The 56,377-nt window shown below is 65.1% G+C and carries 56 protein-coding genes and 1 pseudogene (2 of these 57 running past the window's edge); 22 read left to right on the top strand and 35 right to left on the bottom strand.

Features of this window, described 5'->3' with window-relative positions; all coding sequences use genetic code 11:
• From IWX81_RS01735 to IWX81_RS01700, 8 genes are all read right to left on the bottom strand, one after another.
• A protein-coding gene (locus IWX81_RS01735) for an FtsK/SpoIIIE family DNA translocase (RefSeq protein WP_199279551.1) crosses the window boundary here: on the bottom strand, nt 1–2,466 show its 5' portion. Its footprint begins 294 nt before the window's first position; only the first 2,466 of its 2,760 coding nucleotides appear in the window; it begins with the start codon at nt 2,464–2,466; the stop codon falls past the left edge of the window.
• A 78-nt stretch (nt 2,467–2,544) separates the two neighbouring features.
• Nucleotides 2,545–3,756: an ABC transporter permease gene (locus IWX81_RS01730; protein ID WP_199279550.1), complete on the bottom strand. Its 1,212-nt coding sequence runs from the start codon at nt 3,754–3,756 to the stop codon at nt 2,545–2,547.
• Nucleotides 3,753–4,475, bottom strand: a complete 723-nt coding sequence (locus tag IWX81_RS01725) for an ABC transporter ATP-binding protein (protein WP_199279549.1) — start codon at nt 4,473–4,475, stop codon at nt 3,753–3,755. Before IWX81_RS01725 ends, IWX81_RS01730 begins: the two co-directional genes overlap by 4 nt.
• Nucleotides 4,472–5,443 carry an efflux RND transporter periplasmic adaptor subunit gene (locus IWX81_RS01720; protein ID WP_199279548.1) on the bottom strand — a complete coding sequence of 324 codons (972 nt, stop codon included), beginning with the start codon at nt 5,441–5,443 and terminating at the stop codon, nt 4,472–4,474. Before IWX81_RS01720 ends, IWX81_RS01725 begins: the two co-directional genes overlap by 4 nt.
• 283 nt (nt 5,444–5,726) lie before the next feature.
• Entirely contained in the window at nt 5,727–7,403 is a 1,677-nt protein-coding gene (locus tag IWX81_RS01715; protein WP_199279547.1) for a ribonuclease J, read from the bottom strand.
• 73 nt (nt 7,404–7,476) lie between these two features.
• The gene (gene dapA, locus IWX81_RS01710; protein WP_199279546.1) at nt 7,477–8,451 is read right to left on the bottom strand and encodes a 4-hydroxy-tetrahydrodipicolinate synthase; all 975 of its coding nucleotides are present in this window, start codon (nt 8,449–8,451) and stop codon (nt 7,477–7,479) included.
• A gap of 10 nt (nt 8,452–8,461) precedes the next feature.
• On the bottom strand, nt 8,462–8,992 hold the full coding sequence (locus tag IWX81_RS01705) for a dihydrofolate reductase (protein WP_199279545.1): 531 nt from the start codon (nt 8,990–8,992) through the stop codon (nt 8,462–8,464).
• Nucleotides 8,989–9,798 (bottom strand): thymidylate synthase, encoded by an 810-nt coding sequence (locus IWX81_RS01700; protein WP_199279544.1) that lies wholly within the window; start codon nt 9,796–9,798, stop codon nt 8,989–8,991. The genes IWX81_RS01705 and IWX81_RS01700 overlap by 4 nt, the downstream gene beginning before the upstream one ends.
• A 117-nt stretch (nt 9,799–9,915) precedes the next feature.
• Here IWX81_RS01700 and IWX81_RS01695 point away from each other — a divergent pair, with 117 nt between their 5' ends.
• The 4 genes from IWX81_RS01695 to IWX81_RS01680 are packed head-to-tail and all read left to right on the top strand — an operon-like array spanning nt 9,916 to nt 12,222.
• Nucleotides 9,916–10,344 carry a TlpA family protein disulfide reductase gene (locus tag IWX81_RS01695; RefSeq protein ID WP_199279543.1) on the top strand — a complete coding sequence of 143 codons (429 nt, stop codon included), beginning with the start codon at nt 9,916–9,918 and terminating at the stop codon, nt 10,342–10,344.
• Nucleotides 10,341–10,856: a DUF4395 domain-containing protein gene (locus tag IWX81_RS01690; RefSeq protein WP_199279542.1), complete on the top strand. Its 516-nt coding sequence runs from the start codon at nt 10,341–10,343 to the stop codon at nt 10,854–10,856. The genes IWX81_RS01695 and IWX81_RS01690 overlap by 4 nt, the downstream gene beginning before the upstream one ends.
• Nucleotides 10,857–10,894: 38 nt before the next feature.
• Nucleotides 10,895–11,320, top strand: a complete 426-nt coding sequence (locus IWX81_RS01685) for an OsmC family peroxiredoxin (RefSeq protein WP_199279541.1) — start codon at nt 10,895–10,897, stop codon at nt 11,318–11,320.
• Between the two features lie 11 nt (nt 11,321–11,331).
• Nucleotides 11,332–12,222: a TIGR01777 family oxidoreductase gene (locus IWX81_RS01680; protein ID WP_199279540.1), complete on the top strand. Its 891-nt coding sequence runs from the start codon at nt 11,332–11,334 to the stop codon at nt 12,220–12,222.
• Between the two features lie 16 nt (nt 12,223–12,238).
• On the opposite strand, the gene IWX81_RS01675 is transcribed toward IWX81_RS01680, so the two are convergent.
• Together IWX81_RS01675 and dapB are read right to left on the bottom strand one after the other, a co-directional pair.
• The gene (locus IWX81_RS01675; RefSeq protein ID WP_199279539.1) at nt 12,239–12,685 is read right to left on the bottom strand and encodes a hypothetical protein; all 447 of its coding nucleotides are present in this window, start codon (nt 12,683–12,685) and stop codon (nt 12,239–12,241) included.
• Nucleotides 12,642–13,461: pseudogene (gene dapB, locus IWX81_RS01670) on the bottom strand (4-hydroxy-tetrahydrodipicolinate reductase); the annotation flags it as partial. The pseudogene dapB and the gene IWX81_RS01675, both read right to left, overlap by 44 nt.
• Before the next feature lie 63 nt (nt 13,462–13,524).
• On the opposite strand from dapB, the gene IWX81_RS01665 reads away from it, so the two are divergent.
• Entirely contained in the window at nt 13,525–13,986 is a 462-nt protein-coding gene (locus IWX81_RS01665; RefSeq protein WP_199279537.1) for a GNAT family N-acetyltransferase, read from the top strand.
• Here the strand turns inward: IWX81_RS01665 and IWX81_RS01660 are convergent.
• Together IWX81_RS01660 and IWX81_RS01655 are read right to left on the bottom strand one after the other, a co-directional pair.
• On the bottom strand, nt 13,983–14,585 hold the full coding sequence (locus IWX81_RS01660) for a histidine phosphatase family protein (RefSeq protein ID WP_199279536.1): 603 nt from the start codon (nt 14,583–14,585) through the stop codon (nt 13,983–13,985). The genes IWX81_RS01665 and IWX81_RS01660 overlap by 4 nt on opposite strands.
• Before the next feature lie 17 nt (nt 14,586–14,602).
• Nucleotides 14,603–15,964 (bottom strand): M16 family metallopeptidase, encoded by a 1,362-nt coding sequence (locus IWX81_RS01655; protein WP_199280388.1) that lies wholly within the window; start codon nt 15,962–15,964, stop codon nt 14,603–14,605.
• A 247-nt stretch (nt 15,965–16,211) separates the two neighbouring features.
• Here IWX81_RS01655 and IWX81_RS01650 point away from each other — a divergent pair, with 247 nt between their 5' ends.
• On the top strand, nt 16,212–16,823 hold the full coding sequence (locus IWX81_RS01650; protein WP_334592645.1) for a TetR/AcrR family transcriptional regulator: 612 nt from the start codon (nt 16,212–16,214) through the stop codon (nt 16,821–16,823).
• Nucleotides 16,824–16,842: 19 nt separating this feature from the next.
• Here the strand turns inward: IWX81_RS01650 and IWX81_RS01645 are convergent, their stop codons facing one another.
• The 4 genes from IWX81_RS01645 to IWX81_RS01630 all read right to left on the bottom strand — a co-directional run bounded on the left by IWX81_RS01645 (nt 16,843) and on the right by IWX81_RS01630 (nt 22,880).
• Nucleotides 16,843–17,943 carry an aldo/keto reductase gene (locus tag IWX81_RS01645; RefSeq protein WP_334592643.1) on the bottom strand — a complete coding sequence of 367 codons (1,101 nt, stop codon included), beginning with the start codon at nt 17,941–17,943 and terminating at the stop codon, nt 16,843–16,845.
• A 239-nt stretch (nt 17,944–18,182) separates the two neighbouring features.
• On the bottom strand, nt 18,183–20,462 hold the full coding sequence (locus IWX81_RS01640; protein WP_199279534.1) for a polyribonucleotide nucleotidyltransferase: 2,280 nt from the start codon (nt 20,460–20,462) through the stop codon (nt 18,183–18,185).
• A 315-nt stretch (nt 20,463–20,777) separates the two neighbouring features.
• Nucleotides 20,778–21,473: a hypothetical protein gene (locus IWX81_RS01635; RefSeq protein WP_199279533.1), complete on the bottom strand. Its 696-nt coding sequence runs from the start codon at nt 21,471–21,473 to the stop codon at nt 20,778–20,780.
• 27 nt (nt 21,474–21,500) lie between these two features.
• Entirely contained in the window at nt 21,501–22,880 is a 1,380-nt protein-coding gene (locus IWX81_RS01630; protein WP_199279532.1) for a cation:dicarboxylate symporter family transporter, read from the bottom strand.
• 166 nt (nt 22,881–23,046) lie between these two features.
• Between IWX81_RS01630 and IWX81_RS01625 the strand changes: the two genes are divergently transcribed.
• Both IWX81_RS01625 and IWX81_RS01620 read left to right on the top strand, forming a co-directional pair.
• Nucleotides 23,047–24,633: a sensor histidine kinase gene (locus IWX81_RS01625; protein WP_199279531.1), complete on the top strand. Its 1,587-nt coding sequence runs from the start codon at nt 23,047–23,049 to the stop codon at nt 24,631–24,633.
• Nucleotides 24,630–25,319, top strand: a complete 690-nt coding sequence (locus IWX81_RS01620; RefSeq protein ID WP_199279530.1) for a response regulator — start codon at nt 24,630–24,632, stop codon at nt 25,317–25,319. Before IWX81_RS01625 ends, IWX81_RS01620 begins: the two co-directional genes overlap by 4 nt.
• A gap of 1,400 nt (nt 25,320–26,719) precedes the next feature.
• Here the strand turns inward: IWX81_RS01620 and IWX81_RS01615 are convergent.
• The 5 genes from IWX81_RS01615 to IWX81_RS01595 are packed head-to-tail and all read right to left on the bottom strand — an operon-like array spanning nt 26,720 to nt 29,907.
• The gene (locus tag IWX81_RS01615) at nt 26,720–27,121 is read right to left on the bottom strand and encodes a hypothetical protein (RefSeq protein WP_199279529.1); all 402 of its coding nucleotides are present in this window, start codon (nt 27,119–27,121) and stop codon (nt 26,720–26,722) included.
• 31 nt (nt 27,122–27,152) lie between these two features.
• Nucleotides 27,153–27,851 carry an anti-sigma factor gene (locus tag IWX81_RS01610; protein WP_199279528.1) on the bottom strand — a complete coding sequence of 233 codons (699 nt, stop codon included), beginning with the start codon at nt 27,849–27,851 and terminating at the stop codon, nt 27,153–27,155.
• A complete protein-coding gene (locus IWX81_RS01605; RefSeq protein WP_199280386.1) occupies nt 27,832–28,398 on the bottom strand; it encodes a sigma-70 family RNA polymerase sigma factor in 567 nt (188 codons plus the stop codon). Before IWX81_RS01605 ends, IWX81_RS01610 begins: the two co-directional genes overlap by 20 nt.
• Nucleotides 28,399–28,432: 34 nt before the next feature.
• A complete protein-coding gene (locus IWX81_RS01600; protein ID WP_199279527.1) occupies nt 28,433–29,047 on the bottom strand; it encodes a class F sortase in 615 nt (204 codons plus the stop codon).
• 38 nt (nt 29,048–29,085) lie between these two features.
• Nucleotides 29,086–29,907, bottom strand: coding sequence for a DUF4397 domain-containing protein (locus tag IWX81_RS01595; RefSeq protein ID WP_334592631.1), 822 nt, complete (start codon nt 29,905–29,907; stop codon nt 29,086–29,088).
• Nucleotides 29,908–30,036: 129 nt separating this feature from the next.
• Here IWX81_RS01595 and IWX81_RS01590 point away from each other — a divergent pair, with 129 nt between their 5' ends.
• Complete coding sequence (locus tag IWX81_RS01590; protein ID WP_199279526.1) at nt 30,037–30,396, top strand: hypothetical protein; 360 nt, start codon at nt 30,037–30,039, stop codon at nt 30,394–30,396.
• Here the strand turns inward: IWX81_RS01590 and IWX81_RS01585 are convergent.
• Both IWX81_RS01585 and IWX81_RS01580 read right to left on the bottom strand, forming a co-directional pair.
• Nucleotides 30,386–31,306 (bottom strand): NADP-dependent oxidoreductase, encoded by a 921-nt coding sequence (locus IWX81_RS01585; RefSeq protein WP_199279525.1) that lies wholly within the window; start codon nt 31,304–31,306, stop codon nt 30,386–30,388. The two genes, IWX81_RS01590 and IWX81_RS01585, sit on opposite strands and share 11 nt — an antisense overlap.
• Before the next feature lie 9 nt (nt 31,307–31,315).
• Nucleotides 31,316–31,717 (bottom strand): PPOX class F420-dependent oxidoreductase, encoded by a 402-nt coding sequence (locus tag IWX81_RS01580; protein ID WP_199279524.1) that lies wholly within the window; start codon nt 31,715–31,717, stop codon nt 31,316–31,318.
• Between the two features lie 112 nt (nt 31,718–31,829).
• Here IWX81_RS01580 and IWX81_RS01575 point away from each other — a divergent pair, with 112 nt between their 5' ends.
• Entirely contained in the window at nt 31,830–32,399 is a 570-nt protein-coding gene (locus tag IWX81_RS01575; protein ID WP_199279523.1) for an HdeD family acid-resistance protein, read from the top strand.
• Nucleotides 32,400–32,517: 118 nt separating this feature from the next.
• Here IWX81_RS01575 and rpsO read toward each other — a convergent pair whose 3' ends face one another.
• Nucleotides 32,518–32,787 carry a 30S ribosomal protein S15 gene (gene rpsO, locus IWX81_RS01570; protein WP_199279522.1) on the bottom strand — a complete coding sequence of 90 codons (270 nt, stop codon included), beginning with the start codon at nt 32,785–32,787 and terminating at the stop codon, nt 32,518–32,520.
• 418 nt (nt 32,788–33,205) lie between these two features.
• On the opposite strand from rpsO, the gene IWX81_RS01565 reads away from it, so the two are divergent.
• Together IWX81_RS01565 and IWX81_RS01560 are read left to right on the top strand one after the other, a co-directional pair.
• Nucleotides 33,206–33,628 carry a pyridoxamine 5'-phosphate oxidase family protein gene (locus IWX81_RS01565; protein WP_334592625.1) on the top strand — a complete coding sequence of 141 codons (423 nt, stop codon included), beginning with the start codon at nt 33,206–33,208 and terminating at the stop codon, nt 33,626–33,628.
• Nucleotides 33,629–34,075: 447 nt separating this feature from the next.
• Nucleotides 34,076–34,885 carry a lysophospholipid acyltransferase family protein gene (locus IWX81_RS01560; protein WP_199279521.1) on the top strand — a complete coding sequence of 270 codons (810 nt, stop codon included), beginning with the start codon at nt 34,076–34,078 and terminating at the stop codon, nt 34,883–34,885.
• Here the strand turns inward: IWX81_RS01560 and IWX81_RS01555 are convergent.
• Nucleotides 34,882–35,787: an aldo/keto reductase gene (locus IWX81_RS01555; protein WP_199279520.1), complete on the bottom strand. Its 906-nt coding sequence runs from the start codon at nt 35,785–35,787 to the stop codon at nt 34,882–34,884. The two genes, IWX81_RS01560 and IWX81_RS01555, sit on opposite strands and share 4 nt — an antisense overlap.
• A 136-nt stretch (nt 35,788–35,923) precedes the next feature.
• On the opposite strand from IWX81_RS01555, the gene IWX81_RS01550 reads away from it, so the two are divergent.
• Nucleotides 35,924–37,105 (top strand): MarP family serine protease, encoded by a 1,182-nt coding sequence (locus tag IWX81_RS01550; RefSeq protein WP_199279519.1) that lies wholly within the window; start codon nt 35,924–35,926, stop codon nt 37,103–37,105.
• A 28-nt stretch (nt 37,106–37,133) separates the two neighbouring features.
• Here IWX81_RS01550 and IWX81_RS01545 read toward each other — a convergent pair whose 3' ends face one another.
• From IWX81_RS01545 to IWX81_RS01535, 3 genes are all read right to left on the bottom strand, one after another.
• A complete protein-coding gene (locus IWX81_RS01545; protein WP_334592620.1) occupies nt 37,134–37,541 on the bottom strand; it encodes a VanZ family protein in 408 nt (135 codons plus the stop codon).
• A 76-nt stretch (nt 37,542–37,617) separates the two neighbouring features.
• Nucleotides 37,618–38,412 (bottom strand): nuclease-related domain-containing protein, encoded by a 795-nt coding sequence (locus tag IWX81_RS01540; RefSeq protein WP_199279518.1) that lies wholly within the window; start codon nt 38,410–38,412, stop codon nt 37,618–37,620.
• 218 nt (nt 38,413–38,630) lie between these two features.
• Complete coding sequence (locus IWX81_RS01535; RefSeq protein ID WP_199279517.1) at nt 38,631–40,862, bottom strand: HelD family protein; 2,232 nt, start codon at nt 40,860–40,862, stop codon at nt 38,631–38,633.
• Here IWX81_RS01535 and IWX81_RS01530 point away from each other — a divergent pair.
• Together IWX81_RS01530 and IWX81_RS01525 are read left to right on the top strand one after the other, a co-directional pair.
• A complete protein-coding gene (locus IWX81_RS01530; RefSeq protein ID WP_199279516.1) occupies nt 40,861–41,082 on the top strand; it encodes a hypothetical protein in 222 nt (73 codons plus the stop codon). The two genes, IWX81_RS01535 and IWX81_RS01530, sit on opposite strands and share 2 nt — an antisense overlap.
• 100 nt (nt 41,083–41,182) lie before the next feature.
• The gene (locus IWX81_RS01525) at nt 41,183–42,265 is read left to right on the top strand and encodes a hypothetical protein (RefSeq protein ID WP_199279515.1); all 1,083 of its coding nucleotides are present in this window, start codon (nt 41,183–41,185) and stop codon (nt 42,263–42,265) included.
• Here the strand turns inward: IWX81_RS01525 and IWX81_RS01520 are convergent.
• The 5 genes from IWX81_RS01520 to IWX81_RS01500 all read right to left on the bottom strand — a co-directional run bounded on the left by IWX81_RS01520 (nt 42,255) and on the right by IWX81_RS01500 (nt 46,694).
• Nucleotides 42,255–43,493: a PrsW family intramembrane metalloprotease gene (locus IWX81_RS01520; protein WP_334592616.1), complete on the bottom strand. Its 1,239-nt coding sequence runs from the start codon at nt 43,491–43,493 to the stop codon at nt 42,255–42,257. The two genes, IWX81_RS01525 and IWX81_RS01520, sit on opposite strands and share 11 nt — an antisense overlap.
• On the bottom strand, nt 43,490–44,107 hold the full coding sequence (locus IWX81_RS01515; RefSeq protein ID WP_199279514.1) for a hypothetical protein: 618 nt from the start codon (nt 44,105–44,107) through the stop codon (nt 43,490–43,492). Before IWX81_RS01515 ends, IWX81_RS01520 begins: the two co-directional genes overlap by 4 nt.
• A gap of 22 nt (nt 44,108–44,129) precedes the next feature.
• The gene (locus IWX81_RS01510; RefSeq protein ID WP_199279513.1) at nt 44,130–44,717 is read right to left on the bottom strand and encodes a hypothetical protein; all 588 of its coding nucleotides are present in this window, start codon (nt 44,715–44,717) and stop codon (nt 44,130–44,132) included.
• Nucleotides 44,718–44,818: 101 nt separating this feature from the next.
• Entirely contained in the window at nt 44,819–46,213 is a 1,395-nt protein-coding gene (locus tag IWX81_RS01505; RefSeq protein WP_199279512.1) for an FAD-binding oxidoreductase, read from the bottom strand.
• Between the two features lie 85 nt (nt 46,214–46,298).
• Entirely contained in the window at nt 46,299–46,694 is a 396-nt protein-coding gene (locus IWX81_RS01500) for a TraR/DksA family transcriptional regulator (protein WP_199279511.1), read from the bottom strand.
• A 152-nt stretch (nt 46,695–46,846) separates the two neighbouring features.
• On the opposite strand from IWX81_RS01500, the gene IWX81_RS01495 reads away from it, so the two are divergent.
• The 4 genes from IWX81_RS01495 to IWX81_RS01480 all read left to right on the top strand — a co-directional run bounded on the left by IWX81_RS01495 (nt 46,847) and on the right by IWX81_RS01480 (nt 50,545).
• A complete protein-coding gene (locus IWX81_RS01495; protein WP_199279510.1) occupies nt 46,847–48,340 on the top strand; it encodes an AlkA N-terminal domain-containing protein in 1,494 nt (497 codons plus the stop codon).
• Nucleotides 48,341–48,349: 9 nt separating this feature from the next.
• Complete coding sequence (locus IWX81_RS01490; protein ID WP_199279509.1) at nt 48,350–48,850, top strand: DUF6328 family protein; 501 nt, start codon at nt 48,350–48,352, stop codon at nt 48,848–48,850.
• The gene (locus tag IWX81_RS01485; RefSeq protein ID WP_199279508.1) at nt 48,843–49,871 is read left to right on the top strand and encodes a YihY/virulence factor BrkB family protein; all 1,029 of its coding nucleotides are present in this window, start codon (nt 48,843–48,845) and stop codon (nt 49,869–49,871) included. Before IWX81_RS01490 ends, IWX81_RS01485 begins: the two co-directional genes overlap by 8 nt.
• A 68-nt stretch (nt 49,872–49,939) precedes the next feature.
• Nucleotides 49,940–50,545 (top strand): protoporphyrinogen oxidase, encoded by a 606-nt coding sequence (locus IWX81_RS01480; protein WP_199279507.1) that lies wholly within the window; start codon nt 49,940–49,942, stop codon nt 50,543–50,545.
• Between the two features lie 23 nt (nt 50,546–50,568).
• Here the strand turns inward: IWX81_RS01480 and IWX81_RS01475 are convergent, their stop codons facing one another.
• On the bottom strand, nt 50,569–52,035 hold the full coding sequence (locus IWX81_RS01475) for an aspartate ammonia-lyase (protein ID WP_199280381.1): 1,467 nt from the start codon (nt 52,033–52,035) through the stop codon (nt 50,569–50,571).
• 218 nt (nt 52,036–52,253) lie between these two features.
• Between IWX81_RS01475 and IWX81_RS01470 the strand changes: the two genes are divergently transcribed.
• The 3 genes from IWX81_RS01470 (at nt 52,254) to IWX81_RS01460 (ending at nt 55,407) form a co-directional block, all read left to right on the top strand.
• Entirely contained in the window at nt 52,254–52,880 is a 627-nt protein-coding gene (locus IWX81_RS01470; RefSeq protein WP_199279506.1) for a hypothetical protein, read from the top strand.
• Between the two features lie 71 nt (nt 52,881–52,951).
• Entirely contained in the window at nt 52,952–54,325 is a 1,374-nt protein-coding gene (locus IWX81_RS01465; protein WP_199279505.1) for a maltokinase N-terminal cap-like domain-containing protein, read from the top strand.
• Between the two features lie 143 nt (nt 54,326–54,468).
• Nucleotides 54,469–55,407, top strand: coding sequence for a phosphodiesterase (locus tag IWX81_RS01460; protein ID WP_334592605.1), 939 nt, complete (start codon nt 54,469–54,471; stop codon nt 55,405–55,407).
• Here the strand turns inward: IWX81_RS01460 and IWX81_RS01455 are convergent.
• On the bottom strand, nt 55,349–56,377 hold the 3' portion of the coding sequence (locus tag IWX81_RS01455; protein WP_199279503.1) for a stealth family protein. It continues 561 nt past the right edge of the window; 1,029 of the gene's 1,590 nt are visible here — the last part of the coding sequence; the start codon falls outside the window, past its right edge; the stop codon is at nt 55,349–55,351. The genes IWX81_RS01460 and IWX81_RS01455 overlap by 59 nt on opposite strands.

Here is a 56,377-nt window from a genome sequence, read left to right as displayed (position 1 = left end):
CTTGCGCTGGAGCATCGATGTCGAGCCGAACTGGGTGCTGACGATGAGCTCGGTGGCGGCAAGAAGCAGCTCGAGATCGTCACCGATGTCGGCGTCGATATTCTTCTTCTCGACCGACACCGCAACGTCGTCGCGATACTCGGGGCGAGCCTGGGCGATGACGTGCTGCACGACGGCGGCGACCTCGGTCTCGGTGACCCAGGCGCCCTGCACACGAATCGCTTTCGACGTGCCCATGGGCAGGAAGAGCGCGTCTCCCTGTCCGATCAGCTTGTCTGCGCCGGGCTGGTCGAGGATGACGCGGCTGTCGGTCATGCTCGACACCGCGAAGGCGAGCCTCGACGGCACGTTCGCCTTGATCAGACCGGTGACGACGTCGACCGAGGGTCGCTGGGTGGCCAGCACGAGGTGGATTCCGGATGCCCGAGCCAGTTGCGTGATGCGCACGATCGAGTCCTCGACGTCACGAGGGGCCACCATCATGAGGTCGGCGAGCTCATCGACGACGACGAGGAGGTACGGATACGGCGACAGCTTTCGCTCGCTGCCCACCGGCAAAACGATCTCGCCGGCCACAACGGCACGGTTGAAGTCGTCGATGTGCCTGAAACCGAACGATGCGAGGTCGTCGTACCGCATGTCCATCTCTTTGACGACCCAGGCAAGGGCTTCCGCCGCCTTCTTGGGGTTGGTGATGATCGGTGTGATGAGGTGGGGCACGCCCGCGTAGATGGAGAGCTCGACTCGCTTCGGGTCGATCAGCACCATCCTGACCTCGGCCGGCTTCGCACGCATCAGGATCGACGTGATCATCGAGTTCACGAAGCTCGACTTACCCGAGCCGGTGGAGCCTGCCACGAGAAGGTGGGGCATCTTGGCGAGGTTCGCGACGACGAAACCGCCCTCGACATCCTTGCCGAGCCCGATGGTCATGGGATGCACGCTCTTAGTGCTCGCATTCGACCGCAGCACATCACCCAGCGATACGATCTCGCGATCCTTGTTCGGGATCTCGACCCCGATGGCGCTCTTGCCGGGGATCGGAGAGAGGATATTGACCTCGTTGCTCGCCACGGCATAGCTGATGTTGCGGGCGAGCGCTGTCACGCGCTCGACCTTGACCCCTGGGCCCAGCTCGAGCTCGTAGCGGGTCACGGAAGGGCCACGGCTGAATCCCGTGACCTTCGCGTCGACCTGGAACTGCTTCAGCACTTCGGTAATCGAGGCGACGACTTCGTCGTTGGCGGCCGAGCGGGATTTGGGTGGGGTGCCGGGCGTGAGCATGGCCGGGGCCGGCAGCCTGTAGGCCGCGGTCGGCCGGGTGGGGGCCGATGCTGACGGCGTCGGGGCTGCGGCCGGAAGGTCGTCGTCGAACTCCCCCGCCACGCCTTTCTCGCGGGCCGTGGTGGTGAAGCCCGGCAGTCGTTCCGGGTTGGGCGCAACGCCATCGTCGTCGCGAAGACTCGTGGAGCCGGGCTCGATCTCCCCCGTGAATCGCTTGACGGCCTCCTCGGCGCGAAGCAGCTCGTCCATCAGGTCGACGCCGTCGGCAGGGCTGGTGCGATCGATGGCCTCGGTGGCCTGGTCACGCGAGACCACGGGGCTGTCGAAGGCCGCGGGCTCCTCAGAGCGGCTCGACTTGTTTCGACGCCACCAGGGGATGGATGCCGGATCCTCATCCAGCCCGAGATCGGTCAGTGAGCCGAACTCGACCGAGTCGTTCTTGCCGGCCTTCGACGCGACGCGCTCGCTCTCGTCGGGCAGCTGGGCGCCGAAGAGGTACGAGTAGAGGTCACGCAGGCGGGATCCGATGCGGTTGGGTGGCGTCTTCGTGATGATGAAGAGGGAGAGAACCAGCAGCAGGACGACGATCGGAGTCGCGAGGAATGCGGTTCCCAGGCTGAGTAGCGGTTGCGCCAGTATCCACCCGACTACGCCCCCGGCCTGCGCGAGCGCTTCCATCCCCCCGGTCGGCTGCGGCGAACCACCGTAGATGTGACACAGCCCACTGATAGTGACGACGAGGAGCGTTACTCCGATGCCGATCCGCCCGTTGTCGTGGACGCTGGAGGGGTGGCGAAAGAGCCAGATGGCGAACAAAAGCATGATCACGGGGAGAGCGAAAGCCACGCGGCCGAAGATGCCGCCGAAGGTGTACGCGTCAAGCGCAAGAGCCACCGAATCCGTCGGATTGAACCACTCGACCACGGCACCGGCGACAGCCAGCAGGAACACCAGGAACGGCACGCCGTCGCGACGTTCCTCTTTGGCGAGAGTCTCAGAGCCGAGCACGCGGAAGGCTCCACCGACAGCATGGGCCAGGCCGAGCCACGCCTTTGTCAGGGGGCCATCCTGTTCGACCACGACCTGCTGCTTCGCGCGCGGAAGACGTTTCGTTGCCTGGGTGGCGCGGGATCGCGCCGGGGTCGTGCGGGCGCGCGACGTCGACTTGGTGCTCGTAGCCATGCCAACACGGTACCTGCGACGGCCGTCAGAACCGGGGATGCCCGGGGTGCGTGTCCGCTGTGCGCAGCTGCCAGAGGCTCAGAACCGGATGGCGTCGATGACCTTCACACGCACCGCGACGATGGCTGGCAGCAGCCCGGCCAGCGCACCGACGAGCGTTGCGGCACCCAGCCCGAGCAGGGCGGCCTCGATAGGGAACGGCGGCAGGTCGGTCACGCCCTGGCCGATGAAGTCGGTGACCATGGGACTCTTGACGATCAGGACGGCGAGGAACACCCCGATCACACCGGCGGCGAGAGTCGCCACGACACTCTCCATCATGACGGCGAAGAACACCCGGCCAGCAGTGGCACCGAAACTGCGCCGGATGCCGATCTCGCGAACGCGCTGCCGCACGGTCACGAGCGAAATGTTCACGAGCCCGAGCGCACCGAGCAGCAGGACGAGTATCGCCACGCCCCCGACTATGAGTTTCAGAGGAAGCAGCGGATCTTCGCCACCGAACGCGAGGTAGTCCTGGCGATTCACGTCGACCTGCCAGCCGTCCCCCAGGGCGCCGGCGATATCCCGCTGAAGCAGTGGCGTGAGCTGGTCGGAGATCTCGGGAGGCACCCACAGCTCGTATTGCGGATACAGAGTGAGCCTCTGCTCCGGGGTCGAGATGCGATCGTATGCCTCGGTCAGCATCATCATCGTCGGATAGTTCTCGAAGGAGGGCGACGGGGTGACTCCGACGACGACGGCAGTGACCGGATCCGGACCGTCGAGCAATACTGTCGGATGTCGCCGCAGGTCAGGAGCGCCCATCCTGTTCCACATGACCTCGTTCACCACGAGCGCGGGTGCGAGTCGCTCTGCATCGGAATCCGCGAACCAGGAGCCCTGGGCGATCGAGATCCTGTGCATGGTGCCGTAGTCGGCGTCGATGATGGTCGTTCCCACGGGCACCACACCATCGATGAACTGCACGGGGACCTGCGAGTTGGCGACGGTGGTCGACCAGCTGATGGAGTACCTCTCCACCGCGGTGTCGAACGCCGCTCCGACCTCCGCGGCATCCGGCTGTTCTCCCGACAACGGGTTATACGCGCTGATGTAGAGGGTCGCTGGGCGCCCGGAACCGCGCTCGTAGCTCTCCGTCGTCGCCTGCTGGGCGATAGCCCCCAGGCCCACCACGCTCGTGATGGCCGTGACAGCAACGGCCACGCCGATGAGGCTGAGCAACACCCTCGTCTTGTGGATGCGCAGCTCGGCCCAGGCCTCGGAGAATGCACCGATGAGCCCGCTCACGGTGCGACCCCCGGCTGCAGTGCGAGCACACGATTGACGTCCACCGAAGAGAGCACCCCGCGATCGAGTCGGTAGTGGCTGCGCGCGAGAGCAGCGACGTTCGCATCGTGGGTGATGGTGATCAGGGCTGCACCGGACGCCTCGGCCACCTCGTCGAGCAGAGCCATGACCGTCGCACCCGTTTCCACGTCGAGGGCTCCTGTCGGCTCGTCCGCGAGGATCAGCCGGGGGCCGCGTACGAGCGCGCGGGCAATGGCGACCCGCTGTTGCTCGCCACCCGACATCTTCTCGGGCATGCTCTGAGCGCGGCTGTCCAGCCCGACCCTGGCGAGCATCTCGAGGGCAAGTTGCCTGCGGCGCCAGAATTGCCGGCCGGAGGCGTAGAGCAGCGGCGTCATGACGTTCTCGAGCGCGGTGCGGCCGCTGAGGAGGTTGAATTGCTGGAAGATAAAACCGACGTTCCGGCCGCGGGACCTGTCGCGTTCATTGGCGGACATCGAGGAGATGAGCTTGTCGTCGAACCGGATCTCCCCCTCGGTCGGGTTGTCGAGCAGGCCCAGCAGGTTCAGCAGGGTCGACTTCCCCGACCCCGAACGACCCACGATGCTGATGTGGTCGCCCACCGAGACCTCGAGATCGACTCCCCTGAGGATGTGCAGTGGCGGCGCATCGGGAAGGTCGACAGACCTGGTGACTCCGCTCAGGCTGAGCAGGCTCATCCGCAGACCGTATTCCCCAGGCCGTCATCGATGCACTCACCGGGCAACGGACCGTCGACGATCGCGGCGGCCCCTGGAATGAATTGCAGGACCATGTCGCCCTCGGCGAGCCCACCCGTCACCTCGACGTTGATGCCGTCGTTGATGCCCAGCGTGACCGGTCTCGATTCCGTGGTGCCATCCGGAAGCACGAAGTAGACATTCCCGGTCTGCGATGACCCCTCCACCGCCGTCGTCGGAATGGTCAGCACATCGGTGGCGACACCCCCGGCCAGAGTCAGCTCGGCAGAAAGCCCGGCGAAGACCGTCACCCCGGCCGGCACGGCACACCTGACGGTCGGGCTCCCCGGCGAGGCACCCGCGTCGGCTCCGGCAACGGGAGCAGCGATCGTCAGCCCCGTGCAGCTGAACGGCGCTGGCCCTCCCGTGATGGTGACCTGCGCTTCGCTCGGCTGGTTCAGGAGTCGATACTGCTGCTCTGGTGCGATCGGACCGCTGACGTGGAACGTGGGTGGAGCGACCTTGCCGACATCGTCCCCGACCGCAAAGGTCTGGTCGACCAGCGCCGTGAAGCTCGACAGCACCCCGGCCGTGGGTGCGACGACAGTCTCGTAGTCGACGTACGAGGTGCCGTCGGGGTTCGCGACGTCGGCCCGCAGGGTGAGGATTTCGGTGCCGGCATCCACATACTGTCCCTGGCTCACCATGACCTTGCGCACCTGCCCGGCGAGGGTCGCTTTGATCTCGATTGCATCATCCGCGGCGACTGTGCCCTGCAGGGTGACGTCGTTCTGGATGGTGCCGATCGTGACGGGAACCTGGGGCTCGACGATCTCCCCCGTCGGTGACGCGGCATCGCTGACGGGCTGGGTGTCACCGAAGAAGGCGATCTTGACGAGAGCTCCGGCGATCACCACGAAGATCAGGATCCGGATGATCGGAAACACCCATTTGCGCGCAATGCCCACGACGTCGTCCCCGCTATCTGCGGCCCCAGCCGCTGAGTTTGCCTCGCATCAAGCTACTAGCTGTCGGGGACCAGCGAATCATCCGGAAGGTGGATAGCGCTACCCAACGTTTTCGGCGGGATGCGCGTCAGATGCAGTCCGATCGCCGCGAGAAACAACGAGCGCCGCGAGAATTCTCGCGGCGCTCGTGAAACACCCCGGCACACGAGCCGGGATCAGCCCTACGCCTCGACCAGACGGCTACGCCGCCTGGAAGATGACTGCGCCTGCCGCGTCATCTCGGCTACGCCTCGATGACCACCGGAACGATCATCGGACGGCGGCGGTGCTGGGTGTTGACCCAGCGGCCGACCGTGCGACGCACGACCTGCGCGAAAGCGTGGGTGTCGCGCGTGCCGTTCTCTGCCGCATCCGTCAGCGCCTTCAACACCTGCGGGATGACGGCGTCGAAGACCTTCTCGTCTTCGGCGAAACCACGCGACTGGATCTCGGGGCCGACGATGACCTTGCCGGTCTGCGGATCGACGGCGACGAAGATGGAGATGAACCCCTCTTCGGCGAGGATGCGGCGATCCTTGAGGTCGGCGTCGGTGATCTCTCCCACGCTCGAGCCGTCGACATACACGTAGCCGAGGTCGAGCTGGCCGACGACGGACGCGACGCCGTCACGCAGGTCGATGACTGTGCCGTCCTCGGCGATGATGGTGTTCTTCTCGGGGACACCGGTCTGGATCGCAAGGTTCGCGTTGGCGACGAGGTGGCGGTACTCGCCGTGCACGGGAAGCACGTTCTTGGGCTTGAGGATGTTGTAGCAGTACAGCAACTCCCCCGCGGCCGCGTGCCCCGAGACGTGCACCTTCGCGTTCGCCTTGTGCACGACGTTCGCACCGAGCTTGGTGAGTCCGTTGATGACCCGATATACGGCGTTCTCGTTGCCGGGGATGAGTGACGAGGCGAGGATGACCGTGTCACCTTTGCCGACCTCGATCTGGTGCTCCATGTTTGCCATACGTGCCAGCACGGCCATCGGCTCGCCCTGGCTTCCCGTGGACATGTAGACGAGGCGGTTGTCCGGTAGATCTGCGGCCTTCTTGGCATCCATGAGCACGCCATCCGGAACCTTCAGGAAGCCGAGCTCCGCCGCGATCCCCATGTTGCGCACCATGGACCGACCCATGAGCACGACCTTGCGGTCATTGGCGGCCGCGGCGTCCAGCACCTGCTGCACGCGGTGCACGTGGCTGGAGAAACTCGCGACGATGACGCGACGCGGGGCCTTCGCGATAACGGCCTCGAGCACGGGCCCGATGTCACGCTCGTTCGGGGTGAACCCGGGAACGTCGGCGTTGGTGGAGTCCGGGAGGAACAGGTCGACGCCGGCTTCACCGAGCCGCGCGAATGCACGGAGGTCGGTGATGCGATCGTCGAGCGGGAGCTGGTCCATCTTGAAGTCGCCGGTGTGGAGCACGACACCGGCCGGCGTGGTCACGGCGACGGCGAGGGCATCGGGGATGGAGTGGTTGACCGCGATGAACTCGAGCTCGAACGGGCCCATCTTCTCCAGCTGGCCCTCGCGCACAGTGAGCGTGTACGGCTTGATCCTGTGCTCCTTGAGCTTCGCCTCGATGAGGGCGAGGGTCAGGGTGCTGCCGATGAGCGGGATGTCCTGGCGCATCCTCAACAGGTAGGGAACCGCGCCGATGTGGTCTTCGTGACCGTGGGTGAGCACGATGCCGAGCACGTCGTCGAGCCGATCCCTGATCGGGCTGAAATCGGGCAGGATCAGGTCGACGCCCGGCTGGTTCTCTTCGGGAAACAGCACACCGCAGTCGACGATCAGCAGTTTGCCGTCGAATTCGTATGTGGTCATGTTGCGACCGATCTCGCCGAGTCCACCGATGGGTGTGACCCGGAGAGTGCCCTGGGGTAGTGCTGGAGGAGTGTAAATGGAGACTGGCATCTGAACCTTGCGTGAGAGTGGCGGGGCCTCTAGCCCCCTGCGTATTTCTAAGGCGTATTCTGTGGCGCTGGTACTAGCGCGTGGCCCCGGCGACCTTCGGCAGCGCACCACCGGCGGCGGCGTTGCGGTCGGGGCGGAAGTTGTTGAAGTCGAGCCCCGGGATGTCGCGGACGAGGTTGAGGTCGTCCTCGATGATCGCGGCCTCGCCGTCTTCGGGACCGACCAGGGGCAGCCGAACTCGAGGGCTCGAGATGCGACCGAGGCCGTGCAGGATGTACTTGGCCGCGACCGTGCCGGGAACGTGGGTCATGACGGCACGCACCAGCGGCTCGAGCAGTTTGTGCGCCGCGGTGGCCGTCGCGAGATCGCCGGCGTTGACGGCATCCACGATCTGGCGATAGGGAGCCGCGGCAATATTGGCCGTGACACCGATGAGTCCGGTCGCGCCGATCGCGAGGTGCGGCAGCACATTGGCGTCGTCACCGGAGAAGTAGAGCAGTTCGGTGTTGTTGAGCACGCGGCTGACCTCGCTGAAGTCGCCCTTCGCATCTTTGACGGCCCGGATGTTCGGGTGCTTGGCCGCGCGGATGATCGTCTCGTAGCGGATCGGGATGCCCGATCGACCGGGGATGTCGTAGAGGATGACCGGCAGGTCGGTGGCGTCGGCGATCATCCTGAAGTGGGTGAGCACTCCAGCCTGGGTGGGCTTGTTGTAGTACGGGGTCACGATCATGACCGCGTCTGCGCCGGCTTTGGCGCTCGACTTATGAAGTTCGATCGCGTGGGCCGTCTCGTTGGAACCGCCACCCATGACGATCTTCGCGCGCCCTGCCGCAACACTCTTGGCGACTTCGACGAGCCTCAGCTTCTCGGCGTCGGTGAGGGTGGATGTCTCCCCCGTCGTGCCCGAGATGACGATGCCGTCCGCACCGGCGCTGATCACATCGTCGATGTGCTGCTCGACATTGGGCCAGTCGACCTCCCCCTCCGCCGTGAACGGCGTGATGAGAGCGACGAGGACCTGTCCGAACGGGTTGTCTATAGCCACGGGTTACAGGCTATCGGGTGTCGGTTCGTCGATAGGTCAGGAAACGGTAGTCGAGCCCTTTACGTGACGAGTGCCAGCCCTCGACAGGGTCGGCGGCGACAATGCTCCATCCCTCGGAGAGAGCCGGCGCGACAGTGTCACCGGGGATTTCAGCGTCGATCTCCGTCACCTCGAGCCGATCGGCCGACGACAGGAGTTCGGTGTACAGCGTCGCACCGCCCGTGATCCAGATGGTGTCGGGAGAGCCATCGGTCGCACGTTCGATCGCAGCCTCGGCGGAGTGGGCCACCTCGGCACCCTCGGCGTCCCACTCGGGATCACGAGTGATCACGATATTGCGCCGACCCTCCAGCGGCCGGAATCGGGGAGGAAGAGAATCCCACGTCTTGCGCCCCATGAGCACAGGGCTGCCCTCGGTGAGCGACTTGAAGTGGGCGAGATCTTCGGGCACATGCCACGGCATGGTGCCGCCGCTGCCGATGATTCCTCCACGCGCCTGCGCCCAGATCATCGCCAGTTCCGGCTTTTTGAAGCCCGTCATACCGCTACAGCGCCGCGGATGGCCGGGTGGTGCTGGTAGTTCTCGATGGCGAGATCGCCGAATTCGTAGTCGAAAACGCTGTCGCGCTGGGTCGTGATAGCCAGCGTCGGGAGCGGGAACGGGTCACGGCTGAGTTGCTCTGTGACCTGGTCGACGTGGTTGTCATAGATGTGGCAGTCCCCGCCGGTCCACACGAAGTCGCCCACCTCGAGGCCCACCTGGGCCGCCACCAGATGGGTGAGCAGCGCGTAGCTGGCGATGTTGAAGGGCACGCCGAGAAACAGGTCGGCGCTGCGCTGGTACAACTGGCACGACAACTTACCGTCGGCGACGTAGAACTGGAACAGCGCATGGCACGGCGCGAGAGCCATCTTCGGGATGTCGGCGGGATTCCACGCCGACACGATGAGCCTGCGCGAATCCGGATTCGACCGGATGGCCTCGATCACGTCGGAGATCTGGTCGATCTGCTCACCGCTGGGGGTGGGCCAGGAGCGCCACTGCACTCCATAGACCGGGCCCAGTTCGCCCGAGGCGTCCGCCCATTCGTCCCAGATCGTCACGCCGTTGTCACGCAGCCAGCCGACATTGCTTTCGCCACGCAGAAACCACAACAGCTCGTACGCGATCGACTTGAAGTGCACGCGCTTGGTGGTAATCAGCGGGAAGCCCTCAGCGAGGTTGTACCGCAGCTGGCGGCCGAACACGCTGCGGGTGCCGGTGCCGGTGCGATCGCCCTTATGGACGCCAGTGGCGAGGGTGTCACGCAGCAAGTCTTCGTAGGGGTTCGCGGTCGTGGAGTTCATCGCCTCGATGCTACTGCGCCGCACCGACTGCCGCACCGATAGCCGAGCCTGCTACTGCCCGTAACAGTCGGCAACACTCAGCAACTGCACACAGCCGGGAGTTAGCGTTGTAACACCATGAATCCCCTTCTGATCACCGCGATCCTCGTCGGTCTCGTCACCGTTTCCACAGTCATAGGACTCATGTGGCGCGGGGCCCAGGGTCGAGTCCGTCGTTCGAACGGCGAGACCATCGTCTCCTCGCAGGCGCTGGGCGTCGACCTCCCCCTGTCGGACATCACCCTGCTGCAGTTCTCCAGCCCGCTGTGCGCTCCCTGCAGGGCGACCCATGTCGTGCTCAATTCCATCGCCGGGCAGCGGGAGGGCGTCGAGCACGTCGAGATCGACCTGAGTGAGCGCCCCGAGCTGGCATCGGAGTTCCGGATCGCCCAGACTCCGACGACGTTCATCCTCGACAGGGATGGCGTTGTCCGTGCCCGCATCGGTGGTGCGCTGAAGCGCGACGCCGTCATCGCCGAGATCGACAGCATCCTGGTGACCGCATGACGACGAACCCGGTTCAGGCAAGGACACGGCTGGCCTCGACCGGCATCGACCCACGAAGCCCGCGATTCGGAGCCGGAATCACGGCGGTGCTCCTGCTGGTCGTCATCGCGCTGTCGCTCGCCGCTCCAATGGCTGGCACCCTGGCTGAGCGAGCAACGGCTCCCGGCTTCATCCTGTTCGTCGTGATCAGCGCCCTGTTCGCCTGGGGTGCCGCCGCCGGGGTCAAGCGTCATCCGTACGGCGCCGTGTTCCGGGCTCTCGCGAGGCCCAGGCTCAGCCCGCCGCGAGAACTCGAAGACCCTGCCGCTCCCACCTTTGCCCAGGGGGTCGGATTCGTCATCACCCTGGTCGGGATCATCCTGCACCTCGCGGGAGTGCCGTTCGCCATCGTCGTAGCCGCGAGTGCCGCCTTCATCGCGGCGTTCCTGAACTCCGTTTTCGCCTACTGCCTCGGATGCCAGCTGTACGTGCTGATTCTGCGGGCCAGGAATGCAAGGGGTGCCGCCGCCTGACCTGCGCGCATAGTGTGGACGCGACGAAAGGTTCACGAATGCCCGTAACAAGCGAAGCAACCACCCTGTGGTTCGGCGACCTCATGAGCGGCACCGGCACGACATCCCTCGACTCCTCCGACGCGGCCGAGTTCCCCGTCAGCTGGGCGGCTCGATCAACCGGCGAGTCCGGAAAAACCAATCCGGAAGAACTGCTCGGCGCCGCCCACTCCGCGTGCTTCTCGATGGCCTTCGCCAACGGTCTCGCGAGTAACGGCACCCCCGCAGAGAGCCTTCAGGTCACCGCCGCTGTCACCTTCGACCCCGCCCACGGAATCACGGGAAGCCACCTTTTGGTGAGCGCCAAGGTCGCAGGGCTGAGCGATGCCGACTTCCAGAGGCTCGCCGACGACGCGAAACAGAATTGCCCGGTGTCACGTGCACTGAGCGGCATCCCCATCACCCTCGAAGCAAGCCTCGCCTGAAGGGCGCCCACATGAGAATACTCATCGCAGGAGCATCCGGATTCATCGGAACCGAACTCGTTCGCCAGCTCGAGGACGACGACCACACCATCACGAGGCTCGTGCGGTCGGCTCCCGAATCGAGCACCGACTACCTCTGGATGCCGTCGGAACTGACCGTCGATCCGAGGGCCATCGACTCTGCCGATGCCGTCATCAACCTCGCGGGCGCCACTACCGGCCGGATTCCCTGGACGGCGAGCTATAAGCGCCAGATCCTCTACTCCCGGGTCAACGGCACCCAGACCATCGCCGAAGCGATCCAGCGGTCGCCCACTCCCCCCAGCATCTTCCTCAACGGTTCGGCCGTCGGCTATTTCGGTGACCAGCCCGGCGTAGAGCTCACCGAGTCGTCGGCTAAAGGCGAGGGTTTCCTGAGCGATGTCGTCGAGGCGTGGGAGAAAGCCGCCAGGCTCACCCCCCAGCCGACTCGGGTGGTCATGTTCCGCACCGGTGTCGTCGTCGGCAACGGTGGAGCATTCACTCCTCTCATCCCCCTCACGAAGCTCGGCCTTGCGGCCACGTTCGGCAACGGTGAACAGAACTGGCCATGGATCTCGCTGCACGATGAGGCGGCCGCCATCCGGCACCTGCTCACCTCGGAGCTCGACGGCGTCGTGAACCTCGCGGGACCCACCCCGGCGACGTCTCGGGAGATCACCGACGGCCTAGCCGAAGCCATGGATCGCTGGCGCAAGCTCGCCGTGCCGAAGTTCGCCCTCGACCTGCTCGGAGATGCCGGCAACGACCTGCTCCTGACCAGCGAGAAGGTCGTGCCGCAGAGACTTCTCGACGACGGTTTCGAGTTCCGTCACGAGACAGCTCAGGATGCCCTGCGCGAGTTGGTCGACTCGCTCCGCTGACGCGGGGAGCCGCGGCTCAGAGTTTGGCGGACCGCTGCAGGGAAATCGCGCGCCGGGTCGCCCAGCGCGCCCTGCGTCGGTCGCCACTCGCGTCGTAGGCCAGCCCGAGCCGCAACCACGCGCGCCAGGACTCGGGATCGGCCTCGACCTCGGCCTGGTACGTCGGAAACTCGGCGTCGGCCGCCGCAGGATCGGCCCGACCACTCGGCAGCCTCGGCAGGTTGTCCACCGGCAGCCCGCCTTCGCTGCCGAGTTTCGCGAGGAGCCTTTCGCCCCTGACCACGAACAGCAGGTCCGCGACAAGCACCCATGCCCCGATGGCGGGAAGCACGACCAGGGCGAAACCCATGACCTTCGCCAGAGGCTGCTCTGACGTGATCAGCAGGATCGCGTAATTGGTCACGAACACCAGATAGAGCACCAGCAGTGCCGCCATCACAAGGGTCGCGGCGCGGGCCTTCATCGGTTCTGGCCGCCATTCTCGCGGCCTGATTGCGACGACGAGTCGAGCCCGAGATCGATGAGCTTGTCGAGGCCGACAACCACTCCCCTGGCTGCTCGAGCCGCACGCAGGCCGAGCAGGATACCGGCCTCGTAGGCACTCGGGGAGAGAGTGTCGTGGCTGATGGTGAGCACTTCGCCGTTGCCGCCGAAGATCACATCCTGCCTGGCGACGATGCCCTGCATCCTGAGACTGTGGATGGGGATGCTCGACACCTGCTGCCCGCGGGCGCGCTGGTCGACGTGGGGTGCGACGACCGGCCCGAGTTCTCCGCGGGCGGCTCCCATGAGTTCTGCCGTTCGCACGGCGGTACCCGACGGCGAGTCGATCTTGGACGCGTGGTGGGCTTCGACGATCTCGATCGAGTCGAAGAATCGTGACGCCATGGCCGCGAAGGAGGTAGCCAGCACCGAACCGATCGAGAAGTTCGGGACGATGATCACTCCACTGTCCGGTTTGGCTGCGACGGTGCGCTCCAGCGCGGCGATGCGCTCGCCCGACCACCCCGACGTGCCCACGAGCACGTTGATGCCGTTCGCGACGGCGAAGTCGACGACCCCCTGCGAGACCGCCGGGACCGTGACATCCATGACGATATCGGCACCGAGCATCTGGCTCAGGTCGCCCGATCGCCCGATCTGCGCCACCAGCTCGAACTCGTCGGATTCTTCGATAATGCGAGTGGCGAGCCTGCCCATTTTGCCCGTGGCACCGACGACGGCGACTGTGGTTGTCATCTGCACAATCTACCAAGAGCGGCACGGGCGGCGATCGACGGCGGCACGTTCTACGCTCGACTCATGCACACCTTCGTCGACGCTCCGGTGTCGGATGCCACGGCGCACGAGCTGCTCGCCGAATACTTCGCGTACCGGGCGCTCACCTTCCCGCAGGCCGACGGCTACGTGACCACCTTCCCCTCGCCGGAGAACTTCACTCCGCCCCGGGGCGTCTTCCTCGTGGTGGAACTGGATAGCACGCCCGTCGGTTGCGGAGGCATCCGCTCGCTCGGCCAGGGACGATTCGAGGTCAAGCACCTCTGGCTGCGGCTCCGGACGCAAGGACGGGGTCTCGGTAAGGCGCTGCTGGCAGAGCTCGAACTGAGGGCGATAGGGCTGGGCGCGACCGAACTCGTGCTCGACACCAACTCGAGCCTCGCGGCGGCCGGCGGCCTCTACCGCTCGAGCGGCTATACCGATATTGACGCTTACAACGACAACCCGAACGCGACCAACTGGTATTCGAAGAGCCTGCCCTGCTAGAAGGGCTGCAGGTCGGGCATCCCGGTGCGCAGCTCGACGGGAAGGTGACCGAGGTCGTTGTGGGTGACAAGAACCGGAGGTTTTGCACTTCGCACCCGGATGATCGTCAGCCCACAGTTCGCCTGGTTGATGCCGAGCCAGCGCCAGGTCGGCGCGCCGAAGACTTCGCGCACGAACCACGCGATCACGAAGTTGTGCGTGATCAGGAGGTCGTGCTGGTCGTCCCGCGCCGGGGCGAGGAACTCCGCAACCGCGTCGGACATCTGGGCCTCGCCGGCCTCGATCTCGGCCGGGGTGACCGACCGGAAGAACGGCTCGAACGAGTGCGGCATGTCGTTCGTTGGTCCGGACGGGATGCAGTCCATGAGGAGGGCGCTCGGCTGAGACTCGAGGGCCGGCATCCGTTCTGTCATGATCTTCGCCGTCTCCTCTGCGCGCTGCAGCGGCGAGTGCCACGCACGGGTGAACGGCACGCCACCGAGCCGCTCGGCGATGGCGCGGGCCTGGCGGGTGCCCTTGCCGGAGAGCGGGCCATCGGGAAGCCCATGCTCAGCGTCCTGCTGCTCGCCGTGACGCACGAGATAGATGTAGTGGGCCATGAAAGGTACCTGGATTCCTACTCGCCGGTGGCGGACTGAAGCGCGAGGATGCCGGAGAGCGCGTCGTCATCCATCGTCCCCACAGCGGCGACCGACATCGGCCGCGACACCAACTCGGCCGCAAGCTGCTGCACGGAATCCGCGGTCACGAGGGAAAGCCGCCTGAGCGACTCGTCGAGGTCGACGAACTCACCGAGGGTCAGCTCGCTGCGACCCAGTCGCGACATCCGGGTGTCAGAATCTTCGAGGGCGAGAGCGGATGCCCCGCTCAACTGCCCGACAGCGCGCGCCATCTCGTCGCTCGAGACACCATCCGTCGCCAGTCGTTCGAACTCGGAGACCATCAGTTCAGCGACCTGGGGAGCCTTCGCCGGCGAACATCCTGCGTAGATGCCGTACAGCCCGGCATCCGAATAGCTCGGGGCGAACGAGTAGACGGAGTACGCCAGCCCGCGCTTCTCGCGGATCTCCTGGAACAGCCGGCTCGACATCCCACCCCCGAAGATCGCGTTCATCACCGAGAGCGTGGCGCGACGTTCGTCTGCGGCGGGTAGCCCTGCGACGCCGAGAAGAATGTTGGCCTGTTCGATGGGTCGCTTGACGACCACGAGAGGGCTGCCGCGTTCGATCAGCTCGTGGGTCGATGTGCGTCTCGGCACGGGCGGAGCCTCTGCCGACAGATCCCAGTCGGCTCGCTCAAGGGCTGTCGTGACGCGGGCGACGAGCGCATCATGGTCGACGGCGCCAGCGACGGTGATGACCAGATCCTGTGCCCGATAGTTGGCGCGGTAGTGCTGCCAGACCGCTTCGCGCGACACGGCCCCGATCGTCTGCGGGTTTCCCCCGATGGGCCGCCCGAGAGGATGATCGCCCAGGACTGCCTCGAAGAATCGTTCACTGGCGACATCAGACGGATCGTCGTCGGCCATCGCGAGTTCTTCGAGGATGACGCCGCGCTCGATCTCGAATTCGTCGGGGTCGATCACCGACGACGTGAACATGTCGGCCAGCACATCGACGGCCATGCCCAGGTCACGGTCCTGCACCTTTGCGTAGTAGCAGGTGTATTCCTTGGCCGTCATGGCGTTGTGCTCGCCGCCCACCGCGTCGAACGCCACAGCGATATCGAGGGCGGAGCGGGTGGGAGTCCCCTTGAACAGCAGGTGCTCCAAGAAGTGGGTCGAGCCGTAGGTCTCCGGCACTTCGTCACGTGACCCGACGGCGACACAGTAGCCGATGGTGGAACTGCGTGAGCCCGGCACCGATTCGCTCAGGATGCGCACACCGCTCGGAAGCACGGTGCGCCGCACAAGCGCGTCACCAGATGCCGTGAATGAGAGTTCAGATAGGTCTAGCGGAAGAGAGACAGCGCCGTTCATCACCTATCGAGCCTACGTCATGGGCCGCGGAATCTGTCCCGTGCTCACGTTTCAGGGGTGCCCCACTAAGTGGGGTCAGCCGACGAGGACAAACAGACTGGTCTGTCTGTCCTCATTCTGCTACGTTATATCGCAGGCACCCGAAGCCTGCGTTCGACCGCTACCCCGACAGCGGTCGTGCACCATCGTCGCTATACCCGTAGCGACGACGACATGGCCGAACGGCCGTTTTCTAAGGAGTCGCGCTGTGACAGTTTTAGACGCCATCAACATCGTTGATCTGGTCCCGACTGCACAGCGCGCTCCGGCGAAAAACCGCATCCTCGAGACGGTCAACGTGCTGTTCTACGAAGACGGCATCCGCAATGTCGGAGTCGACCGCATCATCAGCGCATCGTCGGTGACAAAGGCCACGTTCTACAAGCACTATCGGGCAAAAGACAACCTGATCGTCGAATACATCACGCATCGCCACGCGCATGAGCGAGCGGCACTCGAAGCCCTCATCGCGGCAGCACCGACCCCCGAGTTCGCCCTGCGCGACTTCATAGCGTCGGTCATCGCCGAGATCGACAGCGAAGGATTCCGCGGCTGCCCGTTCATCAACGCCGCCGCCGAGTTCCCCCAGGCCGACCACCCCGTGCGCAAGATCGTCACGGCACACCGCGAGTGGCACACAGACTCTCTTGCCGAGCTGCTGCGTGGCATGGGTCACCCTGTTCCCGGCGATGCCGCCGATGAACTCCTGCTGGCGAAGGATGGCGCGTTCGCCGGCGGTTACGCCGGTGACTCGATCGCGGCATCCGCTGCCCTCTACCGCATCGCGAACCGGGTGCTCGCGGAATCCTCGGCTGCCTAGTTCACTCCAGCTCGACGCTCTAGCTCGACACCCTGTCGAGTTCGCTTACCTGCTGGCGCGACAATTGCAATCTGGTGGCGGCCGCGAAGTCGTCGACCTGCAGCGGATTCGATGCCGAGACGACGGGTGCCACGACGTTCGGCTTGACGAGCAGCCACGCCAGCGCTACTGACGCGACAGTCGACTCGTGTGCCTTCGCGATCGAATCCAGGGTCGACAGGATCTTCAAGCCGCGGCGGCCGAGGTAGCTCGCCACCTCCGACCCGCGCGGATTCGTCGTCAGGTCGGCCTTCTGCCGGTACTTGCCCGTCAGAAAACCGCTGGCCAAAGCAAATCTCGGCATGACCCCCAGCCTCTGCTGCGCTGCGACCATGGCCAGGTCACCCTCGTACTCGGTGCGGTGCATGAGGTTGTAGTGGTTCTGCAGCGCGACCATGGGGGCGACGCCCACCATGGCAGAGGCGATCCTGGCCTCGATCAACCGGTTTCCGGTGTGGTCGGATCCCCCGAAGAATCTCACCTTCCCTGCCCTGATGAGCTCGTCAACGGCAAGGAGGGTTTCTTCGAACTCGACGTCGGCGTCGTCGATGTGCAGGTACAGCAGATCGATGTGCTGCACGCCGAGCCTGTCGAGAGACGCGTCGACCGCCCTCGTCAGGACGCGAGCCCTGAGCCCGGGATTCTCGACGCTCTTCCCCACTTTGGTGGCGATCACCATGCCGGAGCGATTGCGCCTTGACCTCATCCAGTTGCCGATCATGATCTCACTTCGACCAGCCGCGTAGGAATCTGCCGTGTCGATGAAGTTGCCGCCGTGGGCCGCATAGGCATCGAGGACGCGGTTCGTGGTGTCGTCGTCGTCGGTCCAGCCGAAGACGTTACCGCTCATGGCGATCGGATACACCCTGAGATCGGATGCACCGATCGTCCGCAAGCGGGTCGGCCCGCCGATCGTGCCGATGCTGGCGGTGTCGATAGTGGCCGTGCCGATGCTGGTCGCGTCAGTCCCGCCTGCGCCAGGAGTCGGTTGGACGCTCGCGTACGGTTCGCCTGACGGAGCATCACTCCGAACGGCTTTTGCCTTTACTGCGCTGAACTGCTTTATTCCGAGCCGGGCCACTCGTCCTCCCCAACGTCCTTCCACTGTATTGCTGGGTGAGTGCTCGCGAAATATCGCGGGTGAAATCGTTACTCGTCCGTGGTGAATCCGGGTACGCAAAAGGGCCCACCCCCGAAGGAATGGGCCCTAGTGTCTTACGCGAGCGCCTGGCGAGAGGCCCCGCGCAGATCTATTCCGCGTTACGGTCCGCGGGGATGCCGGCGCAAGCACCGGAACCCCCACGGGGTAACGCTGGCGCGTTACCCTTCGGCGGGCGCTTCCGGACCCTCTGACGCGGCAGCTGAGCTGTCGGTGTCAGCGGATTCGGCGGCGTCGTCGACGGGAGCGAGCGAGAGCTTTCCACGGTCGTCGATCTTCGTGATCTCTACCTGGATCTTCTGGCCGACGGCGAGGACGTCTTCGACGTTCTCCACGCGCTTGCCACCGGCGAGCTTGCGGACTTCGCTGATGTGCAGCAGTCCGTCCTTGCCGGGGGTGAGCGAGACGAACGCACCGAAGGTCGCGAGCTTGACGACGGTTCCGAGGAACCGCTCACCGACCTCGGGGTTCAGCGGGTTCGCGATCGCGTTGACCGCGGCGCGAGCTGCCTCGGCCGACGGACCGTCGACGGCACCGATGTAGACGGTTCCGTTGTCTTCGATCGAGATGTCAGCTCCGGTGTCATCCTGGATCTGGTTGATCGTCTTGCCCTTCGGGCCGATCAGCTCACCGATCTTGTCGACCGGGATCTGGACGCTGATGACGCGAGGCGCGGTCGGCGCCATCTCGTCGGGAGCGTCGATCGCAGCGTTGATGACGGCGAGGATCGCGGTGCGAGCCTCCTTGGCCTGCTTGAGCGCGCCATCCAGAACTGAGGACGGCAGGCCGGCGAGCTTCGTGTCAAGCTGGATCGCTGTGACGAACTCAGAGGTACCTGCGACCTTGAAGTCCATGTCACCGAGAGCGTCTTCAGCGCCGAGGATGTCGGTCAGTGCCGCGTAGCGGACCTGGCCATCGACGTCGTCGGAGATGAGGCCCATGGCGATACCGGCAACCGGTGCGCGCAGCGGGACACCGGCGTTGAGCAGCGACAGGGTCGATGCGCAGACCGAACCCATCGACGTCGAACCGTTGGAGCCGAGAGCCTCTGACACCTGGCGGATCGCGTACGGGAAGTCTTCACGCGACGGAAGCACGGGGACGAGGGCGCGCTCGGCGAGGAAGCCGTGCCCGATCTCGCGGCGCTTCGGCGAACCGACACGACCGGTCTCACCCGTCGAGTACGGCGGGAAGTTGTAGTGGTGGAGGTAACGCTTCTTCGTGACGGGGTTCAGTGAGTCGATCTGCTGCTCCATCTTGAGCATGTTCAGCGTGGTGACGCCCAGAATCTGGGTCTCACCGCGCTGGAAGATCGCGGAACCGTGAACGCGCGGGATGACCTGCACCTCGGCGTCGAGCGCGCGGATGTCGGTCAGGCCACGGCCATCGATACGGATGCCCTCGGTGAGCACGCGGTTACGCATGACCTTCTTCGAGACGCTCTTGTACGCGGCAGAGACCTCGGCGTTGGCCGAAGCGGGAAGGCGCTCGGCCTCGACCTCGGACGCGATGTGGCCCTTGACGCGGTCCTTGAGCTGGTCGTCAGCGTTCTGACGCTCGATCTTGTCGGCGATCTGGTACACGCCCTTGAGGTCTTCCCAGGCGAGGCCGGCAACGGAATCGTAGGTGGACTGCTGGTAAGGCGGGAACAGCGGGAAGTCCTGGATGGGCTTTGCCGCGGTGGCGGCGAGCTGCTGCTGTGCCTTGATGAGCTGGGTGAGGAACGGCTTGGACGCTTCGAGACCCTGGGCGACGATGGCCTCATCCGGCTTCGTTGCACCGGCCTTGATGAGCTCCCAGCTGCCTTCGGTCGCTTCGGCTTCCACCATCATGATGGCGATGTCTTCGTTGCCGTTCTCGTCGGTGACGAGGCGGCCGGCGACGGTGAGGTCGAAGACGGCGTCAGCAAGCTGGCTGTGCTTCGGGAATGCAACCCACTGGTCGCCGATGAGGGCGAGGCGGATGCCACCGACCGGTCCGTAGAACGGGAGACCGGAGATCTGCGTGCTGAGTGATGCTGCGTTGATCGCGAGAGCGTCGTAGAACTCATCGGGTGCAATCGACAGCACCGTGATGACGATCTGCACCTCGTTGCGCAGGCCTTCGACGAAGGTCGGGCGCAGCGGGCGGTCGATCAGGCGGCAGACCAGGATGGCCTCCGTGGACGGGCGGCCCTCGCGGCGGAAGAACGAGCCGGGGATCTTGCCTGCGGCGTATGAACGCTCTTCGACGTCCACCGTGAGGGGGAAGAAGTCGAACCCGTCGCGCGGGTGCTTTCCTGCGCTGGTGGCGGACAGGATCATGGTGTCTTCGTCGAGGTACGCGGCTACGGCACCCTGTGCCTGCTGCGCGAGTCGTCCGGTTTCGAATCGAACCGTACGTGTGCCGAATTTACCGTTATCGAGAACGGCTTCGGCTGAAGTGATTTCTGGACCCTCCAAGGGGGGTTTCTCCTTTGTTTAATGTCGCGGACCCGTGTGGTCGGCGACTCATCAGCGTGAATAAACGCGAAGAGCAGGAGCGGGCAGAAAGGGGCGCCGTGACATGTGTGAATAACGCTTTGGCAATGCGCCCAAGGGTGGGTGCTGCTCTGGCCAGCAGTAGAAAGTCACTGGCAGACTCGAGAGCCGAATCTCATCCAGTAATTCACCACCGTTGACCAGCTTCGTGCCAGCCTGCTCCGGTTGTCATGCTACGGAGTTCCGCGCACAACTCTCCCATGATAACAGTTACGGCGTGTCGGGCGCCAGAAACGCCTAACCCGGCGTGCTGGGTTGGGATTCTTCAGGTCGATACGAGCCGAACGGATCATCCGGCAACGGCGGACACTTGCCGTTCACGAGCGCCCACTCCCCCGGCGACCGGGCGATGGGGTTCCCATCGGCACGCACATAGGGGCTCCATGCTGACCCTCCCCTCACCAGTCCGAGGTACTGGTCTCGGGTGGGCGGCGGTGTCACGTCGAACCCCAGGGTCGCGATGCAGGGTGCCAGCCTCGTCGTGAAGTAGTCGTACATGAACATGACCTGCTCGTCGCTGAGAAATCCGGTGATGCGGGGGTCGACGGGATACTGTCGAAGGCAGGTCCACTGGGCCAGCGAGACCTCCGTGGCATCGAGATCGCCCGGGTCGTCGATGGTGAAGCCGCCGCTGATCTCCCTGGCCTGCAGTCCCGCCGCCTGGAGGCAGCTGGTCTGCACTGTCGACCAGGTGTCAGGGGTGGTGAACTCGACGGTCGAGACGTCGGGTTCGGGATCGATCCCGTTCGCACCGGTACTGCCGGCCAGTATCTGCTTCCAGTAGCGGTCGAGCTGGCTTGCGACATACGCATCGACGTCAGAATCCGTGGCGTCCAGCGGCACGGTGATGGTGGTCGTGCATCCTGCCAGCAGGACGACCGCGAGCGCACAGGATGCCACGGCCAGTGCGACACTGCGAATGCTGTTACGCATACCCCAGTGTCGCACTCGAGTTGCGGCCTACCGGAGCGACTTCGGATTCTCGACGGGAGCGCTCGCGATGAACTGGTCGATCTCACCGGTGGTGGGTGCCGCGCCCTCCGGGCTGGCGCCGTGCTCGTCGCGGTTCGTGAACTCGGTCTCGTCGAACGGCAGGCGCCCAGCGAGCACCTCGGTGACGCGAGCCTTGTCGATCTCGCGGGTCCAGGTGCCGATCAGGAGGGTGGCGACAGCGTTTCCGGTGAAGTTGGTGACGGCGCGAGCCTCTGACATGAACCTGTCGATCCCCACGATCACGCCGACGCCATCCACGAGGTCCGGTCGGTAGGTCTGCAGGCCACCCGCGAGAGTCGCCAGCCCGGCACCTGTGACACCCGCTGCACCCTTGGAGGCGATCATCATGAACAGCAGCAGTCCGATCTGTTCGCCCAGCGCCAGCGGCTTGCCCATGGCCGAGGCGATGAACAGGGACGCCATGGTCAGGTAGATGGCGGTGCCGTCGAGGTTGAAGGAGTAGCCGGTGGGAACAGTGATTCCCACGACGGGCTTGGAGACGCCCACGTGCTCCATCTTCGCAATCAGCCGGGGCAACGCGGCCTCTGAGGATGACGTACCCACGATGAGCAGGTATTCGCGACCGAGGTAGCCCATGAGCCTGAAGATGCTGACGCCCGTGACGAGCTTGAGCAGCGACCCGAGAATCACGACGATGAACAGCGCACACGTGATGTAGAAGCCGATCATCAGGGTGGCGAGGCTCACGATCGCCCCGAATCCGGTCTTGCCCACGACCGCAGCGATGGCCCCGAACGCTCCGATCGGTGCGAGCCACAGGATCATCGACAGGATGCGGAACACGAGCACCTGCAGGTTCTTGATCGCGTCGAGGATGGTGACGCCCTTGCTGCCCAGCCCCTGCACGGCGAAGCCGACCAGGAGCGCCACGAAGAGGGCCTGGAGGATGCTTCCCGAGATGAGGGACGACACCAGCGTCGTGGGAATGATGCCCAGGATGAAGTCCGTGGTGGTGACGGGTTCTGCTGTCACCTCGTAGGTCGAGGATCCGATGTTCAGACCTTCGCCGGGGTGGATGATGTTTCCGACGACAAGGCCGATCGCGAGCGCGAAGGTCGACATCACGATGAAGTAGCCGAGAGCGAGCCCGCCCACCTTCCCCACGGTCGCCGCCTTGGCTATCGAGCCGACTCCGATGACGATCGTGCAGAAGATCACCGGGGCGATCATCATCTTGATGAGGGACACGAAGCCCTTGCCGATCGGTTCAAGGCCAGCGGCGAACTCCGGCGCGGCCAGCCCCACGATCGACCCGGCAATCACCGCGACGATCACCGCAATGTACAGATAATGGTTGCGATCCAGAGAACGTAGCTTCTTTGCCATGAGCGGTCATTCCATTTCCGACCGGAACTCCATCGTGTCCGGCCCTCGAGAACTTCTGATTGGCCCCAGAGTGCGCTCTGCCAGCGTCGGGCGGAACTTATGTTCATACTGTTCGGAGAACCGCCCGCCCACGCGAGTCATACTGGTGGGCGGGAAGCGGGTGAAGGTGCAGAGTCGGACCTGGAGTGTTGCCGGTCGGGTGTTCGGCGTGCAGGTGCTCGCCGTGCTCGTGATCGGTGCCATCCTGCTGCTCGTGCTGGCCTTCGACGCCCGCCGCTCTGTCGATGACGATGCAGCGCTGACGAGCCTCGCGGTCTCCCGGACCATCGCAACCGATCCCGCCGTGACCGAGGCGCTGGCAGCCGACGATCCGAGCTCGTTGCTGCAGCCGTACGCCCTGGCGACCATCGCTTCAGCCAGGGTCGACTTCGTGACGATCATGGATCCGGAAGGGACACGATTCACCCATCCCGATGCATCCCAGATCGGAAAGACCTTTCTCGGCACGATCACCGACGCCAGGGCAGGCCGCACCATCACCGAGACCTACACCGGCACTCTGGGGCCGTCGGTGCGGGCCGTTGTGCCGGTCATCGTTGACGGGAAGGTGGTGGGCATCGTGTCCGCGGGTGTCACGACCGCCAACGTCGTCTCCGCGATGATCCCGAGAATCCCCTTCGTCATCGGTATCGCGATGGTGGTCGTCATCGTCGGAGCGCTTGCTGCCGCGATCACCAGGCGCTCATTACGCAGGGTCACCGGCGATATGGCACCGGCGCAGATGGGTCGCATGGTGCAGTTCTACGAATCAGTGCTCCACTCCGTGCGGGAAGGAGTGGTCATCACCGATCCACAACGGCGAGTGGTGCTCTACAACGACGAAGCAGCCGACCTGCTCGGGATTCAACCCGCCCCGAGAACAGCAGCACCGACCATCGCCGAGAATCTCGGAATCGATCAGGATGTTGCAACGCTCCTGGGGTCTGGGCGGCGTGTCGTCGAGGAAACCCACGTCGCCGGCGGGCGGGTGCTGCTCGTGAACCAGGAGCCCGCCGCCTCACCGAGCGGCGGTGAGTCGACCCCGGTCGGAGCGGTCATGACCCTGCGGGACCAGAGCGAACTGCAATCGCTGGTCGGTGAGCTGGAGTCGGTGCGCACCATGAGCGAGGCGCTGCGATCACAGGCGCACGAACACGCCAACACCCTCCACACGATCGTCTCGCTGCTCGAGATGGGCCGCGCCGAGGAGGTGGCGACGCTGGTAGCCGACACCACGCGCACGAGCCAGGGGCTGGCGGATGCCGTGCTCGACAGCGACGTCGATCCGGTGCTGGCCGCCCTCCTGCTCGGAAAGTCCGCGACAGCGAGCGAGCGCGGCGTCGATTTCACGATCAGGCTCGAGCACGGCACCGAGCTGCCCCTCGGCTCCAGCGAGACCATTTCGGTGGTGGGAAACCTGATCGATAACGCACTCGACGCTGTGCGCGGCACGGCGAAACCGAGGAGCGTGGCAGTGCACCTGCGCCGGGACGGAGGCGGGGTCATCCTGAGCGTCGTCGACAGCGGCCAGGGCGTCGTGGTCGACGACGTCTTTGCTCTCGGTACGACGACGAAGGCTCCCGATGGCAGCGCGCACGGCGTCGGTCTGGCCGTGGTGCGCAGAATCGTCGTGGAGCACGGCGGCATTGTGGAGTTCGCCGACGGCCTGCCGACGACGGTGATGGTGACCCTGCCGGTCGGAGCGCTCGAATGATCAGCGTGCTCGTGGTGGATGATGAGCCGCTCGCAGCGGAAGCCCACTCGCGCTATCTCGGGCGACTCGACGGCTTCGTCGTGGCAGGAGTCGCCGCGACCGCCCGCGATGCCATGGCACAGATCCTGACCGCCCGGGCCCAGGGCAGTCCCATCGATCTGGTGCTGCTGGACTTCACCCTCCCGGATGCGAGCGGGCTCGACCTCGCCCGATCGTTGCGCGCGGCGCGAATCGACGTCGATGTCATTGCCATCACCGCGGTGCGCCAGACCCAATCCGTACAGGCCGCCCTCGCCGTGGGAGTGATGCAGTACCTCATCAAGCCATTCGGGTTCGCGGCCTTCCGCGAGAAGCTCGAGCACTACTCGCGATACCGCGCGCAACTGGGCCAGTCGGTCAGCTCACCTACGCAGCAGGAGGTGGATGACCTGCTGTCGTCTCGGCGATCAGCGAGCCCGTCATCGCTTCCCAAGGGGCTCACCGCCACCACCCTCGATTCGGTCTCAGCGCGACTGCGCAGTGCGACGACCCCGCGATCGGCTTCCGAGCTCGGATCAGAGCTCGAACTCTCGAGAGTAACGGCCCGGCGCTACCTCGAACATCTCAGCGATATCGGTCTGGCGGCACGAAGCCAGCGGTACGGTTCGCCGGGGCGGCCCGAAGTCGCTTATGCCTGGCGCCGCTAGTCTGCAGCGTTTCCGTAGCTCGGATCCGCACTCCTGACGTCGTGAACCGGTGGGCCGATCGGTCGAGCAATCCCTATCAGGGGGCGACCGGTTCGACGAATGGCGGTGGGGCCGGTTCGCTGGTGGGATCAGGGTCGGGCGTCGGATCCGGGGTCGGATCAGGGTCGGGCGTCGGAGTCGGAGTCGGAGTCGGAGTGGGGGTCGGATCCGGGGTGGGATCTGGAGTCGGGGTGGGGGTCGGGACGCCAGTAGGGGTGGGTCTCGGTGTTGGAGCGGCTCCCGGCGCCGTAGACGGAAGTGGAGAAGAGCCCGGAGCTGCAGGGGCGCGACTCGACTCGCGTTCGCCCGGCAGTGTGCTGTCACCGGGCGGCGATTCTTTCGAGCCGGGTACCGCCGTTGGATCCGAGGTGAACGGGAGTGTTGGTAACCCATCCAGGCGATCCGCTGTCCCACCCTCGGAGTCTGCGGATTCCGAGCCAATAGCGACGGGACCGGGTCGTGGTCCCGACTGACCGATCCTGGGCACCGACGCCACAGCGACCAGAGTCCCGGCCGTGAGCGCGGCAATTGCAAGAGTCGAGACTCCGGCAACCATGCGCCTGACCCCCGGGCGAAACTGGAGCGCCCGAACAGGATCGACCGGGGAACGACTAACGGGCCGGTCGGCTGGGGGCTGGGGAGACGCGACGAACGCTGATGGGTCGATCGTCGCTACGTACGGTTGTGGAACATCTCGACGTGCCGGGCGGTCGTTCTGTTCACGGGGCTGTGAGGCTGCACTCTTCGCCGCGAACGCCACTGTGCCGGTCGCCTTGTGCGGCTTCGACTCGTGACCCGGTCGGACGGCAACCTGAGGCTCATTCACCACATCCACCTCACGGCGGGCGGCAGCAACGGAGGCTCTGACCTCGGCCGGATCCCGACCGGTCAACTGTGCGAGAAACCAGTCAGCGTCGTACGACCCCAGAGGGTTGTTTGCCGGCAAATCGAGCGGGTCCGTCACACGGACACGATATCCCCTCAGGTCTCGTTTGTCACGCGATTTGTCCCCCCTGAGGGGGACACGATCAGGTGCTTCGCTGTGTCCCTCAAACATGTGACAATCCACAAGGTGGTCCAGACCGAACTACCTGTACAGAGGAAGACACTGGGGCACCGTTGCCTGCCACCACGGGGAGATTCTCGCGGCGGCATCATCGCGTCCGCCCATCGAGAGAGACCGGCGGGGGTCGGTCGACTCGGGTGGCCGGTCGTGCTACACGGCCGGCTACCGGATCTCAGGCGAGGCGGGCAACCGTCGGGCCGGCGCAGTGGCGTGGAACTCTGGCGTCGTTTACCCGCGCCGGAGCACCACCCCGCCGTTCTATTCGCGGCATCGGCTCTGGGAGGGGCGAGCGGGGTCAGCGAGTCTGGCCGATGAGCAACTCGACCCGGAACAAGCCGCGCTTGCGCATGATCTCGACCGGAATCCGTTGGTGCTGGCCGCTGATGTCGAGTCTCGACAGGGCCTCATCCATGACCGATTCGAGCCCCCGTGGCACAAATCCCACAGGGCCGGTGACCCGGGATCCGGTGAACAGTCGCACCTCGATCTCGGTGTCGGCACCTTCCTGTTGTTGGGTCCGGCGGGCTGTCGCAGTCGTGAGCTTCGTCTCACCGCTCTCGGAGATGTCAGTGAGTTCCTGCTGGAACTGATTGCTGCCCGCAAGTCGAATGCGCACGCGTGAGTTGATGGGCACGAGCACACCGCGAAACTGGTTGAGCGAACCTTTGCCGAGGTCGTTACGGTCGAAAGCAGACATAAACGGATCGTATCGCGTCGGGCCGAACTGCCTAGGAGAGCTGGCCGCGCAGGATGGAGTCGCCGGAATGATTGGGGTCGCCGTCGAACGGCTCCGCAGAGACGTCGACAAGGTCGTACTTCGACAGGTCCAGTCCCTCGGGTACGGTGAAGGTCCCGGCCGAACCGTGAACGACACCGAGACTCACGAGCTCGGTTGCATCTGACGTGATAAGCCACACCTCGTGATAGCCGTCGCCGCCGTCGGGAGTATCCAGAGACAACTCGATCACCCTCGCACCGTCTGGCTGCTCTTCGACCACGGCCTCCCCCGTGGAACCAGTCCACCCCGGGAAGGCATCGAGTTCGGCGCTTGCCAGCACGGTGACCGGTCGAGGCTGCAGCCCAATCCACGCGGCCCCCACTCCCCCGAGTACCAGCACCATGGCGGCAGCTGCGGCCAGCGGCGGAACCCAGCGTCGAGTTCGGCGCTGTGACAGTGCCACGACGGGAGCTGAATCGATGGACGTGCTGAGAGAGAGTTCATCGGTGATGCGCGACCATACTCGGTCCGGCGGGGTGACGAGATCCCCCGAATACAGGGTCGATCGCGCTACGAGTGCAGTGTGCTGCAGGTTCTCGAGCTCTGCGCTGCAATCGTCACAGGCCTGGATGTGCGCCCGGTCGTCAGGCGAATCGACGTGCTCGCCGAGGGCGAGCAGCGCGAGTGTGTCAGGATCCAGGTGTCGCATACGTCGCCTCCAATCGGGTTCGCATCTTCTGCAGGCTGCGTCGGATGTGGCTTTTGACAGTTCCCAGGGGTAGTTCGAGGCGGTCGGCTATTTGGAGGTGTGTGAGATCGTCGAAAAACGCAAGTCTCATCACCTGCTGCGCGTCCGGTTCGAGCCTGGCAATCTCGTCTGCGACCAGAAGCGTATCGGCCAAATCGATTTCTTCCGCCATCGGCTCCCCGGGGAATGATGTCGCGGCAAGCTCCTGCTGCAGCCTTCTGATGCGCGCGCGCGCATCGTGGGTATCGGCGATCTTGTTCTTCGTGATCCCCACCAGCCACGACGGCAGCCGGGATCGCGAGGGATCGAATCCTGAGCGGGAGGTCCACGCTGCGACGAAGGCTTTCTGCGTGACATCCTCGGCATCTCCCACATCTCCGAGCGAACGGAGCGCAAGCGTGTAGACGAGGGGGGACCACCGGGCATAGACGGTGGCGAGTGCCTTCTCGTCTCCCGCCACGAACGCTCTGGCCAGCGATGCTTCGTCCTCGCTGTCGAGGGCTGTCATCACTCGTGCTGTCACGACTGCACCCCCCTCATTCTCAGGCCGGATTCGCGATGACGACGACGTTATCGGAGTAGTTGAGCACGTTCTCGTCGAATTGACCACCGCAGGTAATCAGAACGAGCCGCGGTGCACCATCCCGGTCGAATACCTGGTCAAGGGGGAGTTGCGTCTTCTCCACGTTCTGCACAGATTCGACGACGTAGCGATAGTCGGCACCATCCGCGGCGGTCACGACGATCTCGGCTCCTGAGGACAGTTCCTTGAGGTATGCGAAGGGTCCGAGTCCCTGCTCGAACGAGTCGACGTGGGCGGTGATCACCGTCGATCCCGTGACACTTTCTGGTGCGGGACCGTACTGGTACCACCCGGCCGTGCGGATGTCTTTCGGGATCTCCATGAGCCCGTCGTCTTCCACGCCGACCGGTCCCACGGGTATGTCGATTTGCACCGACGGAACCTGGATGCGGACGGGAGGAACGATGGCCACCGGAGCGGTCAGCTCCGAACTCTGCACAGGAACGTCGACCACCGCGGTCGGAGCCGGCTTGGGCGTCGCGGCCGGAGTCGGCGCGAGCTTCGCGGCAGGGGCGGCGGAGCAACCGGCCAGGAGGAGCACCATGGCGGCGGCCGCAATAATGCGGACTGTCATGATGCTCCCCCGTGCCTGCTGCTGTGTTTCAGATGTGATTAGTTGGACTGTCGAGCTGAGCGAACCCGTGCAACCGAGAATCCGGCGGCGGCGAGCAGAGCGACGATTCCGGCGATCGCCCAGGCGATCATGCCCGAGTCAGGATCGGCTGCGAGACCGGCTGAACCCGCGTCGACTCCACCCGGAGTCGAGTGAAGTCCACCGATGGTCTGGATCGCGAGCTCGTAGCCAGCTTCGCCACTGCCCCAGGCGTAGACGATGGTGTTGACACCCTCGGCGATCGCGACATCGGCCGGGCCGATGACGGGCTCGGTCGTCCCTGTAAGGGCCACGGAAGCCGAGATTGTTCCGACCGGGAGGTTGGCCTTCACCTCGTTAGGGTTCGTCAGGTTGGTGAACGCCGCGGCGCCATTGGCCAGCACGTCGACAGCGGGAGCAGCCGCAGTGTGACGCACCGTCAGCTTGCCCTCACCGGCGGGAATCGTGGTCAGGTCGTTGGTGAACAGCGTCGCCGTGGGAGCACCATCCTCGGCAAGGTGAGCCACTGCCGTGTAGCTCGTGCCTGCCGCCAGGGTGAGGTCGATCGGGCCGATAGCGGGGGCGGAGTCGTCCGCGGCATCCGCTGCGGTGATGGCAACGGTGTAGGTTCCCGCTGGCAGATCGAGCGGCCCCGCGAGGTCTCCCGGCTGGAAGTCGTCGAGCGTGAGAGCACCATTGACGTAGACGTCGACGGGAAGGTCGGGAACGGCGTGGAGCACATACAGGTCGGCGGTGGTGGGTGAGATCGCCTGGGCGGGCATGGCGACACCCACAGCAGCGATGACACCGATCGCGGCGCCCGCAACAATTTTGTTTCGCACTTTTCATCCTCTCGTCGTCTGACGGAATTCGCCTGACATCAAGTAGTTCTCCCGAAGGCATGCGTTTGGATGCACTAATTCAGAAATACTTTTCGGAGCTACCTCGGGCATCGCGCTTAAACTGGAGTCATGAGCGAACCGATCATCGTCACCGCGGCCGAACGATCCCCCATCCGTATCCGTCGAGGAGTGGGACTCGGAATCGCATCATTCGTGCTGTCGATGATCGCAGGATCGTGGGTGATCATCCTCTGGGCGGTCAGCATCGGCGCGACGCAACCCGGTTCCGGGCGGGCGATAGCGATCGTGTTCTTCACTGTGTGCGCCATCATCGGTTTCGTGTTCCTGGCCCTCACCGCTGTGACCGCAACATTTTCTTTCACGCGGAACCTTCGGCTCGGCCGGGTGTGGGCCGCGATCGCGTCGGTCGTCGGAGTCGTTGCGCTGGTTGGCGCAGTTGTGCTGGCAGTGTCGGTCGCTACTGCGTGACGAGAACTATCTTGCCTCGAAGGTGGCCCTTGAGCAGCCGCGTGTAAGCCTCGCTCGCACGCTCGAGAGGGAACACCGAATCGATCTCCATGTCGACGGAACCATCCGCCACCAGGGAGGCGAGCGCTTCCAGATCCGACAGGCTTGCCCCGGCAGCGCCCACGGCGCCGACTCCATATTTCTCCGGAGCTTCGTAGTCGGCGATCGTGTTGATCCTGCTCGCCGGAGCGCCGAGCTTCATGGCGGTCTCGACGAACCCGTGACCGAAGTTGTCGAGGGCTGCCGTGATCCCCTCCGGCGCCGCCGTGCGAACAGCGTCGGCCATACCGTCGCCATACTGCACCGGAATCACACCGAGCGACCGCAGGTAGTCATGGTTCGACACCGAAGCAGAGCCGATTACTGTCGCGCCCGTGCGCTTCGCGAGCTGGACCGCAATAACACCCACGCCCCCCGCGGCGGCGCTGACGAGTACGACGTCATCCGCACCCAGCTCCAGTGACCGCACACTCGCCCAGGCCGTGCGGCCCGCGGTGTTGAGCGATCCGGCCTGCTCGACAGTCAGGCCCTCCGGGGTAGCGATGAGCTTGTCGGCAGCGATGATCACGAAGTCGGCCTGTGAGGAAAATGCCAGCCCGCCCATGACGGCGTCTCCGAGTTCGAAAGCCGAGACACCATCTCCGACCTCGTCGATGACTCCCGCGAAGTCGGCACCGTTGCCGACAGGAAACTGCACCTTCTGCTTCGAGGAGGTGGGCATGCCCCGAAAAACCTTCGCGTCGAAAGGATTGATCCCCGCGGCCAGCACCTTGACGCGCACCTCACCCTGCCCCGGATGCGGCGGTGACACGTCCACGATGTGAAGGACTTCCGGCCCACCGAACTGGCTGTACTCGACTCGACGACTCATGGTCCAAGGCTACGCGTCGTCGTTGATCGTCAGCATCACGCGTTGCTTCTGGCCATCCTTCGCGCGGCGCTCGATGAACATGAAGATACGGTACTCGAGCCTGAACTTGGCACGGAACACCGAGCCCAGCCGCTCGACAGTGGCGGGGTCATCCGCAATCCTTGCGCTTGCCTCGATCGGATGCGTTCCTTCGACCACCTTGCCCATACGACCGCAGGGCTGGAGCTGGACCCGGGAACTATTTCGGAGTCGCTTGACCTTGCCGCTGCTGGCCGGTGTGGTGACGACGAGGGAGTCGCCATCGCGAGCGATCCAGACCGGCGTCGAGACCGCGACGCCGGACCTGCGGAAGGTGGTCAGCGAGACGAAGTGCTCCTCGCCGAGAGCAAGGAGTTCTGAGGATGAGGTCATGATGCGACCCTAACGAGTCCGGGCGGATGTAAAGCAAGCCCCCGCCCGATGAACACCACAACTGCGAAGATGGAGCAGCAGCCTGATTCGCGTCGCAACCGTGAGGACACCCATGACCAATCCAGACACCACCGCCCCTGCCTCCGTACTCCCCGGATTGCTCAGGGTGCATCGCGGGCAGCTCGTCGCCGTGGCGGTCATCGGGCTCGTGCTCGGAATCGTCGCGATACTGTTCCCCGGCGCGTCACTGCTCACCGTGGCGATCCTGTTCGGGATCTACCTGATCGCCTCTGGCCTGTTCCGCATCACGGCAGCATTCGTCGCGGAGGGCCTCGGTACCGGAATGCGATGGCTGTCTGGACTGCTGGGACTGCTCATCATGGTCGCGGGCGTCATTTGCCTGTCCAACCCGTTCCAGTCCCTCGTGGTGCTCGCCGTCGTCATCGGCGCCGGCTGGATCCTCGAAGGCATCGTCGACCTGGCCGGTGGAGTGCGCGGAACGATCCATCCCCGGTGGTTCGGGTGGGTGAGCGGCATCGTGTCCATCGCGGCCGGAGTGGCGATGTTCGTGCTGCCGGCAGCCGGCGTGCTCGCGCTCGTGTCGATTGGCGGCATCCTGCTCATCGTGGTCAGCACGACCACCCTGCTGGCTCTCCCCCGCAGGTCGGAGAACCCGGCTTAACGTGAAAACGGGCCGCCACCTAAGAGGTGACGGCCCGTTCGCCAATTCGACGCGATCAGGCCCACGATTGCCGGTTCCGTCGGATCGCGAAGCGATCTGGCGGCCGTGCGCATGGGAATTAGCGGCGCAGTCCGAGACGCTCGATCAGCGCGCGGTAACGCGTGATGTCGATGTCCTGGAGGTAGCCCAGCAGGCGACGACGCTGGCCAACGAGCAGCAGCAGCCCACGACGTGAGTGGTGGTCGTGCTTGTGCTCCTTGAGGTGCTCCGTCAGATCCTTGATGCGACGAGTCATCATCGCAACCTGGACCTCGGGGGAACCCGTGTCACCTGGGTGGGTAGCGTACTCGTCGATGATCGCCTTCTTGACACTGGCTTCTAAAGCCATAAGGTGATCCCCTTTCTCCTCGTTGCGCGGCGCCCTCTTCGGAATGAAGGAGCTCTGTTTATCCGCGGCCGTTAGACGGCAACCTCCTTACTTTAGCAGAGGGAAGGGTGGGGTGCAGTGTTTCGGGCCGTTCGTGGGTGCAGGATCTGCTACTCCACGGGAGCTCAGTGTGCGGTGTGCCCGGCGGCCGGTTCGCACACCCCTCCGAAACTCCACTTGTTACCGCACTACGACGCAGGATCGTGAAAAGTGGAGTTTGGAACGGCTCAGGACGCGTCGAGAATCGGCTGAGCCCCCGTCGCGCCTCCGTTGAAGCGTCGGACCGGATGCTCGACGTGGGCCTTTCGGCCCTGTCGCCGCCAGTTCCCCCGGCGTGTACTGGGGGTGCCAGCAACGGGGCTGGCACGGAAGGAGAATCGTGGACGAGGCGCAGATCATCCCCCTCAATGACCAGGAGATGTGGGCACTGCTGGACAGGACACCGATGGGACGGCTCGCGGTCGCTGCCGCCGGTGAGCTCGACATCTTTCCGGTGAATTACATCGTGGATGAGAGCAGCATCCTGTTCAGGACGGCAGCCGGCACCAAGCTGGTCGAGCTGACGGTGAATGCCGCCGTGGCATTCGAGATCGACGGCTTCGATGAGACCACGGCGTGGAGTGTGGTGGTGAAAGGACGGGCGGCACGACTCGATCGTCAGGCCGAGATCGACCGAGCAGACACACTGCCTTTGACTCCGTGGATCCCGACGCTCAAGTACACGTATGTTCGAGTCACTCCCACCTCCCTGAGCGGCCGATCGTTTCGACGGGGACCGGAGCCCGAGCGGTACGACGTATAGCTCTTCGCGCCCGCGGGTCGGGACGGATTCGTGCGCGCTGCCGAGCCGGAGGTGTGACCCGGAGCCGACGACCGCGATGACAGGGGTGACATCGATAGTGGCGTCGGCCCCGGTGTTCAGGGTCGGGTGTCAGCAGAATCAGAGTTGGCGAACCAGGGCGCGCCCATGGCGAGCGGGAAGAAAGACGAGGATCGTGCGGACGGAGTAGGCCGGGCCCCGCGTTTGCAGAGACGGCCCGGCACTACTCGTCGCGTCGTGGCTCCCCCGAGCCAGTCCATTTGTCATCGATCCCCCGATCTCGACAAGAGAGACACTATCGGCGCCGGATTCGCGCCTGATAGTCCCCAGATAGGGGCACAAGGCGGGAACGCTACACGATGGCGCTCGCACGCGCTATATGGGGCTGATTATCGGGATCGCCACACGCTCTGCATCTACTCTGGGATTATGACGACGCCACCGAAGACGGCCGCCCTCAAGCGGAAGAGGGATCACACGGCCTTGGGCTTCGAACCCGTCTACAGCGGTGCTGTCGCCGTCGGTCGTGCGCTGTTCGGATTCTGGAGACTCAAGCCCACCGTCGTCGGTGCACACAACATTCCCGACCACGGCGGCGGGGTCATCGCCATGACCCACTTCGGGTACTTCGAGTTCGCCCTCGTCGAATGGATGACCTTCCTGCACAATCGCCGACGCATCAGGTTCATGGCCAAGAAGGAAGCCTTCGACAAGCCCATGGTCGGTGTGCTGCTCCGGGCGATGAAACACATCTCCGTCAACCGGCAGGCTGGAGCCGCGGCCTACGCGGACGCGGTTGCGGCGCTCAGGCGCGGCGAGCTCATCGGAGTGTTTCCCGAGGCCGGAGTGAGTGCATCCATGACCGTCAGGGAGCTCAAAACAGGTGCAGCCAGACTCGCCGCCGAAGCTGGAGTGCCCCTGATCCCGGTTTCGGTGTGGGGCGGGCAGCGGCTGATGACCAAGGGTCATAAGACACGGTTCTTCGAGCGTTTCGGCGTGCCGATCAGCTTCACGTTCGGCTCCCCCATCGTCGTCCACTCCGAGGATGACGTCGTCAGGGCGACGACGGATCTGCGCGAGAAGCTGCAGGAGATGGTCGACCAGGAGCAGGAGGACTATCCCGTCGACGGCGCGGGGCAGTGGTGGCATCCGCAGAACCGGGGCGGCACGGCACCGACCCCTGAGGCTGCGGCCGAGGCAGAAGCCGAACGCACCCGCCGACGCAAGCTCGAGGGTTAGGCCAATCTGCCGAGCTCTTCGGCCGTCAGCTCGAGCCCGAAGCTTTCGACGAGGGGCGCGACCTGCTCGACGGTTCGAGCGCTCGCGATGGGAGCACCGACCGCAGCCTGCTGTCGCAGCCAGGCCAGCGAGACAGCGGTGACGCTGGTGCCGTGCGTGGCCGCGATGTCGTCGAGCGTCTGCAGCAGCTCGACGTTGCGCGGCTGGTCGAGGTAGGCGCCGGCTGAACCAGCCCGCGCGGAATCGACAGGAATGCCAGGCCGGTACTTCCCTGTGAGGAATCCGCTCGCGAGCGAAGAGTACGGAAGCTCGACGATACCGAGTTCGACGAGCGTCGGCTGGAGGGATCCTTCGATCTCGCGCTCCACAAGGCTGTACTTATCCTGTGCGACCGTGAAGGGCGCCACCGACGACCGCGCGGCAATCTCGACGGCACTGCGCAGCCGATCGGCAGAGAAATTGGATGCCCCGACCTCCCGCACTTTTCCCTCAGCGACGAGTGCGCCGAACGCCGCGACATACTCCTCCTGCGCGACAGTTTCGTCGTCGCGGTGCGCGTAGTAGAGGTCGAGATAGTCGGTCTGAAGGCGCGTGAGGGACTCGTCGACCGCGGCGCGGATGTTCGCGGCAGAGAGGCCGGGCCGGGCCTCGAGCGCGAACACCTTCGTGGCGATCACGACGTCGTCTCGCGTGCCGCGGGCGGCCAGCCAACGCCCGATGATCTTTTCCGAGTCCCCGCCCGAGTTACCCGGAACCCACGCCGAATAGACATCCGCGGTATCGATGGATCGCCCGCCAGCCTCCACGAATGCGTCGAGAACCGCAAAGCTCTCCGTTGCATCCGAGGTCCAGCCGAAGGTATTGCCGCCGAGAACGAGGGGTCCGAAATCCAGTGAAGTCATACTGGGCCCAAGTCGGGCCGTCCCCGGAGAATTCCCGGATGCCCACGCGGAACGGGTGGGCACGCGATGGTGCCGAGGGCGACCATCCAGCGTCACAAGTTATGGTCATGTACATGCCCGACGTGCGATGCCAGCGATGACTGAACCTCTCGCACTCGATATAGTGCTCGGCGCGGTATTGATCGTGTACATCGTGTACGGATTTCGACACGGACTGTCTCGAAGCCTCTTCGTGATCGCCGGAGTCGTGGCCGGCGCGATCGCTGCGTTCTTCGTGGCACCGATGGCAGCGGCCTGGGTACCGGTACCGTTCCTGCGACCCGGGGTCACTATCTTCGTCGCTGTGCTCCTGGTGGCCATCGGGCACGCGCTCGGAAGCGCCATCGGTCGACGCGTCAGGCGAGGCGTCGCGAGGAGCCCCCTGGGTGGCTTCGACAGGATGCTCGGCGCCCTGGTGACCGGAATCGTCGCCGCCCTCGTGGCATCCGTCGTCGCCTTCAGCGCCGGCCAGCTCGGCGTCCCCGCCCTGTCGCGCGCCATCTCCGGGTCGACGATCCTGAGCGCCATCACGACATTCACTCCGGCGCCCGTGCAGGGGTTCCTCGCCCAGGTTCGCGGAGCTGTGCTGAGCCAGGGCATTCCGACGATCACCGGTGCGCTCGGAGGCCCTCCCGCCGACATCCCCCGGATCGACACGGGGAGCGAAGCATTGAATGCTGCGGCGCAATCCGTCGTGCGGATCACGGGAAATGCTTTCGCGTGCGGGCAGTCCCAATCCGGCACCGGATTCGTCGTCTCGGATGACCGCATCGTCACCAATGCCCATGTCGTCGCCGGCGTCAGCGAGCCGGTGATCGAGACCCTGGCCGGCGAGGTCATCACGGGGTCGATCGTGTACTTCGACCCGATCGACGACCTCGCCGTGATAGCGGCTCCCGGTCTCGCCGCTCCGGCACTACCCATCAGCACCAGCCTCACAGCGGGAGCGAATGCGGCGTTCGAGGGCTACCCGTTCGGCGGACCGTTCATGTCGGGTGCCGCAGGGGTGATTGCCGTGACGACCTCGAATGTCGAGGACATCTACGGAGAAAGCTCGGCTCCGCGTGAGGTCTACACGCTCGCTGCTGCCGTCCGGGAAGGAAATTCAGGCGGCCCACTGCTGACTCTCGACGGCCGGGTCGCCGGAGTGGTCTTCGCCCGCAGCTCGGACAACGACCAGGTCGGCTACGCGATGACGATGACCGAACTGGATCCGGTTGCCTCCCAGGCTGCCGACCTGGCGGCAGACGTGTCGAGCAGCAACTGCGTCACCGGATAGCCTTCCCGTCGCCGGGACTGGCTCACGCCTACGCCGACACCCGTTTTCGGCTGTCCCGCCTCGCCCGGGTCGCGGTCAGAGCAAGGGCGAGCAGCACACCCACGGTTGTCCCCACGGAGTTGGCAACAAGATCACGAACATCGGGCACCCGGCCGGGGATGATCTGCTGGACGCCCTCGATCGCGAGGGTCATCACCATCCCGACGATGATGGCGAGCCACCACTGTCTGCGGCCGAAGAGCAGCACGAAGAACACACCGAACGGCACGAACATCGCCACGTTGGCGATGAACTCGAGGCGCAGGAATGTGAACCAGGAGGTTTCGGGAAAGCGTGCGAGGAACGCCGCGAGCCTGTCCAGCATGCCGGACTCCAGCCCTGTCGACGACGGCGTCAGCGTGAGCCACGCCACGACCGCCAGATACGCCAGGGTCATTGCGCTCACAATCGGGTGACGCGAGAACATCGCCCCATCGTGCCCTATCCAGCCGTGGGACACCTGCATGAACGCGTTATTCCATCATGATGGAGACGAGCGTGGCTATGACACTGCACACGGAGATGTAGACCACCGTGGTTGCGGCGGTGGCCCAGACGATCCGTCGCACGAGCGCCGTGCTCGCGGTGGCGCGGATGATGCTGAAGTCACGATGGAGTTTCTGGGTGTCCAGGATCGTGGCGCCAGCGATCGGCCAGGTGGCATCCAGGTCCGCCACATCGGAGATCGCCGCGACCTCGTCGCCGCTCATGATCCCCGGCAGGGCACACAGGGCTCGCTCGAGATCCGAGGAGGTGATGATCCTGACGTCAGCGACCTCGGTCCGGACGATCAGTCGCTTGGATCCCACCACGACGAGCAACGGCTGGACGCTGATCGACCGTCCTGCGGCAGCGCTCAGAATCTGCGATACCTCGACGGCCTCCATTCGGGCCAGCAGGATGTCGTGGCGGGTTTCACCGACGACGACCAGCGCGTCATCGTCGACCACGACGTCCATGCCGTCGACGTTCGCCGTGCGGACGGTGAATACCCCGGCAGGGCCGATGAGCAGGTGATCGAGCGAGTTGTGCTCGAGCGGAAGATCGTGGAGCACATCCCAGCGCTGGCCCAGATTCTCGAGCACATCGCCGACGAGCAATTCGCCGAGGGCTCCCCTGTACCAGCCCCGGGCCTCTACGGTCAGCGGGCTGATACCGAAGAAATGACCGATGCCGGATTGCGGCTGAGCCTGGTGTTGGGCTGAGACGACCTGGAACATGGCGGACTGGCCGGCAACCCTCTCGCGAAGAATGCGATTGGGCGCCATCTGTACCTCCACCATGTCCTGTTCACGTCGTTAACGACGTTGGGCCGGAGACTCCCCCGCCTCCGGCCCCACTCGTAGCGATGAATCGCATCCGACGAACTTCCCTCCCCCGAGGTTTGTTCGTAGTGCAATACTGCCCAGCCGATCCGAACCCGGCAATCCCCCACAGGGGGTCACACCCAAGTGGGGGTAGCCCCGGCACGAGAGTTGCGTGGCCGCTATTCGATCCCGGCGGGCAGCGCGCCCGTGGTGACGATGTGCAGTCGCTGTGTCGATCTCGTCATGGCGACGTAGAGGGCGGCCGCGCCCCTGCTGATCTCGTCGACGATGCGCTGAGGTTCGACGACCACGACGGAGTCGAACTCGAGCCCCTTCGATTCCTGGGGCGTCAGGACGGCGATGGCGCGACTGAGACCGGCTGCACCCCTGCCGACCTCGACCCCGAAACGTTCCTCGATGCTCGGCCAGATCGACGGCACAAGGCTGTCGCTGACGATGACCGCCATCGTCCCCCTGCTGTCCACCCGACGATCCGAGTCGATAGTGTCGACCACGGACTCAGCCAATCGCCCCGCGCGCACCACAGCGACCGGCCATTCGCTCTCCCGTACGGCTCGCGAGCGGGTGATGTTCACGCCGTGCGCCACCGCCATGGATTCGGCCACGACCGATATTTGCGCAGGCGTGCGGTAGTTGACGGTGAGCTCTTCCAGGCGCCAGTTGTCTCCGACATGAGACTGCAACGCCCCGGCCCAGCTGGTGGCCCCGGCCGCGGCGGAGGCCTGGGCGATATCGCCCACGATGGTGAACGACTTCAGCGGGTTGCGTCGCATCAGGAGTCGCCACTGCATGGGCGACAACTCCTGTGCCTCATCGACGACGACATGGCCGTACGCCCAGGTGCGGTCGGACGCCGCAATCTCCGCCGTCGTTCCCCGCTCCACCGACGCCTCGAATCCCTCGGCCAGGGTCTCAGCGTTGACGAGCCCTTCCACCTGCATGTTCTGGATGGCAGCTTGCGCATTCTCGATGTCACGCTTGCGTTGTTGTTTCCGTTCGCGCTTGTCGACGTCGGCGCTGACATCGACCTCGCCGAGCAGTTCGGCGGCCTCATCCAGCAGCGGCACATCACTGACCGTGAACGGCGCGTCCCTGTCCCTCGCCAGCAGCGCCCTCTGCTCCGTGGTCCACTGCGGCGTGAGCGTCGCGAGCCACTGCGGGCGCGCATAGAGATCCTGCAGCAGCTTCTTCGGCGACAGCGGCATCCATGCGGTATTGAGCGCGACCTTCACGTCGTGCGAGGTGCGGATGTCTTCCCGTAACCACGACTGGTCGCTCTCCTCGATCGTGTTGCCGTGCGACCGAAGCTGCTCGGCGAGCATCCGGGCAAGCGTCGACAGGGCGGCCTTGTTGAAGCTCACCCTCGCGAGGTTGTGCGCTTTCTTCGAGTCCCAGGCCTTCTGCATGGCGTTGTGGATGACGCTCGCCGGCACAGTAAGGAATTCGCCGTTGATGTCGAGCACCGTCGACTCGGTCGGAACGACCTGCCGCGAGCGCACCGCGCGGGAGATGAGCGCGGCCATCTGCATCGAGCCTTTGAGAGCGGCGACGTCTGCCGCGTCATCCACCGATGTGTCGACCCCGGGAAACAACTGGCCGACGCTCGAGAGCACCACCCCGGTCTCACCCAGCGACGGCAGCACTGCCTCGATGTACTGCAGGAACGAACGGCTGGGCCCGACGATCAGCACGCCGGATGACGCGAGCCGCTCCCGATGCGAATACAGCAGATAGGCGGCTCGATGCAGGGCAACCGCTGTCTTGCCGGTGCCGGGGCCGCCCTGCACGACGAGGGTGCCGCGCAGCTCGGACCGGATGATCGCATCCTGTTCAGCCTGGATGGTCGCGACGATATCGCCCATGCGGCCCGTGCGTTGCGCCGTCAGGGTGGCGAGCAGTGCCGCCTCACCCTGCAGGTTGCTGACGTCTCCCGTGAGCAGCTCCTGGTCGAAGATCTCATCGTTGATCCTGACAATCTCGCGGCCCTGGCTCTGCAGGTGGCGACGTGCCCGTGCTCCGAGCGGAGTCGCTGCGGTGGCCTGGTAGAACGCCCTGGCCTGCGGCACGCGCCAGTCGAGAAGCAGCGGGGCGAGATCCTGGTCGCGGAGTCCTATCCGGCCGATGTAGCGGTGCACGGGAGCCTCCCCGTCGACCGCGTCCAGTTCGAGACGCCCGAACGCGAGCCGCTCGTCGATCTGGCGGAGCTGGCTGATGCGATCCTCGTAGATTCGAGCGAACGCATCCCGCTCCGACCGGTTCTGGTGGGTGCCACCCGGATTGCTGCGGCGCACGGCTTCGAGTTGCGACTGCGCCTCGTCCCTGAGTACGTCGAGTCGGGCGTACAGCGTATCCACGTACTCGCGTTCGCTCTCGAGCTCGCCTGACGGCATGGAACAATCCCTTCCGGTGCCGCTTGATCAGTGCCAGCCCACGGCGTTACTGGCACGAAATGCAGCAGTCCATTCTACGGGCCGCGACGATCACCGTCTGACGACAGATTCGCCCGAAGTCTTGCGCAATGCCGATGACAGTGCCACGCTGTTTACAGATCAACTCGTCGCCCAGTCTGAGTCGCAGGCAATGCCGCACCGCTGGGCGATGAGTCTTTAACGGCCGAGTTTTTAACGGCGGAGTCTCTAACGGCGGAGTCTCTAACGGCCGACTCTCTATCTGCCGAGTCCCGGTCGGCATGAGCCGTAACATGACTCCCATGAATCGCGGCACAGATTACGCTCCCCTGACCGCACCCGTCACTTCGGCCGAGATGTCGGCCTTCCGCTCATCGGACCGGGCGCGCCAGCAGTACTCTGCGGTTCCCTTCGTGATCCAGGGGGTCATCCTCGCGATGTTCTTCGTCGTGTTCGGGGTGATCGCGGCGACTGTGCTGAGCACACTGGCCCGGGTGCTGTTTTTCTCCTCGCCACGCAGTGGCCCTGGTGACCTCGCTACCGTTGTGCCGTTCCCGGTGATCGTGGCCGGAATCGTGGGCACGATAGTGGTGAGCGCCGTGCTGGTCGTGCGGCGTGCGAACGGCCGGTACTGGGAGAAGCTGTTCCGGATGGATGGCTTCGCGAGCGCGAACGGCATGATCTTCTCGCCGCGGGACCCCGAGCCCCGCTACCCGGGGGCGATCTTCTCGAACGGACGAAACCGGGAATCCCGCGACCACCTGCGGTCGGTGACGAGCCGGTTCCTCGACTATGGGAACTATCGCTATGTCACCGGCGGCGGCAAGAACCAGTCGACACACAATTGGGGTTTCCTGGCCCTTCAGCTCGACAGGGCCCTCCCCCACATGGTGCTCGACTCCCGGGCGAACAACGGTTTGTTCGGAGGAACGAATCTTCCCGCGTCGTTCCAGAAAGAGCAGGTGCTCTCCCTCGAAGGCGACTTCGACAACTACTTCACCCTGTATTGCCCTCGGCAGTACGAGCGTGATGCGCTCTACGTCTTCACCCCGGATCTCATGGCACTGCTCATCGACAACGCTGCACCGTTCGACGTCGAGATCATCGACTCGTGGATGTTCGTCTACTCGGCCGCACCTTTCGACATGATGCAGCCCGCCGTCCACGAGCGGCTACTCAGGATCGTGGACACCGTCGGTGCAAAGACCCTCAGCCAGACGGACAGGTACGCGGATGCGCGAATTCAGGATGCCAGGGCCAATGTCGTGGCGCCTGCCGGCCAGCGGCTGAAGCTGAAGTTCCCGCTGTCCGCCGTCATCGTGATCGGAATCTTCGTGACCGCCTTCGCCGTCATTCCCTTCATTACCGCCGCGCTCAGCCGGTAACGCTGCCCGCCAGCTTCCGGCGGGATTCGACGATATCGGCGAGCATGGCGGCCTCATCGGCCACGGCACCGATCCCGCCCCTGCCGGTGATGATGCGCTGGCGGGTGAAGGCGAGTTTCGTGGCATCCGTGATGTATTGCTTCATGGCCGACCGCCTTCCATTGCGCGTGGCCCACGCCAGCGCCTGGCGCCGACCCTGTGCCGTGGCGAGGGCCGGAATCTCGTCGTGCGCGAACCACCCGACTGCCGCGTATTCGCTGAGCCGGTCGAACGTGAGTTTCGCCTCCTGCTTCCGCAGGAACCTGACGAGCACTATCGCGAGAACGAAGAGCGGGAACTGCACAATCACGTAGTAACCGAAGAAGTCGTTGACGAAGAACAGGGCACCGTTCCACAGCGCGTGCAACAGCATCGCGGGGATCAACCCGATGAGGAACAGTCCGAATGTCGCGGGGATGCCACTCCCGCGGCGGGCCGCGATGCCCAGCGCGAGGCCTATGAACATGGTGAACATCACATGGGCGAAGGGTGACATCACTCCCCGCACGAAGAAGAGGAACGCGACATCCGGAGAAAAAGCTGTACCGGCGTCGAGCAACTGTGACCCGAAGTAGAGGATGTTCTCGGTGAAAGCGAAACCACCAGCCACCCAGGCCGCGTAGACGATACCGTCGACAGGGCCGTCGAAGTACCTCCGAGCCGCGATGAAGATCACGAGCAGCCCGAGTCCCTTGGCAGACTCCTCCACGAGCGGAGCCTGGATGGCCGCTCCGATGAACTGGTACACCTGCTCATCACCCTGGGAGATGAGGGTGATCAACGGATCGACGCCGTCGCCTACGACAAGGGCGATGATCACGGCGACCGCAGCACCCCACAGAAACGCGAACAGCACAGCGAGCCTCGGTTCACGTTCCCAGCGGTCGATCCAGCGCACGCCGAAGAACACGATGGCGAGCGGGATCAGAGCCATCACCCCACCCAGGGCGACGGCATCACCCCCGAGCCCCATCACGAGATATCCAGCGACCCCCAGCGCGAGCACGGAGAGCACCACCACACCGACGATCCCCAGCACCAGGGTCACGTTCGTCGGCTTCGGCGCGGACGCCGGCTGAGCGGGAACCACGGAGTCATGCGCGAACCCCGTCGGTGCGCTTGCGGGCTCGCCGGCGTGCCGTCCCGACGATGCCGTCAGGTCGGGAGTGCTCTGTGTGGGGTTGCTCAATTCGAGTTCCTCGCTGTGTCTGGTCTCTCGGGCTTCTCGGGTTTCTCTGCCTGTTGTTCCCGCAGGATCTGAAGGGCCCGCGCGACACGGTCGCCCAGGCCCGCCACCTTCTGGCGCGACGATTTCGCGGCGGTGTCGAGCAGTTCCGCGATCTCTGCGCGCTGGTGCGAGTGGAGGTTCGAGCGTGCGCCAGCGGCGGCGACGGATGCCCGGGCCACCGCGAGTGCGAGCACGTAGCTGATCACCGGCAGCAGCAACCCCACGAGCACGACGACGACCACCGGGCCGTTGACGAGAAGTGCGAGCGCGGGGAGGAAAGAGAACGCGACCGCCGCGAGCTGCCACGGGACTCCCCGCCAGAGCTGGGCGTTGGATCCGCGGGACTGGGGCACGGCACGCAGCGCCTCGCGTTCGTCGAGGGCGACGAGCCGCCGGCGGAAGTCGCCGAGCTGGTCGGCCGAGAGCCTCGCGCCCGCGGCATCCTGCACCTCATCACGCAGCACGCTGAACGACGACAGCTGCGGAACCTTGCTGGCCGTGAGCGTCAGCTCTGCGAGTTGCAGAGCGACGATCCCGACCCAGACGGCCAGGCTGATGAATTCGAAACTCGACATGAACCGACCTTAGCGGCGCGATTCAGGCGGCGAGCGTCACCTCGGCCGGGCGCAGCAGAACTGGAGACCGTGAGCCATTCCTGGCCTCGGCGACGGAACTCAGGGCGATCGAGTCGAAGGCACCGGCGCGCATGGCGGCAAAGACGTCAGCAGCCGCCTGCTGTGCCAGCCCATGGCCAGACCGGATTCCGAGGGCTGAACGGATGCTCTGGCCCGAGATTACGACATCCGCTGCCGCGGATTCCCCGACCGCAATGACAGCGCCACCCATGTGCTCGACCCACGCCGTCACGAACGGAGCGATGACGGACACATCGGTGACGGCGACGCGAGTTCCGCGCCCGATCGCGTGGACCTGCCTGACGACGGTGCGAGCCAGCAGGGCACAGGGGAAGATGGCAGCAGCCGAGTCGAGGGATACGTCGGAGGGAATTCCGATCAGGTCCCGCTCCGCGACGACGACAGTCGGCGATGATGTCGGCGCAAGGGACCGAAAGGCGACCCTGTCGTTCCTGGCGAATCCTGCGGTTTCCGAGCTCACGGCTTCGATTGTCCCAGCGACCTGGGTTCCGAGAGCGCTGATTCCCAGCGCGCCGACGCGCACTCGCACATCACCACCCTCAAGGTGCTGTCTCACAATGCGCGGCGTTCTGGAAGCGGTCATACCGACATAACAGCAGGTCGGGCCGGGTTATTCCTGACAGGCGGCTGTCAGAACACCTTGCCCGGATTCAGGATTCCGAGCGGATCGAACACCTGCTTGATCTGCCGCTGCAACTGCAGTTGCTCATCGCCGAGCTCGTCGCGCAGCCACCGGCGCTTGAGCAGCCCGACACCGTGTTCGCCGGTCAGGGTGCCGCCCAGCCGCAGCGCCGCCTGGAAGAGTTCACCCGCGGCGGCCCAGATGTCAGCGGGCACCTGAGTACCGTCGGCGCCGCCACCCTCGAACACGAAGTTCGGGTGCAGGTTTCCGTCGCCCGCGTGCGCCACGGTCGGGATGATCACGTCGTACTTCTTCTCGATCTCCCCGATGGCCGCGAACATGGCGGGCAACTGGCTGCGTGGCACGCAGACATCCTCGATCAACACAGTCCCGAGCGCCGCCATGGCGGGGTGGAACGCCCTCCTGATGGAGAACAGCCTCTCGCCCTCCGCGGGGTCCATCGACAGCTCGCACTCACCGCCCAGCGATGTGATGATCGCTTCGATCGCGTCGGCCTCGCTGGCCGCGCCGGGACCGTCTGTCTGGATGATGAGCCGGGAGCCTCCAGGATGCTCCATCCTCAGATGCGCGGAGATGCCGGCCATGGCGCTCTCCCCGATCAGCTCCATGAGCGCCGGCCGCAGCCCGGCCGAGCTCACGACCGCCGCGGCCCTTGCCGCATCATCCACCGTGGCGAATCTGGCGCTCAGCACCGCGACGGCTCCCGTCACGAGTCTGCGGAGTTTGACTGTTGCCCCGACGATGACCCCGAGAGTTCCTTCGGAGCCGATCATGAGCGCCGTCAGGTCGAGCCCGGTGACGCCCTTGACCGTGCGGTGCCCGAATTCCATCAGCCGCCCATCGGCCATCACGACCGAAAGCCCGAGTACCGACTCCCGAGTGACCCCGTACTTCGCGCACAGCAGCCCGCCGGCGTTGGTGGCGATGTTGCCGCCGACCGTGGAGATCGCGCGGCTGGCAGGGTCGGGCGTGAACCACAGCCCGTGCGGAGCGAGTTGAGTGTTGAGGTCGGCATTGATGATTCCGGCCTCGACCACCGCGAGCTCGTCATCGACCGACACGTCGAGAAGCCGATTCATGGCGAGAGTGGATAACACGATCTCACCCCCTGTCGCGATGGCTCCGCCGGCGAGACCGGTGCCGGCACCTCGCGTCACCACTGCGGTTCCGGTCGACGTGGCTATGCGCATCACGGCCCGCACGTCGTCGACAGACCTGGCGGTGACGACCGCAATCGGAGGCGCGTCAGAAACGTGGCCGGATCTGTCCGAGCGGACGACCGCGAGATCGCCGGCAGCGGTGGATACGGCATCCCCCAGCTCATCGACGAGCTGGGCGAGAACCTCTCGCGTGGTGATCCGCGCAGGTGTGGAGACGGTCATCCAGCAATACTGCCACGGTCGCCGGGCGGACCACGGAAGCCGCGTCAGTGCGGTCGGTCTGTGCGGTTGCGGGAAGAGCCCTGGATCAGGCTGCGCAGCTGATGCAGAACGCGGTGGCCGGTCGTGCGTCGAGCCTCGGCTTGGAGATCGCTGTGCCACATCGTTCGCACAGGCCGTACGTGCCTTCGTCGAGCCTGACCATCGCCGCGAGGATCTCGTCGATGTGGCGTTTCGTGTGCTGCGCCATCGCGTTCGACTGCGCGCCCTCGAATGCCGTGTTGGCGCCTTCGGGGTCGTCCACCTCGTCGTTGGTCGAACCACGTCGGGACGCGATGCCGGCTGCGACATCGCCCCGCAATCGCGCTTCGAGCTCGCGAGCTTCCTGCAGGTCATCCACGAGCCTCGCACGCATGCGCGCCTGCTGCTGGGTAGTCAGGGGGCGGCCGTTGTCGGCCTTGGGACTGGTCAGTTCTGCGCTCACTCGCACAGTCAAGCCGACGGCGCAGCATCCTGACAGGCCTTGACCTTGGCACCCGGATGAGTTACACCCCTGTCTCTGGGTTCAGCGGCGCGCGGAGCTGTGGTGTCCGAATCCCGCTAGTCACTGTCGGTGGGTCATGTGATGCTGTGGTCATGGCAGGCCAGACACACGCAGACTCCCGCTTCGAGGAACGGTATCGCGCTCTATCGTCCAGGGACTCCCGGTTCGACGGGCAGTTCATCACCGGAGTGCATTCCACCGGCATCTACTGTCGGCCGAGTTGCGCAGCGATGACACCCCAGGCGAAGAACGTGAGCTTCTACCGCACAGCCGCGGCGGCCCACGACGCTGGGCTTCGCGCCTGCAAGCGATGCCAGCCGGATGCCGTGCCCGGCTCCCCCGAATGGAACCTCAGCGACGACCTGGCGTCCAGGGCCATGCGGCTCATCACCGACGGCGTCATCGAGCGCGAGGGCGTGGGAGGGCTCGCCAGCCGACTCGGCTACACGTCGAGACATCTCACTCGGGTGCTGCAGGCCGAGCTCGGTGCCGGCCCGCTGTCGCTCGCTCGTGCCCACCGCGCCCAGAGCGCCAGGCACCTGCTTGCCTCCACCGAGCTGTCGGTCGCCGACGTCGCCTTCGCCGCCGGTTTCTCGAGCATCAGGCAGTTCAACGACACCATCCAGTCGGTCTATGAGTCGACCCCGACGGCGCTTCGTACTCTCGCGAGACGCGGTCGCTCCGGTCGCCCTGTGACGGAAAGCCGAACGGATGCCACCAGCATCACCCTGAGGCTGCCGGCGCGTGCACCATTCGACGGTGCCGGCCTCATGAGCTTTTTCGCCGACCACGCTGTGTCCGGGCTGGAGTCGGGCGACGCCTCATCCTTCGAACGAAAACTGCGCCTGCCGTCCGGCGTCGCAGGGGTGCGCATGACCCTCGATGGTGATGGAATCCTCTGTGTCGCACACCTGCACGATGTCTCGGATGTCCCAGCTCTCGTGTCCCGCGTACGCAGGCTGTTCGACCTCGACGCGGATTCCGTCGCCATCGACGAAGCGCTGGGCGCCGATGACCAGCTCGGCCCGCTCGTCTCAGCTCTTCCCGGACTGCGACTTCCCGGCGCCGTGGACGCGGACGAAGCGCTGTTCCGCACTCTGGTCGGCCAGCAGATCTCGGTGGCCGCGGCGAGGACGGTACTGGGGACCATCACGCGTGAACTCGGCACAGACGGATTATTTCCCACCGCACGTCAACTGGCCGAGGGCGGGCGCGGAGTACTGCGGGGACCGGCCTCGAGAGTGAGCACTATCCTCGGTGCTGCCGAAGCCATGGCCAGCGGGCAGCTCCAGCTCGATCTGGGTCTATCGACTGAAGAACTCACGGCGCGACTCGTCGCCCTTCCTGGCATCGGGCCGTGGACCGCCGGCTATGTCGCCATGCGGGTGCTCGGCAACCCCGACATCCTGCTCTCGACCGATCTCGTCATGCAGCAGAGCGCCGCGCACCTGGGTTTGCCATCGACGGCAGCGGGCCTGGCGCGTCACGGCGCGAGCTGGGCGCCCTGGCGGAGCTACGCGGGACTGCACCTCTGGAGGGCGCGGCCGCCCGCCGCGCCGAAACGACGTCGGTCGCCGTCGTCATAGGATCGTCGGATGACCCGCGACAACCCCCTCTACCCGGATGCCGGCGACGGTCGAGACGAATCCGTGAATGAGCGCGACGACCGCCAATGGCTCGAGATCCTCCAGGAGCTTCGGGTCATCCAGACGGGCACCCAGGTGCTGACGGGATTCCTGCTCACCCTGGCGTTCCAGCCGAGGTTCGCCGATCTCAGCCCGAGCCAGGTGACCATCTACCTCGCACTCGTCGTGGTCGCGGTCATCGCCACCATCCTCGCTCTGGCTCCCGTGGCGCTGCACAGGACGCTCTTCCGTCTCGGCGCTAAAGCCTCGATCGTCCGGATCGGCAACCGGGTGCTCATCGCCACCATCGCCGCGGTCGGCCTCACGCTCGTCGGCACGGCGGTGCTGATCTTCGACGTGGTGGCTGGTCAGATGGCGGGACTGGTCGCCGGCGTCGGGGCCCTGGTCGCCGTCATCGTGGCGTGGTTGGTGATGCCGACGGCGGCACGGATCAGGCACGACAGTGACTGATACCGACGAGGAAGCGCGAATAAGAGCACAGTCCAGTCGGGGTCTGCCTCGCGAGGCATGGAGATATGCGGCCCGCCGCACGTGGCACGGCTTTGTGCGACATCGGGGGCTCGACTCCGCGGCCGCGCTCACGTTCTTCTCCGCGCTTGCGATCTTCCCTGCAGCCCTGGCCGTGGTCTCCGTCTTCGCGCTGGCCGAGGGCAAGCGCGACGCCGCTGCCGTGATCCTGGGCATCATCGACGAGGTAGCGCAGAATTCCACCGTCGTCACGCTGCGCGAACCGATCACACAGCTGTTCACCATCGCAAACCCTGGGCTCGCTCTCGGCATCGGGCTCGTGCTCTCGATCTGGTCGCTGTCGAGCTTCTCGACGGCGTTCGGCCGTGCCGTCAACAGCGTGTACGAGGTGCAGGAAGGGCGCCAGATCTGGAAGTTCCGCGGCCTCATGATGATCCTCGCAACGTTCCTGCTCGTCGTCTTCGCCGCGATCATCGTGCTGCTCGTGACGACCCCGACCGTCGCCTCGGCGATCGGCGATGCCGTCGGCATCGGCGAGCCCTGGCTTACGGTATGGTCCATCCTCCGCTGGCCCGCGCTTCTGATCCTCGTCACACTGCTCATGGCGGTGTTGTACTACTTCACGCCGAATGTGCGTCATCAGCGCATGCGCTGGGTCAGCTTCGGCGCCCTGTTCGCGATCGTCGCCTGGTCACTCGCAACGGCCGTCTTCGCCCTGTACGTGACCAATGTGGGAACGTATGACCGGATCTACGGATGGCTCGGCGGCGGTCTCGCTGTGCTCGTCTGGTTGTACATCACCAACTTCGTGCTCGTGCTCGGGGCAGAAGTCGACGCCGAAGTCGTACGGCTGCGCCAGCTGGGCTCGGGAATCGCGGCAGAGGAGATCGTCCAGCTTCCGATGCGTGACACCACCCGCAATCTCATGCTCGCCAGGCAGCGGGCGCAGGACGTAGCCGACGGACGGGCGATTCGCGAACGGGCGGCACAGGCCGACGGATGACCGGCGTGCAGACGGCGCAATGCCGACTGCGGTTCACACCAGGGACCGGCCCCGCTTATGGTGGAAGCATGAAGCGCAAACTTTTCGTCGTCGGTGTCGGAGTCTCGATCGGGTACCTCCTGGGCTCGCACGCCGGTCGTGAACGTTATGACTGGATGAAGGCCCAGGCGATCAGGCTCTGGGAGAACCCTCGAGTGGCCAAGACACGCCTCGACGTCGAGGCGTACGCCCGCCAGCAGGCTCCGATCATCCGGGAGCGCGCCGAGGCCGCCGCGAAAGCTGCACCGGGGATCGCCCACGACGTGACTGTCAAGGTCTCAGACACGGCCAAGGACGTGGCAGACAGGACCGCAAGCACCGCCAAGGATGTCGCCGACAGGACAGCGGCAGCTGCAAAGGATGTGGCGGACAGGACCGTCTCCACCGCGAAAACCATCGCAGACAAGACTGCCAAAACGGCCAAGGATGTCGCAGACAAGACCGCTACCGTCGCCGTCGACGTGGCGGACAAGACTGTGACGACCGCCCGGGATGTCGCCGAGAAGGCCAACGATGTCGCGGCAGACCTCAAGGACCGCAGCGGGACAGTCGTCGACAACGCCGTGGCCAACGCCGGGGAAGCGCGCGACGAGGCCCTCGACGTCATCGACGACGAGGATGATTCGAAGAATTGAATCGCCCTGTTGCCCAGCCCGCGCTAGTCGGCGACGTGCCGGGGCAGCACGGGAAGCGTGATCGCGGCAGTGTTCGCCACCATGCCGCTGAGTCGCTCAGGCGATAACACCTGGGCGACTTTCTCCTTCGTCATGAGCCCCGTCGACACCACGAGATCGGCGATCGACTCCTTGGTCGTCAGCGCGGTGTGTGCGAGCGTGGCCGCAGCCGCGTAGCCGATGTACGGAGTCAGAGCCGTGACCACTCCGACACTCGTCTCGACCTGCATCGCGAGCCGCTCGATATTGGCGGTGATGCCGTCGACGCAGTTGACACGGAGCGTATAGCAGGCGTTGGTCATCCACGACAGCGATTGCAGGATGCTGTGCGCGATGACGGGCTCGAATGCGTTGAGCTGGAGCTGCCCGCCCTCCGCGGCCGCCGTGACCGTGGCATCCGCCCCGATGACGCTGAAAGCGACCTGGTTGACGACCTCGGGGATCACCGGATTCACCTTGCCCGGCATGATCGACGATCCGGCCTGGCGCGCAGGCAGGTTGATCTCACCGATCCCGGCCTGCGGTCCGCTCGAGAGCAGCCTGAGGTCGTTGCAGATCTTGGACAGCTTGACCGCTGCACGCTTCAGGGTGCCGCTGAGGGTCATGAAGATGCCGGCGTCGCTCGTCGCCTCGATGAGGTCGGCGGCGGTCTCCATGTGGATGCCCGTGGCATCGATCAGGTGCCGGCACACCGCGGCCGCGTAGCGGGAGTCTGCGGTGATTCCCGTGCCGATGGCCGTCGCGCCCATGTTGATCTCGTTGAGCCACGGAATGGTCTCGGTCAACCTGTCATAGTCCTCGGCGAGCGTGTGGGCGAAGCCCGAGAACTCCTGGCCGAGGGTCATCGGCACGGCATCCTGCAGCTGGGTGCGCCCGATCTTCAGGACGTGGTTGAACTCCCGACCCTTGGCGGCGAAGGATGCTGTCAGCAACTGGTGCTCCGCGAGCAGTCTCTGCACACCGAATACCATGGCCAGCTTGATCGCCGTGGGATAGACGTCGTTCGTGCTCTGGCTGCGGTTGACGTCGTCGATCGGGCTGAGCTTCGCGTAGTCGCCCTTCTCGAAGCCCATGAGCTCGAGCCCGCGGTTGGCGATCACCTCATTGGCATTCATGTTGGTCGATGTGCCGGCACCGCCCTGGATCACGCCGACCCTGAACTCGGCGTGGAGTGCTCCGTCGAAGATCTCCTGGCACACCCGATCGATGACGTCCGCCTTCTCCGGCTCGAGCACGCCGATCTCGGCATTGGCCCGCGCTGCGGCCTGTTTGACCTTCGCCAGAGCGCGGATCAGGTCGGGGTAGTTGTAGATGGCACGGCGAGTAATGGGAAAGTTCTCCAGCGCGCGCGCCGTGTGGATGCCCCAGTACGCCGACGCCGGGATCGTCATGCGTCCCAGCGAGTCCTGCTCCTCGCGCGTGCCGTCGGTCAGCTCGAGAGCTGTCTCCATGGCCCTGCGGGGCGAGTTCTCATCCCCCGCGATACTCTGCGCTGAGTCTGTGCTGCGGTCGTGCTGGCTGTGGTGGGCCTGAGTTGCCGATCCGGTCGCTTGTGGCGTGGCATCCATCGTGTCATCTCCTTCGACTGGCGATACGCCCACTCTACGGGCGAGGCTCGTGGCCGTTGTGCCAACCCTCACCATCATGATGGTGTTGTTATTGTCGTTCAATGACCCAGCAGAGCCGACTGCCGTCGGTCGCCCTCGTGCTCGTCGTTTCCGTAGCGGCCCTGACGGGGTGCACCGCGCAGGCACCAGCCGCGTCGACCCCTGCTCCCCTCGTCGGTACGCCATCCACCCCGACGCCACAGTCGACACTCTCGGCACCGTCGTCGAACCGACTGCCATCCTGTGATGCGATCACCGACGCCGTGTCTGCAGCTCATCCCGACGTGCTCGCAGGGCTCGCGTACGATCGCTCCACCTCGGAATCGAACACCGCGGCCGAGGCATATGACCAGCGGGTCTGCGTCTTCACGAGCCCCGACGGCGCCACCGAACTCGGAATCACGATCGCGAAGATCCCGTTCCAGCAGCCGGAGCTCGACAACTATGCGACGCTCCCGAATGCCCTCGACGACCCGAGACTTGCCGTCCATGATGCCGTGCTGCAGACATTCTCGGCCGGCGACGGAGACGATGGTCATCTCGATTCGCCGCTCTACCTCATCGACACCGAGTACTCCATCACCATCCAGGGGATGAGCGCCAACGGCGACTCCGCCACGACTCTGCCCGCGCTGACCGTGCCAGCCGCCATCGATATGGCCTTCGTGACGCGGGGCCTCATCGGCTGACCCCGACCGCACGGAGCCGACGAGCCCGCAAGGGCTTGACCGTTGCGACACTGGCGTGGCTAGTCTGGAATATGACTTTTCAACCGGCCACAGCCGGGGACCACACGCCCTTTCTGGACTTCCTCTCTCCCTGGATGACCCGCCAGCGGTGGTTCGCGAATAAAGGCGCCATCCCGGTTCTCGAACACATCGGCTCTGTCAGCTTCGAGTCCGCCGAACCCGACGTCAGCGCGATTACCCACCTCGTGATCGACCACACCGTGGGCAAACCGGCCCTGTACCAGGTTCCCCTCACCTACCGACGGGAACCACTGCCCCATCAGGCCGCCCTGGTCGGCGAGTTCGGCGGCCAGTGGGTCTACGATGCTCCCTACGATCCCGCCTACACGGGCGCCCTTCTCGATGCCATCATCCACGGCACGGAGTCGCAAGGTGATCACGTCTGGGCAATCGGAAAACGGACGGCGAGCCACGTCGCTGCCGGACTCCAGTCGCGGGTGCTCACCGGCGAGCAGTCCAACACTTCGATCATCTTCGAGCACGAGGGTGAGACGCCGGTGATCTGCAAGGTCTTCCGGGCGCTCCACGACGGGGAGAACCCCGATGTCGTACTGCAGACCGTGCTTGCCCAGGCTGGATCGACGGCCGTCCCACCACCGGTCGGTCACATCCTCGCCGAATGGGACGACCGCGGTGAGGTCACGGGCAGAGCGACCGGGCACCTCGCCTTCGCCCAGGAGTTTCTCCCCGGCGTCCAGGATGCCTGGCGCGTCGCCCTCGCCGCCGCTGCCGCCGGCACCGATTTCTCCGACGAAGCGCGGACTCTGGGTATCGCCACGGCAGGAGTGCACGCCACCCTCGCGGCGAACATGCCCACGAGTGACGTCACTCGCGACGACATCGACTCGGTGATCGGATCCATGCACAGACGGCTGGCCGATGCGATCACCGAGGTGCCGGAACTCGCGAGGTTCGAGCCAGCCATCCGCGACGTGTTCGAGCGAGCGTCGCTGGCGCAGTGGCCAGCGCAGCAGCGTATCCACGGGGACTATCACCTCGGTCAGGTGCTGGCTGTGCCGGATCGCGGGTGGGTGCTGGTGGACTTCGAAGGTGAACCATTGCGCCCCATGAAGGAGCGCAGTCGACTCGACAGTCCGATCCGGGACATCGCCGGGATGCTCAGGTCATTCGACTACGTCGCTGGCTCCCTTGCGGTGGGCGGGGCAGAATCCAGCCCGGAGTGGGCGGAGTCGGCACGAGCAGCCTTCGAGGACGGATACGGCGAGGCCTCAGGCCGCGACATCCGGCACAGCAGGGCGCTCGTTGATGCCTTCGAAATCGACAAGGCGCTCTACGAGACCGTCTACGAGGCACGGAACCGACCGGGTTGGTTGTCGATCCCTGTCGACGCCATCGAAAGGCTCTGCGCGCGCGTCTCAGGCTGATGCCAGAAAGACGTCGCCTGAACGTCCGGTGAACGATTCTGGGAATCGCCGGTGACTAGCGCTCCGAACAACCGGTGTGCTGATCCACTTCAGTACAGTGAGTGCGCTCGCAACGAATGCACCGTGACCCGAATGGACGCACCGTGACCATCCGAACGGCCGAACATCCCCGGCCGGACCACTTTTTGCTCCACCTCAGTGACACTCACCTGCTCGGCCATGGTCGCAGCCTCTATGGCAGCGTCGATGCCGAGATCCACCTGCGCCAGCTGCTCGAGCAACTCGAGGCGTCTGAGGGCCGGCCCGAAGCGATCATCTTCACGGGTGACCTTGCGGATAAGGGTGAACCCGACGCTTACGACAGGCTGCGGAGGATGGTCGAACCGGTCGCCGCGCGCCTCGGAGCACAGGTCATCTGGGTGATGGGAAATCACGATGACCGCGGAGCGTTCAGGGAACACCTCTTCGCAGAGCAGCCGACCACGCGCCCGGTCGATCGCGTCTACGACGTCAATGGACTGCGCGTCATCACGCTGGACTCGAGCGTCCCGGGCCACCACCACGGCGAAGTCAGTGGCGAGCAACTCGACTGGCTGGCCGAGGAACTGTCCACTCACGCGGCGCACGGCACCATTCTCGCGATGCACCACCCGCCGCTCCCGAGCGTTCTTGACCTCGCCGTGGCCGTCGAGTTGCGGGACCAGGCGGGGTTGGCGGAGGTACTGCTCGGTTCGGACGTCCGCAGCATCCTCGCCGGTCACCTGCACTACAGCTCCAGCGGGACTTTCGCCGGAATTCCGGTATCGGTGGCCTCGGCCACGTGCTACACCCAGGATCTCAATGTTCCCACCGGCGGCACGAGGGGTCGGGACGGAGCCCGAGCGTTCAACCTGGTGCACGTCTACGAGAACACCGTGCTGCACTCCGTGGTTCCGCTCGGCGAGTATGCCGCTCTCGAGTACATCGATGCCGCTGAGACGACCCGTCGGCTCGAGGCATCCGGAATCCGGATTGCCGACAGGATCAACCCGCCGGTAGCTCCTGAACCGCAGATGACAATGCCGGTTCGTGTGAAGGTGTAGCCGACACACCCTTTTCCCAGACGGCCGGGATGCTGAAATAGCGTTCGAGGAACGAGCGGATGTTCCTGGTGCGTTTCGCGAGTGAGATCTCCGGTTTACTGCCGTCATTCAGGCAGAAGAAGTCGTATCCCCTGCGCTTGAGGATGCCGTCCATCTCCCCCGCAGCGTTCGCGAGGGTGGTTTCGACGTACCTGACCCTTGCGTCGGTCTGCACGACCGCGCGACCGGTCATCAGGGCGTAATAGTGGTACAGCGAGTTGGTCACCGAGATGTCGGAGCTTGAACGAAACGCGCTGGCCGCCGTGCGGGCGAAATCCTCGGGGAATTCGCGCTCGAGTTCCGCCATCACGCTGCGTCTGAGCGGCGTTGCCGCGTGCTCGAGATGACGAGTCGTGACCCGGCCGAACCGTCGCTGCAACAGGGCGCGATTGACCCGCGCGGCGTTCTCGAATCCGCTGCGCTCGGCGTTCGGCTCACCGAGACCGATGCGAGTGGATGCCTCGATGAACCTGGTGATGCCGCCGGGCGAAAAGAACATGTCGGGCCGGACCGGTCGCCCGAAGAACATGTCGTCGTTCGAGTACAGGAAGTGCTCGCTGAGACCCTCGATCCTGTGCAACTGGCTTTCGACGGCGTGGGAGTTGTGGGTGGGGAGCGCGTCGAGATCGGCGAAGAACTCTTCACTGCGCACGATGGTGACGCGCGGGTGATCGGCGAGCCACGCTGGGGCCGCTGAGTCTGTCGCGATGAAGATGCGTCGGATCCACGGCGCGTAGAGGTAGACACTGCGCAGCGCGTACTTCAGCTCGTCGATCTGGCGGAATCTCGCATCAGAGTCATCCCCGTCTCCGACGACATACGACTCCATGCGTTGGGCCCTCGCCCGCTGGAATTCGGACGATGTGCCATCGACCCACGAGAACACGATGTCGATGTCGAAGGTCACGTCACTGGCCAGCATGTCGAACAT

The sequence above is a fragment of the Salinibacterium sp. CAN_S4 genome (assembly GCF_015752305.1).
Taxonomy (GTDB): Bacteria; Actinomycetota; Actinomycetes; order Actinomycetales; family Microbacteriaceae; genus Rhodoglobus.
The sequence above is the reverse complement of the archived record's forward strand: the minus strand, read 5'-3'. Positions and strand labels throughout refer to the sequence as shown.

Coding starts and splice junctions, on each gene's coding strand:
- IWX81_RS01725 (WP_199279549.1), bottom strand. CDS start 4,475: ATGAGCCTGCTCAGCCTGAGCGGAGTCACCAGGTCTGTCGACCTTCCC.
- IWX81_RS01715 (WP_199279547.1), bottom strand. CDS start 7,403: ATGCCAGTCTCCATTTACACTCCTCCAGCACTACCCCAGGGCACTCTC.
- IWX81_RS01705 (WP_199279545.1), bottom strand. CDS start 8,992: ATGACGGGCTTCAAAAAGCCGGAACTGGCGATGATCTGGGCGCAGGCG.
- IWX81_RS01700 (WP_199279544.1), bottom strand. CDS start 9,798: ATGAACTCCACGACCGCGAACCCCTACGAAGACTTGCTGCGTGACACC.
- IWX81_RS01695 (WP_199279543.1), top strand. CDS start 9,916: ATGAATCCCCTTCTGATCACCGCGATCCTCGTCGGTCTCGTCACCGTT.
- IWX81_RS01690 (WP_199279542.1), top strand. CDS start 10,341: ATGACGACGAACCCGGTTCAGGCAAGGACACGGCTGGCCTCGACCGGC.
- IWX81_RS01685 (WP_199279541.1), top strand. CDS start 10,895: ATGCCCGTAACAAGCGAAGCAACCACCCTGTGGTTCGGCGACCTCATG.
- IWX81_RS01680 (WP_199279540.1), top strand. CDS start 11,332: ATGAGAATACTCATCGCAGGAGCATCCGGATTCATCGGAACCGAACTC.
- IWX81_RS01675 (WP_199279539.1), bottom strand. CDS start 12,685: ATGAAGGCCCGCGCCGCGACCCTTGTGATGGCGGCACTGCTGGTGCTC.
- IWX81_RS01665 (WP_199279537.1), top strand. CDS start 13,525: ATGCACACCTTCGTCGACGCTCCGGTGTCGGATGCCACGGCGCACGAG.
- IWX81_RS01660 (WP_199279536.1), bottom strand. CDS start 14,585: ATGGCCCACTACATCTATCTCGTGCGTCACGGCGAGCAGCAGGACGCT.
- IWX81_RS01655 (WP_199280388.1), bottom strand. CDS start 15,964: ATGAACGGCGCTGTCTCTCTTCCGCTAGACCTATCTGAACTCTCATTC.
- IWX81_RS01635 (WP_199279533.1), bottom strand. CDS start 21,473: ATGCGTAACAGCATTCGCAGTGTCGCACTGGCCGTGGCATCCTGTGCG.
- IWX81_RS01630 (WP_199279532.1), bottom strand. CDS start 22,880: ATGGCAAAGAAGCTACGTTCTCTGGATCGCAACCATTATCTGTACATT.
- IWX81_RS01620 (WP_199279530.1), top strand. CDS start 24,630: ATGATCAGCGTGCTCGTGGTGGATGATGAGCCGCTCGCAGCGGAAGCC.
- IWX81_RS01615 (WP_199279529.1), bottom strand. CDS start 27,121: ATGTCTGCTTTCGACCGTAACGACCTCGGCAAAGGTTCGCTCAACCAG.
- IWX81_RS01610 (WP_199279528.1), bottom strand. CDS start 27,851: ATGCGACACCTGGATCCTGACACACTCGCGCTGCTCGCCCTCGGCGAG.
- IWX81_RS01605 (WP_199280386.1), bottom strand. CDS start 28,398: ATGACAGCCCTCGACAGCGAGGACGAAGCATCGCTGGCCAGAGCGTTC.
- IWX81_RS01600 (WP_199279527.1), bottom strand. CDS start 29,047: ATGACAGTCCGCATTATTGCGGCCGCCGCCATGGTGCTCCTCCTGGCC.
- IWX81_RS01590 (WP_199279526.1), top strand. CDS start 30,037: ATGAGCGAACCGATCATCGTCACCGCGGCCGAACGATCCCCCATCCGT.
- IWX81_RS01585 (WP_199279525.1), bottom strand. CDS start 31,306: ATGAGTCGTCGAGTCGAGTACAGCCAGTTCGGTGGGCCGGAAGTCCTT.
- IWX81_RS01580 (WP_199279524.1), bottom strand. CDS start 31,717: ATGACCTCATCCTCAGAACTCCTTGCTCTCGGCGAGGAGCACTTCGTC.
- IWX81_RS01575 (WP_199279523.1), top strand. CDS start 31,830: ATGACCAATCCAGACACCACCGCCCCTGCCTCCGTACTCCCCGGATTG.
- rpsO (WP_199279522.1), bottom strand. CDS start 32,787: ATGGCTTTAGAAGCCAGTGTCAAGAAGGCGATCATCGACGAGTACGCT.
- IWX81_RS01560 (WP_199279521.1), top strand. CDS start 34,076: ATGACGACGCCACCGAAGACGGCCGCCCTCAAGCGGAAGAGGGATCAC.
- IWX81_RS01555 (WP_199279520.1), bottom strand. CDS start 35,787: ATGACTTCACTGGATTTCGGACCCCTCGTTCTCGGCGGCAATACCTTC.
- IWX81_RS01550 (WP_199279519.1), top strand. CDS start 35,924: ATGACTGAACCTCTCGCACTCGATATAGTGCTCGGCGCGGTATTGATC.
- IWX81_RS01545 (WP_334592620.1), bottom strand. CDS start 37,541: ATGACCCTGGCGTATCTGGCGGTCGTGGCGTGGCTCACGCTGACGCCG.
- IWX81_RS01540 (WP_199279518.1), bottom strand. CDS start 38,412: ATGGCGCCCAATCGCATTCTTCGCGAGAGGGTTGCCGGCCAGTCCGCC.
- IWX81_RS01530 (WP_199279516.1), top strand. CDS start 40,861: ATGGAACAATCCCTTCCGGTGCCGCTTGATCAGTGCCAGCCCACGGCG.
- IWX81_RS01535 (WP_199279517.1), bottom strand. CDS start 40,862: ATGCCGTCAGGCGAGCTCGAGAGCGAACGCGAGTACGTGGATACGCTG.
- IWX81_RS01525 (WP_199279515.1), top strand. CDS start 41,183: ATGAATCGCGGCACAGATTACGCTCCCCTGACCGCACCCGTCACTTCG.
- IWX81_RS01515 (WP_199279514.1), bottom strand. CDS start 44,107: ATGTCGAGTTTCGAATTCATCAGCCTGGCCGTCTGGGTCGGGATCGTC.
- IWX81_RS01505 (WP_199279512.1), bottom strand. CDS start 46,213: ATGACCGTCTCCACACCTGCGCGGATCACCACGCGAGAGGTTCTCGCC.
- IWX81_RS01495 (WP_199279510.1), top strand. CDS start 46,847: ATGGCAGGCCAGACACACGCAGACTCCCGCTTCGAGGAACGGTATCGC.
- IWX81_RS01490 (WP_199279509.1), top strand. CDS start 48,350: ATGACCCGCGACAACCCCCTCTACCCGGATGCCGGCGACGGTCGAGAC.
- IWX81_RS01480 (WP_199279507.1), top strand. CDS start 49,940: ATGAAGCGCAAACTTTTCGTCGTCGGTGTCGGAGTCTCGATCGGGTAC.
- IWX81_RS01475 (WP_199280381.1), bottom strand. CDS start 52,035: ATGGAGACAGCTCTCGAGCTGACCGACGGCACGCGCGAGGAGCAGGAC.
- IWX81_RS01470 (WP_199279506.1), top strand. CDS start 52,254: ATGACCCAGCAGAGCCGACTGCCGTCGGTCGCCCTCGTGCTCGTCGTT.
- IWX81_RS01465 (WP_199279505.1), top strand. CDS start 52,952: ATGACTTTTCAACCGGCCACAGCCGGGGACCACACGCCCTTTCTGGAC.